The organism is Streptomyces sp. PH9007 (assembly GCF_059813725.1).
Map to the genome: position 1 here is coordinate 2,266,207 of NZ_CM187440.1, position 54,655 is coordinate 2,320,861.

A 54,655-nucleotide genomic window follows, 5' to 3' on the forward strand; every position below is an offset into this window, starting at 1 on the left:
GTGTTGCTGTCCTCGTTGTAGCCGTTGGAGAGCCGGCCGTTGGCGTAGGAGACGTTGTTCTCCAGGGTGATGGGCAGGTTGGCGCCCTCGTTGGTGCGGTTGTACAGGTCCCAGCCGTCGTCGATGTTGTGGTGCGCGATGTTCCCGCGGAAGACGTTGCCCTCGCCCACGCCGAGCTTGGCCGCGAACCCGTCGGCGTTGATGTCGCTCGCGTCGCGGTTGTCGTGCGACTCGCAGCCGGTGATCAGGTTGTGCCGGGGCCAGTACGCGGGGTCCTCACCGCTGCCGGTGATCTGGAAGCCGGTGTCCCCGTTGTAGTTGAACGTCATCGCGCTGACGACGTTGTGACTGCCGCTCATCCGCAGCGCGTTGCTGGCCGCCTGCGTGATGCGGAAGCCCTCGACCCGCCAGTTGTCGGCGTCCAGCCGCAGCACGACGGGCAGCGCGCCGCGTCCGTCGATGATCACCTGCTGGTTGCGGTACGGCTTGAGCGTCTTCGGCTTGTTCGGCAGCCCGCTGTAGGAGGCGGACAGGTTCAGCGTGCCGGCCGGCTCGTACGTCCCGCCGTGCAGCAGCACCTGCCCGCCGGGGGCCACATGGCGCAGGGCGGTCTCCAGGTCCACCGGGCGGGCGGCGGTGCCGGCCGCGGTGGCCGTACCGGTGGGCGAGGCGTGGATGACGGCGCCGTCGCCGCGCTCCCCGTACGCGGTGCGCTTGACGGTGAGGGCGCGGGTGACGGTCTCGCCCTCACCGGTCACCAGGGTGAAGGTGTAGCCGGTGCTCTCGGCCTTCAGCCGCACCGGGTGGGAGAAGAACTCCCCGGCCGCCAGCCGCTTGTGCGCCACCCGCTTGCCGCGCTCGTCGGTGACGGTGACCGTGCCGGCCGTGTTCGTACGGGCCCGCAGCGTGTACCGGTCGGTGCTGGTCTCGGGCGCGGAGTGCAGGGTGAGGGAGGGCTGGACGGGCACCGGCTCGGTGGGCGGGCGCGGCTGGGTCTGGGCCCCGCTCAGTTCCAGGTGGGCGTTCTCGAAGGTCACCTTGGCGTTGCGGGCGGCGTAGAAGCCGACGTACATGCGGTCGGGGTCGATGTCCTGGACCCAGTCGGCGCCGGTGACCCGCTGCTCGAAGGTGGCGGGCTCCCCGGCGTGGGTGAAGGTCGCCGACATCACGAACTCGGTGTCGGTGCGCTCCAGACGCAGGCTGACCGGGGTGCCGACCGGCAGCGTGTACCGGGAGTCGGTGGTGAAGGGAGTGGCCTTCAGGGCGCTGCCGCGGTTCCCCCAGGGCTCGGTGACCCCGGTGCGGACCAGGCCGCTGATGCCCTGGCGGAGCATTCCGGCGCCGAAGATGTTGGAGGCGGCGGGCACCTCCTCGAAGCCGGCGACCATCGGGTCCTGGCGGGGCGCGCCGTTCACGTCGCGGACCATGATGCCCGCGCTGTCCTGCGAGTTGGGTGCCGCGCCGGTCTCGGGCCCGAACTGCTCCACCGTCATGTCGGCGGTGAGCACGAAGTTGTCGGTCCGGGGGTCGAGGCCGGTCTGGTAGAAGGTCAGCCCGTCGTGGCCGGGGGCGAGTTTGCCGCCGCGGCTCTCCATGACGATCTTCCCGTCGATGGTGCCGGGATGCTCGGGCTCCGCGTAGTTGGTGCCGATCTTCTCCGGCAGCACATTGGTCGCGAAGTTGAGGTCGGTGGACTGGCCGAAGGTGACGGCCTCCCACACCTGTGCGTTGCTCGCCTCCGGGGCGGGTGCGGCCACCGCCGTGCCCGCGCCGGCGGCCAGCAACGCGATCGCCAGACCTCCGGCTCCCGCTCTGATCCACCCTGACAGGGATCTCATCTCCACCACTCCCTCACACGCTTTGGCCGGGCACAGTCAAAGCGAGCGCACTCCACGGGGTCAACAGGTAGGAAGCGCTTTCTTCACCGGACTTACGGTCAGAAAGTGTCCTGAAGTACCCCTAGCGTTCCGTTCATGACCTCGATCGACCCCTTCCGTATCGACATTCCGCAGGCACAGCTGGACGATCTGGCCGCCCGGATCGCGCACACCCGCTGGCCGGACGAACTGCCCGGCGTCGGCAGCGAACGCGGCGTCCCCCTGGAGCGCCTGAAGGAGCTGGCCGACCACTGGCGCACCGGCTTCGACTGGCGCGCCCGGGAGGCGGAGCTGAACGCGCACCCGCAGTTCCGCACCACCGTCGACGGACAGCGGTTGCACTTCCTGCACCTCCGCTCGGCCGACCCCGGCGCCACCCCGCTGCTGCTGCTGCACGGCTGGCCGGGCAACGTCACCGACTTCCTGGACGTCATCGGCCCGCTCTCCGGCTTCCACCTGGTCATCCCCTCCCTGCCCGGCTTCGGCTTCTCCACCCCGCTGGCCGGCCCCGGCATGAACGCGGCCCGGATGGCGGCCGTCCTGCTGGAGCTCATGTCCCGCCTGGGGTACGAGCGGTTCGGCGTCCACGGGTACGACACCGGCGCCTGGGTGGCCCCCGCCATCGGCCGGCAGGCTCCCGCCCGCGTCATCGGCATCCACCTCAACGCGCTGCTGACCTTCCCGGCCGGCGAGGAGGGCGAGTTCGAGGGCCTCACCGAGGCCGAACAGCGCCGCTGGGAGCACATGCAGAACTTCAACGACGGCTACCTCCAGTGCAACTCCAAGCGCCCGCAGACCGTGGCGTACGCGCTGCACGACTCGCCGGTGGGCCAGCTCGCCTGGATCACCGAGAAGTTCGACGAGCTGTCCCACCTGTCCGTGGACCGCGACCGGATCCTCACCGACGTCTCCCTGTACTGGCTGACCGGCACGGCGGGTTCGGCCGCCCAGATCTACTACGAGGAGATCTCCGCCGCCGACTGGTCCGCCGAGGCCCCGGCACGCGGCACCGTTCCCACCGGCGTCCTGGTCTCGGCCCACGATGTGACGATCCGCCGCTGGGCCGAGCGCGACCACCACGTGGTCCACTGGCGCGAACTCGACCGCGGCGGCCACTTCCTCTCCCAGGAGACCCCCGATGTCCTGGCCGAGGACATCCGGGCCTTCTTCGCCGCCCGGTAGGCCCTACCGGGGCACATCACCCGATTGCCGCACAAGAGCAGCCATCCCCTCCTTCCGGGCGAGACCATAACCGGTGTCGGCTCTCGGAGATCCAGGGGAGTGAGCGCATGGCAGCAGCGGACGGCCGGGACGCCTCCCTCACCGTCGTGATGCCCACCTACAACGAGGCGGAGGGGCTCCCCGGCATCGCCGCGGAGCTCCTCGGCCTGGCCCTGCCCGGGCTGCGGCTGCTCATCGTCGACGACGCCAGCCCCGACGGCACCGGCCGGATCGCCGACGAACTGACTCGGCGCCACCCCGGCCGGATCCAGGTGCTGCACCGCGCGGGCAAGGACGGCCTGGGGCGGGCGTACGCCGCCGGAATGGCCGCCGCCGTCGCCCGCGGCACCCACTACGTGCTCCAGATGGACGCCGACGGCAGCCACCCGCCGCATCACATCCCCCAGCTGCTCGGCAGCGCCCAGGCCACCGGCGCCGACCTCGTCATCGGCAGCCGCTACGTACCCGGCGGGCAGCTCACCGGTGCCTGGCCCGTCCACCGCAGGCTGCTCTCCCGCTGGGCCAACCGCTACGCAGGGGCCGTCCTGCGCACGGGGCTGCGCGACCTCACCGCCGGCTTCGTGCTGTGGCGCGCCACCGCGCTGACCTCGCTGCGCCTGGACCACGCCCGCAGCGCCGGCTACAGCTTCCAGATCGAGCTGAAGCACGCCGCCCTGCGGGCCGGCTGCCGCGCCCTGGAGATCCCCATCCGCTTCGAGGAGCGCCGCCACGGAGCCTCCAAGATGTCGGCGGCAGTCCAGCTGGAGGCGGCGCTGCTGCCCTGGCGGCTGCTGCTGCGCCGCACCGGCCCCGCCGGCTGATGACCACCGAACGCACCGCCGCGCCGGCCGTGCGCCCCGCGCCCACCGGGGCGCGCGGCGCGCTGCGTACGGCCGGACCGGCCCTGCTCGCCTACGCCGCCGTGCGCGCGGTCGGGCTGCTGATCCTGGCGATCTGGACGGCCACCGAGGGCGAGAGCCTGCGCACCGTCCTCGCCCAGCGCTGGGACTCCCTGTGGTACGCCCGGATTGCCGAGGACGGCTACGGGCACACCGAGTACATCGGCGGCCGGGCCGAACACGACCTGGCGTTCTTCCCGCTCTTCCCCGCCCTTGAACGGGCCCTCGCCACGGTGCTGCCCATCCCCGCGCACGACGCCGGGCTGATCATCGGCTGGACGGCGGGGCTCGCCGCCGCCTGGGGCATCCACGCCGTCGCCGTCCTGGTGACCCGGCGGCGCGCCGTGGGCATCGTGCTGGTCGTCCTGTGGGCCGCCCTGCCGCCCGCGTTCGTGCAGTCGATGGCCTACACCGAGACGCTGTTCACCGCGCTGGCCGCCTGGACGCTGTACGCGGTCCTCACCGGACGCTGGTACACGGCGGGCGCCCTCGCCGTGGCCGCCGGGCTCACCCGCCCCTCGGGCCTGGCGGTGGTCGCCGCCGTCCTGACCGGCGGGGCACTGGAACTGTGGCGCGCCCGCCGGCCACGCCCACGCGTCCTGGCCGCCATGGCCCTGGCCCCGCTCGGCTGGCTGGGCTACGTGACCTTCGTGGGCGCCCGCATGGGCAGCCCGACCGGCTACTTCGACGTCCAGAAGGAGTGGGGCAACGGCTTCGACGGCGGCACCGGCTTCCTGGGCTTCCTCACCGAACGGCTGCGCGCCGACCCCGCCCACGGGCTGCTGGTGCTCGCCGTCCTGCTCTGCGGGCTCGTGCTGCTGATCCAGTGCGTGCGCCAGGGCCAACCGCTGCCGCTGCTGGTGTTCACGCTGGCGATCGCGGCGAGCGCCCTGGTCAGCGAGGGCTATTTCTCCTCCCGCCCCCGCCTGCTGATGCCGGCCTTCCCGCTGCTCCTGCCGCTGGCGACCGGGCTGGCCCGGCTCCCCCGCCCCGCCACCGCGGCCACCCTGTCGGCCGCCGCGCTGGGCTCCGGGCTGTACGGCGCCTGGTTCGTGCTCACCCAGTCACCGCCGTGAGGGCGGGTGCGGGGTGAGCAGCTGGTCCACGGGCGCGAAGTCGTCGGTCAGCACCCGGGCATCGCCGACCCACGCGCGCAGCTCATCGCCCTCCACGACCCGCCAGCCACTGCCGCGCTCGGCGATCCGCTCGCCCCACGCCGCCGTGTCCAGGGCGCTGCCGGAGGCCGCCGCCACGAAGTTGCCGCCACCGGCCCCGTCGAACGCGCCCGGCCCCGCCGCCACCGCCACGTGCTCGAACTCCGCCAGCAACGTACGCACCGCCGCACGGACGAAGGCCGTCTCACCGTAATCGATCATGTTGACGGTATAGACACCGCCGGACCGCAGCACCCGCTCGATGTCCGCGACCGCCTCCCTCGTGGTCAGATGCCACGGCACGCTGACGCCCCCGAACGCGTCGCCGACCACCAGATCCCGCGACCCGTCCTCGATCCGCCGCAGCCCCAGCCGCCCGTCCTCCACCCGCACGTCCAGCCGCTCACCCGTCTCGACGCCCAGCCAGCGGCGGTCCACCTCGACCACACCCGGGTCGATCTCGGAGACCACACTGTCCGAACCGGGCCGCGTCTCCTCCAGATAGACCGGCACGGAGAGCCCGCCGGCCCCCAGGTGGTAGGCGTCCAGCGGCTCACCCTGCGGGTACGCGGTGTCGATGAGCGAGGCGATCGCCTGCGTGTAGGGGAACTCCAGATGCGTGGGGTCATCGAGATCGACATAGGAGTGCCGCAGCCCGTCGAGCACGAGGGTCCGTCCGCTCTCCCGTCCGGGATCCGGTACGACCACGGCGCAGTGGTACCGGGTCTCCGCGTCACAGCCGCTCGGAACGGCCACGCTCCCGGTGACGCCCGCCGCCATGGTGCCGCCGACCGCCGCACCGGTCACCAGCACCCGCCGCCCCCGCCGCCAGTTCCGCACCGACACATCGACGAGCACCCCGGCCACCACCAGCACGACACCCAGAACCAGCAGAATGACACTCACCGGCACGACGGAGATCAGCACGAAGCCGGTCAGCACGGTCCCGGCGATGCCCCCGGCCGTACCGACCCCCGACAGCCGGCCCACCACGGTGCCGGTGACCTCCAGATCGGTCAGCAGCAGCTTGGTCACCATGGGCGTCACCGCCGTCAGCAGCGCGGCCGGCAGGAACAGACAGGCCCCACCCACCAGCAGCGCCAGCGCGCCATCGGCGTTCCCGGCCAGCCGCACCAGCGCCGGCGTGACCGCGACGGCCACCCCGGACGCCCCGAGCAAAGGCCCCAACACCCGCCGCGGCGCCACCACATCGGCGGCCCGCCCACCGGCCCACGACCCCAGGGCGATCGCCGCCAGGGCGATACCGATCACCATGGTGTTCATCTCCATGGTCAGTCCCACATGCGGCGCCAACAACCGCAACGCGACCAACTCGACCACCAACACAGCGGCCGACGAACCGAAAACGAGCCCGGCCCCCACCCTGGGCCCGATCCCCGGCCCCCCACTCCGCCGTTCCGTCCCCTGATCCACCACGCCCGTCACCTTGCCACCTGCCCGAACCGCCGACCCGATCCCCGTCCCCCGCATCCTGCCAGCCCCCGGCAACCCCACCCCCGACCGCCGGGTTGCCGCCCATTCGGCGCCGAGTCGCCTCACAGCATGAGCGAGGGAAACACGACACGACCCCCGGGGATGGTCAGCACGGGGTCACCGTGCTGCGGGGCGGCCATCGCGGAGAGCCGCTACCCGAACCTGATCGGACAACCGCCATGCGGCAAGCCACAACGATCAGTTGTGGCTGCCTAGGGTGATCCGGTGGACGCCGCGCGGGGCCATCGTTCGTCCGGGCCGTTCCGGCGGCGGCCTGGGCCATGACGCCCTCTCCGGGGGCGCCCCTGCCTCCCCTCACCGCTGCTCCACCGGAAAGGATCGCGGCGTGCCCAACGACCGTCTCCTGCGTATCCACAGCCCCGAGTTCACGGCTATGGCCGACAGAGTCCTGCGGACCACCGAACTGACCTCCCGGCTGAACGTCCTGCCCTTCGAGGACGACGCGGGCAAGGCACAGATCTTCGAGCAGATCCTGGGCAGGCCGCTGCCCGCCAAGGCAACGATCTATCCACCCTTCTACACGGACCACGGCCTCCATCTGGAGCTCGCCGGGCGCGTGTTCATCAACCAGAACTGCACCTTCATGGACTACGCCGGTATCCGGCTCGGCGAACGGGTGATGGTCGGGCCGAGGGCCACGTTCATCACCGTCGGCCACCCGGTTGATCCCGGTGAGCGCCGGGAGTGGCTGAGCGGCGGGCCCATCGATGTGGCGGAGAACGTCTGGATAGGCGCCGGGGCCACGATCCTGCCCGGCGTCAGCATCGGGAGGGACGCCGTGATCGCCGCCGGCGCGATCGTCGCCGACGACATCCCGCCCGCAACCCTGGTGACCGGCGGCAAGGCCACGGTGCGCCGGCACTGGTGATGACGGCCCTCGGCCGGCGCGATCGCGGCCGACGATGTCCCGCCGGGCGACGGCACGCCGCCCGGCGGGACCATCAAGGGCCGAACACCCGTGACGTCCGGCTCATGGCTCAGCCGATGCCGGTCCAGCCCTCCCACTGACCGTCCGTGCCGACAGGCCGGCCTGTGCTCAGAGTGGAGCCGCTGTGCGACAACGGGTCGGCGTGCTCAAACCAGCGCGCGTCGCCGGCCTCGCTGTCCACAGCGACCACCGAGAGGGACTCCCCACCGCAGAAACCCGCCTTGAGGTGGGTGAACGCCTCGAACCCGGTTTCGGCCAGTGTGTAACTCTCCGCCGAAGCAGGCTCTTCCGGGTCGACGATGATCTGATGCAGCGCGCCGGTCTCACCGTTGGTCGCGTAGATGACGTCGCGTTGCGTGCCGTCTGCCAGACGGATCCAGAAGACCCCGGCGGCCTTCGTGTCCACCGCCGTCACCGGCAGGGTCTCGTAGTCGCCGAGTTCCGTCATTCCGTCGGAGCCGGGCCCGACCTCGCGCATCAGGATGTCGCCGTCCTGCTCGATCGTGTACATCTTGAATCCGCTGCCCGCCGGCATCACATGCGGATTCCACCCGGTCGCCACGGTGTGGTGAGACCCCGCGGTCATCGTCGGGTCGCCCTCGGTACCACGGAGGTTGACCACCCGCAGGTCACCGTCCGTCGCCGGGGCCAGGAACGAGGTGCCCCACGAACCGCCGCCCCCGGAACCACCGATCGAGTAGAGCGCCCGCAGCGACCACGGGACCGGCTCAGCGGTCCGATAGCTCTCGTCGATGGCGCCGTTGTAGCCGGACGCCTTGTGAACATGGCCGTCCACGTCCTGACCGATGATCGTCGTGTCGCACTGCGCCGCCTCGACCTCGGCCGCCTGGGCCCCCGCGGTGCCGCCCAGCACGACAGTCGTCCCCGCGACCAGCAGACTCGCCGCGAGCAGACTCCTCATCCTTCGCGTTCGTATCACTCGTGTCCCCCGTTTCTGGGTTGGCCTGCCGCATCGATCCCGCGCAAGGCCAACGAACAAGTTGGTTCTCCCCAGTAGAACGAGATCGACACGGCCGCCACAACGCGTGGGATGTAGCAGTCTCGTCACTGCCCAGCCTGCGCTGCGCCCGGAAAACACGAAAATCCCGCCCGATCAGGAAGATCGGACGGGATCTCGTCACCCGTTCACACCTAGATCCGTGAACGGCCCTTGTTGTGGACCTGAGGGGATTTGAACCCCTGACCCCCTCGTTGCGAACTACGGGCGGGGAGGTCGTTGAGGTCTGCCGGGCCGGTCAGTCGGCCGTTGAGGACTTGCAGTCGTCGACTGCGGACACCACGGTTGCTGTACTGCGTTGCTGTACAGCAACCGCCCCGAAGCCTCTCTCCGGCCCGCGCTCAAGGCAGTCCGGTCACTCACTGTCCTTGCAGCACGGCAAACCGACTACGCGATGCAACCGGCGTCCAGCGGCCATCGGTCAAGGCGGCTGCGGTTCTTAGCTGCTGCGCGGCAGACAGACCAACCGGGCCCGACGGTCGAAGTTGTGGCACGACGCAACCAAACCTGGCCCATCTCCTTTTATGCGACAAGCGTTCGATATACATGAATTTCGAACACAAGGTACCCAGGGCGCTTCCCCTGATCTAGCCTGATGTCCCATTACTTGGGGGAGGGACGCCGCCTGTGGTGAAGGCGATGGAACCTGCGGGTAGCAGTACGCTGCGGGCCAGCAGGATCGAGGCAGTTGACAAGCGCTACGTCACTCAGATGATGGAACAGCTTCAACAGGGCTACATCAAGTCCGTCGCAGCTACGGCTGGCCTCGCGGTCGAAGTCCCGCCAGTTGATCTGTACGGCTACGACGTACGCCTCATCCGGCCACCCAGTGACCCCATGGATGAAGAGGCCGCGGTGTATGCGCAGCTCAAGTGCACAACACAAATCATTCCTGATGCCTCTCGTGATCACTTCAGCTATCAGTTCACCAAGCGCCAGTACTTTGATCACCTTGCGAAGCCACGCAAGTACCCCAAAGCGATCTTGATCGTTATGACTACACCCACTCGACAGGCGGAGTGGACCGAGGTGACGCATGATGGCCTCTGGACTAGACGATCTTGTTACTGGGCATATCTAGAGGGGGCGAATGTAGATCCGTCGATCAAAAAGCCGACAGTTCATATTCCACTCAAGAATAAGGTAGACGCGGCTTCTCTTGCAGAGATTCTGGACAAGACCGACAGGGGTGAATCGCTAAGTGACTGATATGTCGGGCGCCACGCTTCCTGCACACGTTGATCCAGGGAGATTGGTCGCTCTGCTTGAAGAAGCGGGTTGGCAACGCACTGGAGGAAGGCAAGGGATCTATTCTCGCTATCTTCCTCCTCATCTAACGGATCCATGGCAGGAGTCCAGCCTACTCCTCCCTCTGGACGAGGACGCACCAGAGTTTTCTGAGACCATGAAGGCAGCGCTTTACCAGCTTTCACGGGATCGAGATTTCTGGCATAGATCGGTCTATCCACGCCTGATTGTCGATGCATCTGACGAGTTCAGATTTCGCAAGGAATCATCGGCCCCTAGCGGCTTCATCGAATGGCGCAGCGGGGAAAGGCTTGTCGAGTCCGCACGCAGGACATTGCTGGCCGGAGCTAAGTCCTACATGGGCCCCGGACGACATTTTGTAAATAGGCATGGACCGTTTGCCCGTCGCTATCTCGATCAAGTGCTAATGGGGCAAACGGAGCCCGGAAGCTATATCATCACGGCGTATGCTCCCCCAAATGCAGGCGTTCCTTTGTCTGCATCATCTGAATTGAAAACCTTGACTCTTCCGGAAGTTGGGCTCGCCAGCGTCCGAGATGTCAGCCAGGCCGTGATCCAGGCCGTTCAGGCAACGATTGAGGCACTTGAGCACTATCGAACTAGCGGATCCCTCTCGGGATTTGAGGATGGAGTCACCCAAGGCATCTCATATGAGATGACCAATGCACTTCTTGGGATCGCAGAAAATTCGGATGGTGCAGATATAAGCGTGGAATGGGATCCGGCTATCCCCGGACCCAACTCTCTCGATTCACACTTTGAATTGCGGGGGTCAGATGTCGAACCACTCAATAAGGCCGCTTCGAAGCTAGCGTCAGACCCGTCATCGCAATTCACGAGCCTAATCGGCAGAGTGCATCTTCTTGCCAAGAAACAGGCAGGGAGCCCCGGAGTATTCGGCATCGAGGTGCTGGCCTCCGGACGCCCAAAGAAAGTTCGCGTGAGACTTTCAGACGAAGAAGAGTATCACGAGGCAGTTCGGGCCCATGAAGAGGATCTTGCATTGCAGGTGAGCGGCCGACTGGAGAAGGAGGGCAGTTTGAGCTGGCTCTATGATGCGACGGTAATTCGGACACTGGGGCCGATCTCAGATTATTCGCGACCCCCACGGCCAGATCCCTCGGAGGATCAATTGCTACTTTTCCCAGAGCAACCATAGCCTCACCCACGCGAGCTCGACTGGCGACTCAAAAGATTCCAGCACACCCAGGCCCAACAGGTCGAACTCTCTAGATGCCGAAAAGAAGACCTGAAGGGAACTGGTGTTCTCACTGGACTTATCCACCTACGCTCTCAGCCCATCCTCACTGCGGCCCATCGAAAATGATCTTCTACAGTCAAAACGGTTGCCGCGTCGACCACGGCTCTGATTTCATTGCACCATGGCGAACTTTTCGTACTCTATCGGCACTTGGAGCCAGCAGCCTGGCCTCCAGCCGGAGATGGAGATTCGGACCGAACATGAACTATCAGAGGATGAATTCAACGCCCTCTCTGAAGCAATCGCCTCCTACGAAGTAATCAGCGAACGAGGCGCTTTCAAGCTGATAGTCAGAAGCTTCTCGAACGTAAAACTGATACTTTCTGCCATTTCGAATATAGAAAAACTTGGCGGCAACTTTCGTCTAATGAATAGGGATATCATCAGGGAATCCCTCATGTCCGAAGTGACGAACTGGCTTGCTGCCACTAGGCTCTACCTGGAGAACGAGAGAAATTTCATCCTCTCTCGATATGGAAAAGACAGCAGTGAAATGAGGGAGCTTCAAAAAGCAACCTCGGCTTCATTCGACTCACGGCAAGGCTATCGATTCCTTTACAAGCTTCGCGACTACACGCAGCATGCCGGCATTCCACCGGGAAATTTGCAGGTTTCAGATATCCCTGAGAACAGGGAAGTCGTACTCACTCTCGATCGATCACGCCTTCTGGGGACTCGGTTTAATTGGGGCAGGCATGCCAAGAGCCTACTCTTGACCTGGCCGGACCATATTCCACTCTCCCCACTTATGGATGATGCCATGGAAGGATACGGGGAGATTGAACAATGCATGATGCGAATGAATATTCGCCACTGCATTAAATTAGCCCCATTGATGATAGATTCCCTCAATTCCATCGACTGCACCAATGGGAGCCCTGCGCTATTTAAACTGCCCAAGGAAGGGCTGGCCGCAGCTGAAGTAAAAACTCTTGCGCTGCGGAAAATTCCAACGATTTCAGATCTGGAAATCCTGATATCGGCACCCGAATCTAGGGATCCTCTCGAAAATCTTCGGTCAGTAGAATTTGAATCACCCCTTCAAGGGCCGATGTATAGCATTCGATCTTCCGCTGTTCTATCGGCATTGTTCGATGCGCGGGACCCATCTCGGGTCAGTGAAACGATTAATACAATCCTCGAACAAGACGGTGACTCTGATCCCCTAATCGCAGACCTTATAAGCACTTCTGCATTTCTGACTCATATGCTGAGTCAGATTCTTGGAGCAACCCCACACGGCATTCTAGGCCACTTGAATTCTGATCCCGCAAGATAGTGAGCTGTCGGCGGAGTGGCTTTGGGCGGGAGCTGGCTTGGGGCGAGAGATCGGGGCCCATACGCTGACTGGCGGATCGGGCAGGTTGTGGACCTGCCCGTTGGTGCCCGATGTGGGCCCCGATCTTAGAGGCTCGCCCCAAGCTGGCTGCCTAAAGCCGTGCAGCCGACCCGGAGCCACGAGCGACCCTTCTTTCACCGAAACCAGGTTCGCGCCCGAGTTAGTGCGCGGCCGGCGGGCTCGGGTCGAAGCGGGGCGGAGACAGGAGCGGCGGCCCGGGAATCGCCGCTGCCGCGCGCCGCGCTTGCGCGGCGCCTTGAACTCGTAGAGAAGGTTGTAACTCACTGGCCTCGTTGGCGGTCCTGCTCGATGTCGTAGGCAACAGTCTCGGCTGCGGTGACTACCACTTGGAGCTTGGTCAGGATGTCGCGGCGGGCGGCTTCGATGAGGTCGATGTGCAAGTCAGCTCCGGGATCGGTGTGGGGAGTCCAGAAGCCGCGGTGGCTGTGCTCTCGGGCGATCTCGTGGCAGGCGCGGACCACATGGTTCATGGCGGCAGTGATCTCGTACTGGTAGAGCTGCTCATGCTGGTACTCGTGCTCGCTCACCATGCTCGCCTCGGCAAGGGCGTGCGCTTCGCCGGCCGGGCGGACAGCAGATAGCGCACCGCACCGTCCGGGATCGTGAACGTGTACAGATCCCCACTCACCAGAACTTCCAGGGCCCGCTCGTGCTCAGCCTGGTCCGCGAGCCAGCACCGCACCGGATACGCGGCCGGCGGGTCCAGTTGGTCGCTGATGTGGCCGGCCCTCCAGCGAAGCCACCGAACCGCGATCCGGGCCGTCGAGGACAGGGCCGAGCCCAACCAGTGCGTGGACAAGCCGTTGGAGGTGTAGGCGATGGCTTCGCACCAGAATCCTGTGCTGAGTTGGAGCGGCAGCGCCTTGGTGGTGATCAGCATGTACGGGTGCCGGTCGGCTTGCCGGTGAGTTCAGCGGTCACGGTGTGGCCGTGATGGTCACCTCTGATGTCGACGGTCGACGCGCAGGCGAAGACGAGGAACAGACCTCGGCCGTGAGGGGAGCTGTTGTCCTGGTGCTCGATGTGCGGGCGGTGGTGGGCGCCACCGGCATCGGTGACGGCGATCTTCACCGTGTCTCCGGCACAGGTCACTGCGATGCGGAAGGCAGCACCTGCACTGTCTGTGTGAGTGATGGCGTTGGCGCTGAGCTCCGTGACGATCAGCTCGGCGTCCTGTGTGCAGGGGTGGCCACCGAGAATCTCCCGGATCCAGTGACGGGCACGGCTGACTTCTTCAGGTAGCCCTGGGAAGGTGCGTCGATGGGTCGGCATGAGAGCTCCTTCATCCTTGGTGACCTGCGGTTTCTTGCACCGATTCGTGCGTTCTGATGACGCCAACCGCAATGACACGTAGAATTAGTACTAGCACCGTACCCATAATGTGCGTTGTGAAAGTGCGAGATCGCACTTTTCGTGCGGGTGCTGCCCGCATAGCGTGCGCAGTGGCGCGATGCCCGGCGCGTACGTCGACGAGAGAGGAACCCCGATGTTCGGATTGATGGTGCGGTTCACCTGCAAGGACGAGGCCGCAGCCGCTGCGTTCGATGAACTGGTCGCGCGGACCGGGGAGCAGATTCGTGCGAACGAGCCGGGAACGGTGATCTACACCGTGCACCGTGTTGACGGCCGGCCGCTGGAGCGGATCTTCTACGAGCTGTACCGCGACGTGGCCGCCTTCGACACGCACGAGTCGCAGGACTACGTGCGCTCGTTCCTCGCCGAGCGGGAGCAGTACCTCGCCTCGACCGAGGTCGACCGCCTGGACTTCGTGTCCGGCAAGGGCGTGGACGTTGAGCACTGACTACGAGAAGACCCTCGGCCGCAAGATCGCGTTCAACCGCAAGCGGCGCGGGCTGTCGCAGAAGGAGTTCGCCGGCCTGCTGGACCGGTCGGAAGCCTGGGTGTCACAGGTGGAACGGGGCGTGCGCCGCATCGACCGGATGACGGTCCTGGAGAAGGTCGCCGAGGTCTTGGACCTGCCGGTCGCCGAACTGGCCGCCGAGGCTCCGATCGTCGCCTCGGTGACGGAGCACGAGGCACCCGGTGCGAGCCGTCTCCGGCTCGTGCTCAGCTCCGCGCACTCCCTGAAGGCCATTCTCGGCCGACCGGAATCTCCGGACATCCCCGCCCTGCGCACCGAAGTCGATCGAGCCTGGTCGCTGACACACGAGGGCAACTACGCCGACCTGGCGGAACTGCTCGAAGGTCTGGTTCCGCGACTGGAGTCAGCCACTCGTGCCGGCAGTGACGAAGAACGCCCCGGACTCTTCCGGCTGTTGGCCTCGATGTACCACACGTGCAGCGCGGCCCTCGCGAACATGGGAGAGCCCGAAGCGGCGTGGATCGCTGTCGACCGCGCCGTCGTCGCAGCTGAGCGGGCAGGAGATCCGCTGCTGATGGCAGCCGGCGAGTTCCGGCTGTCAATCGTCTTCCTCGGGGCACGTCACTACGACCAAGCAGCCCAGGTCTCCGGCAGCGCGGCAGACGCCCTGGCTCCGCTGGCCGACGGCGGTGAACCAGAAGCCATCGCGCTGCGCGGTGCTCTCACCCTTCAGCGTGCGCTCGCCGCCGGCCGCCTCAACCACGCCGACGAGGCATATACGCACCTTCGGGCGGCCAAAGAGCTAGCCGATCGAATCGGCGACGGACGCAACGACTACAACACCGAGTTCGGCCCGACCAATGTCGCGCTCCACCAAGTCGCCGTGGCCGTCGACCTGGGCGACGCCGGAGTAGCCCTGCGCGCCGCCGAGAGTGTAGATCCGTCGGGCCTGTCCTCGGAACGACAGGCACGCTTCGCCATCGACCTCGCCAAAGCCCATGCCCAACGCCGCCAGATCGACAAGGCGGTCCACTCCCTCAGCAACGTGCGCGAGTTGCTGCCAGAGATGTTCCGCGCGAAGCCCGCCGTCAAGCAGCTCGTCGCCGATCTCGTGGCCATGAGCCCGCTGCCGTCCGATCAGCTTCGATCCATGGCAAGGGAGTTGGGCGTACAAGAAATGCGAACTGGTACATGAAGTACTAGACAGTACTTCCAGTGCGGGTTACTGTGGACACTGTCAGCACTCACCTCCTCGCATCCGGCGGGGAGGACCTGCGGACATGCGAACGCGCCGGTCAGGAAGGCAGACCTGTCCGGCGCGGGAGTACGGCCACAGAGATGAATGTGGCCTGAGCGGGAGGCAGCCCACTCAGGCCGGGCGCGTCTTTGGCATCAACGCTCCCTGAGCGTATCGCGTCCGACCCGTATGCGGTCAACCTCCCCATGTGCACCACTTAGTGATCTATTGCGCCCTTATTTGGGTGCTGCACAAGGGAGAAATCAATCATGCGTTCCATTCGTGTCGAGACATCCGCCGCGACGATCTTGCTGACCGAAGCTCCTGCGCCGAAGGTGCGGGACCGGCAGACCGGGGAGATCGCCAAGGACGCTGTCAGCGGTGAGACGCTGATGCGGATCGGTGTTGTCTACATCGAGGACGGTGAGTCCTCGCTGATTCTGGTCACCGTCCCGGAGAGCGGGGTCTCCGAAGGGCTGGCGCTCGGGGCGCCGGTGTCCCTGCCGGGGCTGGTCGCGCGGCCCTGGGAGTCGGTCTTCAACGGTCAGGAGCGGCACGGCATCGCCTACCGGGCTGCTGCGGTCACTCCGGCGGCGTTCCCGGTTCCGGCGGGGGTCTGAGGTGTCTGAGCTGCTGACCGTGCTCGGGGTTGGCGGGCCGCTCGCTGTGATGGGTGGGACGGTGGCCGTGGCCCGGGAGAAGTGTCCTTCTGTGTACTGGTCGGCGGTGGGTCTGCCGCTGTCCACAGTGCGGCTGTTGGGTTCGTACGGCTCGGTGATGGATGCCTGTGGGCTGACGGTTGCGCCGTCCCGGCTGCGGGCCCTGGCGGTCCGGGCCGCGACCCGGCGTGAGGTGCGGCCGGTTCCGCCCCGGCGCGGGCTTCTGCGGCCCACGTCGACCGGGTTGCGGCTTCGTCTGCGGCTGGCCGCCGGCCAGGAGGTGGCTGATGTTGCGGCCTCGGCGGAACGGCTGCGGCACGCGTGGGGCGTTCATGCCGTCCACGTGTCGGAGATAAGGCCTGGAACGGTCGAACTGCGACTGGTCGGCTTCGACGTGCTGAAGGACGTCCGTATGCCCCGCCACATTCAGGGCGGGTATCTGCGGGTGCCGGTCGCTCTGCGGGAGGACGCGACGGCGTTCGTCCGTGACTATCGGGCGATTCCGCATCAGCTCACGCTCGGCGCGACGCTGTCGGGGAAGTCCATGTACCTGCGGCGCCTGGTGGCCGGCCTGGCCGGCCAGGATGTCGCCCTGGTCGGTATCGACTGCAAGCGGGGCGTGGAACTCGCGCCGTTCGCTTCCCGGCTCTCCGCGCTGGCGACCGATCCGGTGGAGGCTGCCGAACTGCTCTCTGTCATGGTGCGGCTCATGGACCGGCGCTACGACCTGATCCGTGCCCGGCAGAACATCCCTGTCGGCACGCCGGACCAAGCGATCACTTCCGATCTCTGGGGCCTGCCGGAGGAAGAACGGCCGGTGCCGGTGGTGGTGTTCGTCGATGAGGTGGCCGAGCTGTTCCTGACTGCGACCCGCAAGGACGAGGAACGCCGGGACGAGATGGTCACTCAGCTCATCCGGCTCGCTCAGCTCGGCCGTGCCGCCGGGATCTATCTGGAGGTCTGCGGTCAGCGCTTCGGCGCCGAGCTGGGCAAGGGCGCCACCATGCTGCGGGCTCAGTTGAGCGGCCGGGTCTGCCACCGCGTGAACGATGAGGCGTCGGCGAAGATGGCGCTGGGCGACATCGCCCCCGAAGCGGTCATCGCCGCGTGTTCCGTCCCCGCCGACCGTCCCGGTACCGCTGTCGCGGGGGACACCTCCGGCGGCTGGTCCCGCATCCGCACCCCGTATCTGTCTCTGGCCGATGCCGCCGACCGCTGCGTCAAGACCGCGCACGTGGTGCCGGAGCTGCCCGAACTGGCGCCGTTCAAGCCGGTGAACGTCTCCACTGCGGTTGAGGCCGGCGGCCTTCCGGCCTGACCACACCGCGATTCCGCTGTGCCACTCCCCCTACCCCCGCCATGCCGAAAACAGGAAGGGAGATGCCCCGTGCGTGCCCGTCTGGCCCGCGTGGATGCCGTCCTGGTCCAAGCCGTCATCGCCGCCGCACTGTCCTTCGCCCACATTCACGACCTGGCGGCGGCGGCCGGACAGGACGGCTGGAAAGCCTGGGCCTACCCGATCTCCGTAGACCTGCTCCTGGTAGCCGCTTGGCGACGCCTGCGCACCAGCGACACGGGGAAGACCGCCGGCTGGTGCTGGTTCCTGATCGCCCTGACCGCGTCCCTGGGCGCCAACATCGCCACCGCCGGCCTCCTTGACCTCGACGACGTACCCGTGTGGCTGCGCATCCTCGTCGCCGGCTGGCCCGCCGTCGCTTTCCTCGGCGGCACCCTCCTCGCCCACACCCCACACCCGCTCCCATCCGCCTCGCCGGTAGAAGAACGGCCTGCCGTATCCGCCCCGGCCACCGGACCACCTCTTGACCCGCCAGCCGTGTCGGAGCCGACGGAGAGGCCGCAGGAGGTCGCTGTTCCCTCCGCGCTGCTGGAGCACGCCCGCAAAGTCGCCGCCGAACACCTCGCCCGGACCGGCACATCGATCGACACGCCGACGCTGCGCGCCCGTCTCGGCGTCCCCGAGCACTTCGCCGAATCCATCGCACGCCGCCTCTGAAGGGAGCCCTCGTGGCCCGCTTACACCGCTTCCGTGACCTCGTCCGTATCGGTCCCGTCCAGGTCGGCACCGCCAACGACCGCCGGGGCCGTGAGAAACACACCGCCGCCTGCACCGCACCCCGCTGTGGCTTCTCCGCCGAGTACGACACCCGATCCGCCGCCGAACTCGCCGCCCGCACCCACCGCTGCCCCGTCCGCTGAAAGGAACACCTCCCGTGACCGTCAGCCTGCCGCTCGTCCTGGTCCTCGGCCTGGTCGTCTGGGGCTCCATCCGGTTCCTCGGTGTCCGCCCGTGGCTCGTCGTCGTCATCGCGCTCTTCGGCTTCTACCTCGCCGACACCTCGCTCGCCCCCGTCGTCGACTCCGGTACGCGTTCCGGCGTCGACATCGTCAACGGCGACAGCGACTGACCCCCGGATCACCCACTCAGCAGAAAACCCCGGGGCGGCGCCGATACCGCCAAGCATCCGCCGCCCCGGGGCCCAACTCCTCACAACCAATCGCCGCAAAGGAGAAGTCCCATCATCACCCCCGCCATCCCGCCGCCGCTGCCCGAACTCGGCAACCTGGCCGCGACAGGCATCCTGCCCGCCCTCGGCCGTCAGCTCTCCGGGCTCGGTGGCTGCACCCGGCCCATCCGCCTCACGGGCCACCGCACCGAACACCATCTCGACACCACCACCGGCGAAATCGGCCCCGTCCTGCACCACCTGGACTCCGCCGACCTGCCCGCCGGCCAGCTCCTCACCCGCTGCAACAACCGCCGCGCGACCCGCTGCACGGCCTGCGCCGAGACCTACCGCCGCGACACCTACCACCTAATCACCTCCGGACTACGGGGCGGCAAGGGCACACCAGAAGTCGTCGGCACCCACCCGCGCGTGTTCGCCACCTTCACCGCACCCGGCTTCGGGCCCGTCCACAACCGCCGCAGCGACCGGCCGGCCTGCCGCTGCGGCACCCCACACGACCCGGCCGACGAAGCACTCGGCACCCCCATCGACCCCGACCGCTACGACTACGAAGCCGCCGTCCTGTGGAACGCGCACGCCGGGGCCCTGTGGCGGCGCTTCACCATCTACCTCCGCCGGGAGATCGCCAAGCGAGCCGGGCTGACACAGCGGGCCTTCGCCGACCATGCCCGCGTCTCCTTCGCCAAGGTCGCCGAGTACCAAAAGCGCGGGGCCATCCACTTCCACGCCGTCATCCGTCTCGACGGTCCCGGCGGCGGACACACGCCCCCACCGGGCTGGGCCACCGCCACGCTCCTGACCGACGCGATCCGGGCCGCCGCCTCGGCTGCCACCGTTAACGGCCCTGTCCTCGACGGACGGGCCCACCGCTTCGTCTTCGGCCGCCAGCTCGACATCCGCACCATCCGCAGCGCGGACTTCGACCACGGCACCGCCCTCACCGAACGGGCTGTCGCCGGCTACATCGCCAAGTACGCGACCAAAGGGGCCGAGACGGCCACCGGTGCCCTCGATCGGCCGCTGAAGTTCCTCGCCGAACTCGCCCCGCTCAACATCACCGACCACGCACGCCGCCTCATCCGCACCGCTTGGACCCTCGGCGCCCGCACCGACCTGGAACACCTCCGCCTGCGGGCCTGGGCCCACATGCTCGGGTTCCGCGGTCACTTCTCCACCAAATCCCGGCGCTATTCCACCACCCTCGGCGCCCTCCGCGACGCCCGCACCGAATGGCGCCGCCAGCAAGCGTGCCTCGCTCACGGCCCCGGCGACACCACTCTCGTCCTCGCCCACTGGACCTACGCCGGCACCGGACTCTCCGCAGCCGAGAAGTGGCTGTCCGCCTCGCTCACCCCCGCCCTTGGAACCGAAGGAGAACCCGCGCGATGACCACTATCACCCGGAAGTGGCACACCACGGCCGAAGTGGCCGCCATGCTCGGCTTCGGGCTCTCCAAGACCAAGATGCTCGTCCTCACCGGAGAGATCCGCTCAGTCAAGATCGGCCGCAACCGCCGCATCCTCCCGGCCTGGGTCGACGAATACGTCGAGCGCTGCACCGCCGACACCTTCGGGGAGCGTGTGGCATGAGCGGCAAGCGAAGCAACGGCGAAGGCTCGATCTACCCCTACCGCAACGGCTTCGCCGCCTACGTCTGGGTCACCACCCCCGAAGGCAAACGCACCCGCAAGTACGCCTACGGACCTACCCGGACGGCCGTCCACGAGAAGTGGATCAAGCTCCACTCGGAAGCCGCCAAGGGGCCGGTCGCCACGGCCGTTCCGACGCTCGGCCAGTACCTGGCGTACTGGCTCCGTGAGGTGGTGCAGCCTGAGCTGAAGCCCAAGACCACAGAGACCTACGCGATGCACGTCCGCCTCTACATCACGCCCGGCCTCGGGGCGAAGCGGCTCGACAAGCTCACGGTCCGGGACGTCCGGAAGTGGATCAACGACTTGATGGTGCAGTGCCAGTGCTGTGCCCAGGGTCGGGACGCCAAGCGTCCGGAGCGCCACCGCGACCCTCGCCAGCGGCAGCACTGCTGCGCGGTGGGCCGGTGCTGCCAGCGGGTGCCCTCCCGGCGGACGGTGCAGGACGCTCGGACGGTGCTGCGGTCGGCGCTCACGCACGCCATGACCGAGGAGATGATCGCCAAGAACGTGGCCGGCCTGGTCAAGGTGCGGTCCGTGCGTCGGAAGAAGCCGCAGCCGTGGTCGGTTGACGAGGCGCGGACCTTCCTGGACGCGGCTCGGGCGGCCGGCGATCCGCTCTACCCGGCGTACGTCCTCACCCTCGTGCTCGGCCTCCGCCGGGGCGAAGTCCTCGGTCTCACGTGGGCCAGTGTGGACCTGGACGCGGGAGAGCTGACCGTCGAGCACTCCTTGCAGCGCATTCAGCGGCGCCTGGTACACGACGAGACCAAGACCGAGGCGTCCACCGCCTTGCTACCGCTGCCCGACATCTGCGTCGCGGCGCTGCGGCTCCGCAGGGAGACCCAGGCGTCGGCCCGGAAGGCGGCGGGAGAGCTGTGGGATGAGTCCGGGTTTGTGTTCACCACCCGCAACGGGACGCCCATCGATCCGAGGAACTTCAACCGCGAGTTCGCCGCCCGGACCGACCGGGCCGGCGTCCGACGTATCCGGCTGCACGACACCCGGCACACCTGCGGGTCGATCCTGGCAGCGCTGGATGTGCACCCGCGCATCGCGATGCAGATCCTGCGGCACAGCAAGATCGCGGTCACCATGGAGGTGTACACGCATGTCCCGTCGGAGGCGACGCGGAAGGCGCTGAGAAAGCTGGGCCGGCAGCTCGACGGTCCCCGATAGCGAACTCAGAACGTCGTTGCTGTACTTCGCTGCTTGCACGCACGCGAAAGCCCCCGTCGATTGACTCGACGGGGGCTTTCGCCTGTCCGTTCCACCTGGTCTTGGGAACGGTCCTTGTTGTGGACCTGAGGGGATTTGAACCCCTGACCCCCTCGTTGCGAACGAGATGCGCTACCAGGCTGCGCTACAGGCCCTTGCAACGAGAGAAACTCTAGCACCCGTCCCCGGGCGGTCCGAAATCCGTGGTCATTCGCCGGCCGCCCGGGGGTGGTCGTCCTCCTCGAACTGGTCGAACAGCGGGGTGCGCTGCGGCCCCGGCTGGCCGCCCGCGGCCCCGGGGACGGAGGGCTGCTGGCCCTGCTGCGGGGGCTGCTGGGCGGGGGTGGAGCGGGCCGCGCTCCAGGTGCCGGGGGCGTCCAGGTCGACGCCGCGCGTGGTGCGCGGGGCGACCGGGGCGCTGACGTACGTGGGCAGCGGCACCGGGGCCGGCTCCCAGCCGGTCGGCTCGTCGTCGGGGGCCGGGCCCCTGCGGCGCTGCTGGTCCACCCATTCGGCGTGGTCGGTCTGCTCCACCACGGCCCGCGACGGCTGCTCGGGGCGCACGGCCGCGCTCGCCTGGGTGCGTTCGCGCAGCCGCCTGGCGGCGTCCTCGGCGCGGCGGCGGTCCATGGCGACCGCGTACCGGCGGCGCTCCTGCGCCCGTACGTTGATGATGTACACGCTCAGCAGCACGCCCGGGATCGCCGGGATCCACAGGGAGCCGCCCCCGGCGCTCAGCGCGAGGATGCCGCTCCCGGCGAAGGCCAGGAACAACACCATCGTGGTACGCCGCCGGCGGGCCAGGACCTTCGCGCGGGCGGCGGTCACGGGTTCCGGTTCGGGTTCGGCCTCCGGTTCGGGTGCCGGTTCCGGGGCCGGGGCGGGCTCCGGAGCGGCGAGCGCGGTCACCGGTTCGGCGTACGCGCGCACGTCGGCGTCGCGGTCCCCTGGCGACGCGTCCCCCTCCGCAGCACGCCGGGCGGCGCGCCGCTCCAGTGCCGCGCGGCCGGACAGCAGCCGGATCGCGGTGCTGAAGCGTTCCGTGGGACGGGCCTCGTTCAGCTCGTCCTGTCTGCGGAGCCACATGGGCACGAGGTACGCGGCCCAGGCCCCGACGATCATTGCGAAGATGAGGCCACTGCTGCTCACGCTCACACGGTAGAGGGGTTTGCATGAGTCCATCTGCCAAATAGCGCGGTGTGTCGCACGATCTGGGGCTCATACCGGGCATTTCTTCGGATTTTATGGATGAGTTAAGGCTTGTCCGAATACACGTTCTAATTGTTCGTCTGTCGGTGACTGCTCCGCCGGTGCCAGCGCTCGACCAGCCCTTCCGGCACCTCGTCCGCCGTCAACGCGAAAATCAGATGGTCCCGCCACGCCCCGTCGATGTGGAGATAGCGCGGCCGCATCCCCTCCTCGCGGAATCCCAGCTTCTCCACCACCCGCCGCGAGGGCGCGTTCTCCGGCCGGATGCAGATCTCCACCCGGTGCAGTCCCACCGACCGGAAACAGTGATCCGTGGCCATCGCCACCGCCGCCGGCATCACGCCGCGCCCGGCCACGTCCTGGTCGATCCAGTACCCGAGGTGCGCCGAGCACATCGACCCCCAGGTGATCCCCGCCACCGTCAACTGCCCGGCCAGCCGCCCCTGGTACAGCACCACGAAGGGCAGCATCCGCCCCGCGTGCGCCTCGGCCCGCAGGTGCCGGACCATCTGCCGGTAGGTGGGCCGGTGCCCGGGCAGGTGGCCCGGCGGCGGGGGCGGGATCGTCGCCTCCCACGGCCGCAGCCACTCCCGGTTGCGCTGGTTGACCTCGCGCCAGGTCCGCTGATCACGCTGGCGGATGGGGCGCAGCCCCACCTCGCCGTCCCGCAGTTCCACGGGCCAGGGAATGCTCACGGCTGGTGATCGCCGCCGCGCAGCTGGTCCACCGCGTGCCGGGCGAGCGGCGCCAGCACCGCAAGACCGTCCCGTACCCCGCCCGTGGAGCCAGGCAGATTGACGATCAGCGTCCGGCCCGCCACCCCGGCGACACCGCGCGACAGCGCGGCCGTGGGCACCTTCGCCAGCCCCGCCGCCCGGATCGCCTCCGCGATGCCCGGCACCTCGAAGTCGATCACCGAACGGGTGGCCTCGGGGGTACGGTCCCCCGGCGTCAGCCCGGTACCGCCCGTGGTCAGCACCACGTCGTACCCGGCCGCCACCGCCGCCCGCAGCGCCGCCGCCACCGGCTCGCCGTCCGGCACCACCTGCGGGCCCTCGGTCGTGAACCCCCACTCGCGCAGCGCCGCCACCAGCAGCGGCCCGCCCCGGTCCGGGTAGACCCCGGCCGAGGCCCGGTTGGACGCGGTCACCGCCAGCGCCCGGTATCCCAGCTCCCCCTGTCCGCCGCTCATTCGGCGCGGCTCCAGCGCCCGGACTTGCCGCCGGTCTTCTCCTCGACCCGCACCCCGTCGATGACGGCGCCCGGGTCCACGGCCTTGACCATGTCCACCACGGTCAGCGCCGCCACCGACACGGCCGTCAGCGCCTCCATCTCCACCCCCGTACGGTCCGTGGTGCGCACCGTCGCCGCGATCTCCACCGCGTCGTCGGCCACCGTCAGCTCCACCTGCACGCCCGACAGGGCCAGCGGGTGGCACAGCGGGATCAGTTCCGGGGTGCGCTTGGCGCCCATGATGCCCGCGATGCGGGCCACCGCCAGCGCGTCGCCCTTGGGCACCCCCGCGCCGCGCAGCAGTTCCACCACCGCGGGCGCCACCCGTACCCGTCCGACGGCCCGCGCCGTCCGTACGGTGATGTCCTTGGCCGAGACGTCCACCATCCGGGCCGCGCCCGAGGCGTCCAGATGGGTCAGATGAGGGCTGCTCATGAGGAGCTACCGTACTCCTGCGCCCCACCGCCCAGCGGCACCACTGTCAGCTCCGCCCCCGAGGCGGCGCCGGTGGCCGCCTCCGGGATCTCGATCAGCGCGTCCGCGCGGGCCAGCGCCGCCAGCAGGTGCGAGGACGCGCCGCCCACCGGCCGGACCGTGCCCAGGCGTTCGCCGGGGGCGGGCGGCGTGTAGCTGCCGCGCAGGTACTGGCGGCGCCCCGCCGGGGAGACCAGCGGCGCGTCGCACTCCAGGCGGGCCCGCACCCGGGCCCGCTCGACCTGCGGGTGCCCGGCCAGGGCGCGCAGCGCGGGGCGCACGAACAGCTCGAAGGACACGTACGAGCTGACCGGGTTGCCCGGCAGCGCCAGCAGCGGGATGCGCTGCTTGCCCACCAGGCCGAAGCCCTGCGGTTTGCCCGGCTGCATCGCCAGCCGCCGGAACTCCACGCTGCCGCGCAGCGCCTCCTTCACCACGTCGTACGCGCCCACGCTCACCCCTCCGCTGGTGATGACGAGGTCGGCGCGCGAGAGCTGGTCCTCCAGGGCGGCGCGCAGCCGCTCGGGGTCGTCGGCGACGGTGGCGGCCCGGTACGCGGCGGCTCCGGCGGCCCGCGCGGCGGCGGTCAGCGTGAAGCTGTTGGAGTCGTGGATCTGCCCGGGGCGCAGTGCGGTGCCGGGCGGGACGAGTTCGCTCCCTGTGGACAGCACCACGACGCGCGGGCGCGGCCGTACCTCCACGGAGGCCCGGCCGACCGCGGCCAGCAGGCCCAGTTGCGGCGGCCCGAGCACGGTGCCGGCGGGCAGCGCCAGCGCCCCGGCTGCGGCGTCCGAGCCGCGCGCCCTGATGTGCGCGCCGCGTTCGGCCGGGCGGTGTACGCGGACGTTCTCCCCACCGCGTACCTGCCCGGCCGGCATCGCGCTGACGGGGCCGCCGCCGAGCCCGCCGTCCGTCCACTCCACCGGCACCACGGCCTCGGCGCCGGGCGGCAGCGGCGCGCCGGTCATGATGCGCACCGCCTGCCCGGGCCGGAGCGTGGGGAGTTCGCCGCTGCCCGCCGCGATGTCGCCGATCACGGTGAGCGCCACCGGCCGTTCCGCCGTCGCGGCGGTCACATCGGCGCAGCGCACCGCGTACCCGTCCATGGAGCTGTTGTCGAACGGCGGCAGCGCGGTGGGTACGGTCACGTCCTCGGTCAGGACGCAGCCGTCGGCCTCCAGCAGCGGGAGGGCGATCGGGTCCAGCGGGCGGATCGCGCGCAGGATGTCGGCAAGGTGGTCATCGACCGACCACAGGTCACTCAAGTGCCCGCATCTCCTCGTTGACATAGGTCTTCAGCCAGGCCCGGAACTCGGGCCCGAGGTCCTCACGTTCGCACGCCAGCCGGACGATGGTGCGCAGATAGTCGGCGCGGTCGCCCGTGTCGTAGCGGCGGCCCTTGAACACCACCCCGTACACCGGTCCGCCGCTCACGTCGGAGGTGGCCATCGTCTGGAGGGCGTCGGTCAGCTGGATCTCGCCGCCGCGGCCCGGCGGGGTCTCGCGCAGCACCTCGAAGACGCCGGGGTCCAGGACGTAGCGGCCGATGACGGCGAGGTTGCTGGGGGCGTCGGCCCGGTCGGGCTTCTCCACCAGGTCGGTGACGCGGTGCACGCCGTCCTGGCCGGTGGATTCGACGGCGGCGCAGCCGTAGAGGTGGATCTGGGAGGGGTCGACCTCCATCAGCGCGATGACGGAGCCGCCGCGCTCCTCCTGGACGGCGGTCATCCGGGTGAGCAGCGGGTCGCGCGGGTCGATGAGGTCGTCGCCCAGCAGGACGGCGAAGGGCTGGTCGCCGACGTGCGGGGCGGCGCACAGCACGGCGTGGCCCAGGCCCTTGGGGTCGCCCTGGCGGACGTAGTGCATGGTGGCCAGGGCGGTGGACTCCTGGACCCGGGAGAGCCGGTCGAGGTCGCCCTTGCGGCGCAGCGCGTCCTCCAGCTCGTAGTTGCGGTCGAAGTGGTCTTCCAGGGGACGTTTGTTGCGCCCGGTGATCATCAGCACGTCGGTGAGGCCCGCGCTGGTGGCCTCCTCCACCACGTACTGGATGGCCGGCTGGTCGACCACCGGCAGCATTTCCTTGGGGGTGGCCTTGGTGGCGGGGAGGAACCGGGTCCCGAGCCCGGCAGCAGCGATGACAGCCTTGCTGATCCGGGGGCGAGGTGATGTCATGCCCGTCACTTTATCCAGCTAGTGTGCTTGGACCCTTTACGCGAGGATGACGAAATGGATCATGTCGCAGGGGCCACGGCCGACGGCAAACGGGCGGTGCGCCGCGATCTGCTGGCGGTACGGGCCGCGCTGAGCGACGAGGAGGTCGCGCAGGCCGCCGTGGCGCTGGCCGACCGCGCCCTGGGCCTGCCGGAGCTGGCCACGGCGCGCACGGTCGCCGCGTACGTGTCGGTGGGCCACGAGCCGGGCACCGGCGCGCTGCTGGACGCGCTGCGCGAGCGCGGCGTGCGGGTGCTGCTGCCGGTGCTGCTGGCGGACGACGACCTGGACTGGGGCGTGTACGAGGGGCCCGGCACGCTGGTGGAGACGGAGCGCGGCGGCCGGATGCGGCTGCGGGAGCCGGGCGGCGGGCGGCTGGGCCGCGAGGCGGTGCTGAGCGCGGACGTGGTGCTGCTGCCCGGTCTCGCGGTGGACGCGCACGGGGTGCGGATGGGACGCGGCGGCGGCAGCTACGACCGGGTGCTGGCCCGGCTGGCGGCGGCCGGGGCCGATCCGGCGCCGGTGGTGCTGCTGTACGGGCACGAGGTGGTCGGGCGGCTGCCGGTGGAGGCGCACGACCGGCCGGTACGGGTGGCGGTCACCCCGGAGGGCGTGCACCGCTTCCCGCGCTGAGCCGCGCGGACCGGGCCGGGCGGCGGGTGCAAACGACAACGGGGCGGGGCCGGTACGTCGTACGTACCGGCCCCGCCCCGCCCGCTTCCGCCGTTACTCGTCCCCGGCGTCCTCGTCCGCGTCCTCCCGGGCGCCGCCCGGCGTCAGCGTGAGGGTGTCCCGGGTGCGCTCCGCGACCGCCTCCGCCGTGGAGGGCCAGGGCAGGAACTCCCCGCGCGCCCACATACCCGTCTGGTCGGTGTAGTGCTCGTGGTACGCGTGCCCCGAGGCGCCCGACAGGTTGATCCACAGCGACTCGTCGAAGTCGGCCAGCGACACGATCATCCGCATGGACGGCACCCACGTCGTCTCGTAGCCGCCCGCCGCGTTCCACGCGGTGGCGTTGACGGCGTCCGCGCCGCCCGACAGGTTCCACGGGCCGCGGTTGAGCATCCAGCGCAGCGGGCCCGGGCCCTCCTCGCCGAGGGTCTGGTTGGTGAGGGTCAGCTGGTGCAGCCGGCCCCAGCTCCAGGTGTCGATGTCCTTGCCCAGCTTCGCGGTCAGCTCCCAGCGGGCGTCGCGCATGGCCCGCGCCAGCAACTCGTCGCGGTCGGTGGCGGCCGGCTCGGTACGGGTGGCCGGGGTCGTCCACCAGTCGCTGTCCGGCTCCTCGATCAGGACGCGCACCACCTCGAACCAGCGGTCCCCACCGTCCGGCCACGCCGAGTCCGGGGAACGCTCGCCGCACTCCGTGTCGAACAGCGCCTGGCCGTTGGCGTCCTCCAGCGGCGCCGAGTCGTCCGCCGGGCGCACCCGCAGGCACTGGCCCTCCACCCGCAGCTCCTTGGGGAGCTTGTGGCCGAAGGCGAGCTGGAGCGTGTTGGCCCACACCGCGTTGTAGTAGGCGGCGGCGGCCGAGTCGGAGTCCTGGCTGTAGTCCCAGCCCTCCAGCAGCTCCTGCGCCTCGCGGATGTAAGGGTCGGAGATCTCGATGTCCAGCAGGTACGGCACCAGGACGCGGGCCATCTCGTTGCTGTTGTCGATCTGGATGGACTGCATGTCGCCCATCGAGATCTTGCCGCCGTCCTCGATCTTCGACACCAGCAGATCCTCGATCCGCTGGCTGCGCGTGCCGTAGCTCCAGTCCTCGGTGAGGAAGTGCTCGTAGGACGCCGGGTCGATGACCGCCTGGTTGGCGGTGACGATGTAGCCACGCTCCGGGTTCAGCTCCCAGGGCAGCTCCTCGAAGGGCACGTAGCCGGTCCAGTCGTACGCCGAGTCCCAGCCGGGCGCCGGGTAGCGGCCGTCGCCCGCGCCGCGCACCGGGATCCGGCCGGGCGCCTGGTAGCCGATGTTGCCGGAGGTGTCGGCGTAGATCATGTTCTGGGCCGGGACGGCGAAGTCGGCGGCGGCGGCCCGGAAGGCGTCGAAGTCGGTGGCGGTGTTGAGGCCGAAGACGGCGTCCATGGTGTTGGCCGGCTCCAGCGCGGTCCAGCTCAGCGAGACGGCGTAGCCGTTGCCACGGTCCGGGGCGCCGGCGTCCACCGGCGCGGTCTGGCCGGTCTCGGCGAAGTCGTCGTGCCGGTCGGAGACGATCGGGCCGTTCTCGGTGGACCGCACGGTGATCTCGCGGTCCTCACCGCCCGCCACCTTGATCAGCTCGGTGCGGGTCTCGTACGGCTTCTGCTCACCGTCGCGCAGATAGTTGCCGTCGTTGAGCTTTTCCAGCCGCAGATCGGTCACGTCCGCACCGAGGTTGGTGAAGCCCCAGGCGATGTCCTCGTTGTGGCCGATGACCACGCCCGGCATCCCGGAGAAGGAGAACCCGGACACCTCGAACGGGCACTCCGCCGTCACCTCGTTGCAGTACAGGCCCATCTGGTACCAGACCGAGGGCAGCGAGGGGCCCAGGTGCGGGTCGTTCGCCAGCAGCGGCAGCCCGGTGGTCGTGTACTCCCCGGAGACCACCCACGAGTTGGAGCCGATGCCGGGGCCCGCCGGGCCCAGCAGCGCCGGGATCTGGTCCAGGGTCGCGGCCAGCGCGCCCAGCTGCGTCCCCACCCCGCCGACGGCGTCATCGGCGGAGGAGCCGTCGGCGGCACCGTCGCCTGCGGTCCCCGAGCCGTCGCCGTGGTCGCCGATCGACTCGACGATCGGGTTGTTGCGGTCGTACGGGTAGCCGGGGTACAGCTCCTCGATCTGCTCGGGGTTCAGCCGCCCCGCGAGCAGCGAGCGGTCGACCTCGTCCTCCATGTTGCCGCGCAGGTCCCACGCCATGGCCTTCAGCCAGGCCACCGAATCGACCGGGTCCCACGGCTCGGGCGCGTAGTCGTTGAGGAAGCCGAGCGCCGCGTACTCCACCGAGAGCTCGGCGCCGCTGCGGGTGCCCAGGTACGAGTTCACGCCCTCCGCGTACGCCTCCAGGTACGCCTTGGTCTCCGGCGCCAGCTCCTCGTCGTACTCCTGCTGCGCGATGTGCCGCCACCCCAGGGTGCGCAGGAAGGCGTCCGTCTCCACCTGGTCCTCGCCGAACATCTCCGAGAGCCGGCCGGAGGTCATGTGCCGGCGGACGTCCATCTCCCAGAACCGGTCCTGGGCATGCACATAGCCCTGGGCGCGGAAGAGGTCCTCGGCGGAGTCGGCGTACAGGCGCGGGATGCCGTTGCCGTCCCGCTGCACGGTGACCGGGCCGTTCAGCCCGTCGATTTCTATCTCCCCCGACACCTGCGGGTAGGACGCCCGCACGGTGCTCACGGTCCAGAAAGCGCCGTACCCCAATCCGGAGAGGACGATCAGTACGACAGCGATCACGAACACGCGGAGGCGTCGCGAGGGCTTGTTGGCGGGCATCTGTGTCCTTCACAGGCCTGGTAAGCGGATGGAAGCAACCATAGACATACGGCCACTGGGGTGAGCCTACGGGGAGTCACCCGCCGCGAGGGCGCGCGTCATAGCAGGGTGAAATCCGCGCGAATCAGCGCAATGGCCAACGCGTCACACGGGTTCCGGCAGGCGCGGAAACCACGCGGACCCCGGAAACCGCCGACGGTGACGGAAACAGCGACGGGCACGAAGCCGGGGGCGACGAGGACGAGAGGACGCGACGCTGACGGTCGACCGCCTCAACGCGTTCCTGCTGCTGTGCGCCCTGGTCCTGCTGGTCGCCGTCGCGGCCGTCCGGCTCACCTCGCGCAGCGGGCTGCCGTCCCTGCTGCTGTATCTGGCCATCGGCGTCGTCCTGGGGCAGGACGGCCTCGGCCTGGACTTCCACGACCCGGAGACCACCCAGGTGCTCGGGTACGCGGCGCTGGTGGTGATCCTGGCGGAGGGCGGCCTGTCCACCCGCTGGCGCGACATCCGCCCCGCGGTTCCAGCCGCCGCCGTACTGGCCACCGCCGGGGTCGCGCTGAGCGTGGGCATCACGGCCGCCGGCGCGCACTACCTGGTGGGCCTGGAGTGGCGGTCCGCGCTGGTGATGGGCGCCGTGGTGTCCTCGACGGACGCCGCCGCGGTCTTCTCCGTCCTGCGCCGGGTGCCGCTGCCGCGCCGGCTGAGCGGGCTGCTGGAGGCGGAGTCGGGGTTCAACGACGCGCCGGTGGTGCTGCTGGTGGTGGCCTTCTCCGACCTGGACGGGGGCGGGGGCGGGGGCGGCCTGTGGAGCGGGGGCTGGGCGGGCGGCGGGCACGCCTGGTACGTCCTGGTGCCCCTGATGGCGCTTCAGCTGGCGATCGGCCTCGGCGCGGGCCTGGCCGTGGGGCGGCTGGGTGAGCTGGCACTGCGGCGAGTGGCGCTGCCGGCCTCCGGCCTCTATCCGATCGCGGTGGTGGCGCTGACGGTGCTGGCGTACGCGGCGGGCGCGCTGGCGGGCGGCAGCGGCTTCCTGGCCACCTATGTGGCGGGTCTGGTGCTGGGCAACGCGCGGCTGCCGCACCGGCCGGTGACGCGCGGGTTCGCGGACGCGCTGGCGTGGCTGGCGCAGATCGGCCTGTTCGTGCTGCTGGGACTGCTGGTGGAGCCGTCCGACCTGCTACGGGACTTCTGGCCGGCGGTGCTGGTCGGGGCGGTACTGACGCTGGTGGCGCGGCCGGTGTCGGTGGCGCTGTGCATGACGCCGTTCGGGCAGCGGTGGCGGTGGCGGGAACAGGTGCTGCTGTCGTGGGCGGGGCTGCGCGGTGCCGTCCCCATCGTGCTGGCGATCATCCCGGTGGTGGCGGGGGTGCCGGACAGCGACCGGATCTTCCACATCGTGTTCGTGCTGGTGGTGGTCTTCACCCTGGCGCAGGGGCCGACGCTGCCCGCGCTGGCGCGCAGGCTGCGGCTGGGCGGCGAGGCGGGGGCAGGGGTGGAGCTGGACATCGAGTCCACGCCGCTGGAGCGGCTCGGCGGCTTCGGGCATCTGCTGACGTGCGCGGTGCCGGCGCGGTCCCAGATGGCCGGGGTGGAGATCGCGGAGCTGCGGCTGCCCGCCGGGGCCGCGGTGATGCTGGTGGTACGGGGCGGCACCGGCTTCGTACCGGCCCCGTCGGCGGTGCTGCGGGAGGGGGACGAACTGCTGGTGGTGGCGACGGAGCCGGTGCGGGACGAGGTGGAACGGCGGCTGCTCGCGGTGAGCCGGGGCGGGCGGCTGGTGGGCTGGCTGGGCGGGCGCGGCAGCACGGGAGTACGGCGCGGCGCGGGGCACTGACGGTGGCCGTTGTGGGGCCGGTGGGGGTCGGCAGTGGACTTCCGTACCCGGAATGTTGCACGATGGACCGTCGTTAGCACTCGGTGGAGAAGAGTGCCAGGAGGATCACGTGCCGACGTATCAGTATCAGTGCACCGCGTGCCAAGAGGGCCTCGAAGTGGTGCAGAAGTTCACCGATGACGCGCTCACCGAGTGCCCCAGCTGCCAGGGGCGGCTGAAGAAGGTGTTCTCGGCGGTCGGCATTGTCTTCAAGGGCTCCGGCTTCTACCGCAACGACAGCCGTAACAGCTCGTCGAGCAGCAGCCCGGCGGCGTCCTCGGCCCAGAAGGCGGACAGCGGCGCCAAGACGGAGAAGACGTCGGGCTCCGACGCCTCCTCCGCCGGGTCCTCCGGGTCCTCGTCGGGCGGCAGCACCCCGGCGCCCGCCGCGTCCTCGTCGTCCCCGGCCTCGTCCTCGGCCGGCTCCACCTCCGCCGCATGAGCGCGGCCGAGGCGGAGATCGGCGTCATCGGCGGGTCGGGTTTCTACTCCTTCCTGGACGATGTGACCGAAGTCACGGTCGAGACGCCGTACGGGGCGCCCAGCGACTCCCTCTTCCTCGGCGAGATCGCCGGCCGCCGGGTGGCGTTCCTCCCGCGGCACGGCCGCAAGCACGGGCTGCCGCCGCACCGGATCAACTACCGGGCGAACCTGTGGGCGCTGCGCTCCCTCGGGGTGCGCCAGGTCCTCGGTCCTTGCGCGGTGGGCGGGCTGCGCCCCGAGTACGGGCCCGGCACGCTGCTGGTGCCCGACCAGCTGGTGGACCGCACCAAGGGCCGGGCGCAGACGTACTACGACGGCGAGCAGCGCGCGGACGGCCAGGTACCGAACGTGGTGCACCTGACGTTCGCCGACCCGTACTGCGCCACCGGGCGCCGGGTGGCGCTGGACGCCGCCCGCGGGCGGGGCTGGGAGCCGGTGGACGGCGGCACGCTGTGCGTGATCGAGGGTCCCCGCTTCTCCACCCGCGCCGAATCGCGCTGGCACGCCGCGCAGGGCTGGTCCGTGGTGGGCATGACCGGCCACCCGGAGGCGGTGCTCGCCCGGGAACTGGAGCTCTGCTACACCTCACTGACCCTGGTCACGGATCTGGACGCGGGTGCGGAGAGCGGGGAGGGCGTCTCGCACGCCGAGGTGCTGGAGGTCTTCGGCCAGAACATCGGGCGGCTGCGCGAGGTGCTCTTCGACGCGGTGGCGGCGCTGCCCGTCACGGGTGAGCGCGACTGCGGGTGCGCGACGGCCCTGCTGGGGCAGGAACCGGGCATAGAGCTGCCCTGACCCACCCGTGTGGGTGACGGAGTTATCCACAACCCCAGGGTTATCCCCAGGTTGCGGCGAGGTCTCGCGCCGCAGGACACAGTGGCCGCATGACAGCGACCGCAACACCCCCACGCAATTCCCCCACCTCCTCCACTTCTGCAGTTCCGCCTTCTCCGACTTCTCCGGTCCCGGCCTCCGGATCTGGCTCCGGCCACGGCTCCGGCTCGGCCCGGCCCGTGGTGCCGGCCTTCGCTCCGCTGCGCCCGCGCGTTCGGCGGTTCGGGCTGCGGCAGTTGGTACGGGGCCGGGCCCGTGGCTGGGCGGCGGGCCTGGCGGTGGCGGCGGCCGTGCTGGCGATGGCTCTGCCCGGCGATGCGCGGGCCCCGGGGCGGGAACCGGTGACGGTGACGGTCGCCGACGCCCGCGAGAGCCCGCCGGCCGCGGCGAAGGCGCTACCGGCCGCCGAGCGGGTCTCGGCGGCGGTCCGGATCGCCGACGCGCAGGTGGTGCGGCTGCTGGCGCCCGGCGATGAGGTGGACGTCCTGGCCGCCGATCCCGGTTCGACGGACCCGGCCCGGGTGGTCGCCCACCGGGCGGAGGTCACCGAGGTTCCGGTCGAGCAGGAGGCCGGCGGGGCGGGGTTCTCCGGTGAGCGCGGCGCGCTGCTGATTTTGTCGGTCTCCCCCGCCACAGCGGCCGAGCTGGCGGGCGCGGCGTCCGGAGCACAGCTGGCGGTATCCCGATGGTAGTTCGAACCGATTGGACACGGAATGCCATTGTGGTGCACCGTGCGGGGTCCGACGCGGATCACATTCCAGAAGGACAGTGCAGTGAGCGAGACCAAGGGAATCCTGAGCGGATTCAAAGAATTCCTGATGCGCGGGAATGTCATCGAACTGGCGGTGGCGGTCGTCGTCGGCGCCGCGTTCACCGGAATTGTCACGTCGGTGGTCGAGGGCGTCATCAACCCGCTGATCGGTGCCTTCGGGACGCAGGATCTCGACAAGTACGAGCTGTGCCTGACGGGGGACTGCGGCGCGGCGGGTGGAGCGGCGATCCGCTGGGGTTCGGTGCTGACCGCCTCGCTGACCTTCCTGATGACGGCCGCCGTCGTCTACTTCCTGATGATCATGCCGATGAACCGCTTCAACGCCCGCCGGGCCGCGAAGGCGGGGCTGCACGAGGAGCCTGCCGCCAAGACCGAGCTGGAGATTCTCATCGAGATCCGCGACGAGCTGATCGCCCAGCGTGCGGCGGCGGGCACGGAAGCCGACACGGAGGGGGCGCCGGCCCTGGTCGGCCAGCGCGGCGCCCCGAACGGTGCGGGCGGGGAGGACACCGGCGCCGGCGCGGGCACCGACCCGGCATCGGGCACCGGCTCCGGCAGCCGCTGACGGCGGGCGGCCTCCCCGGCCGCCCCCTCCTACTCGACGACGAGCTGCACGTCGATGTTGCCCCGGGTGGCCCGGGAGTACGGGCACACCTGGTGCGCCTGGGCCACCAGCTTCTCCCCGGTCTCACCGGCGAGCGCGTCCGGCAGTTCGACGCGCAGCGTCACCGCGAGACCGAAGCCCACCCCGTCCTTGCCGATACCGACCTCGGCGGTGACGGACACCTCGCTGGTGTCGACCTTCTCCTGTCGCCCCACCGCGCCCAGCGCGCTGGCGAAGCAGGCGGCGTAGCCGGCCGCGAACAACTGCTCGGGGTTGGTGCCCTTGCCGCTGCCGCCGAGCGCGGGCGGCGGGGCGAGGGTGAGGTCGAGCTGACCGTCGGAGCTGACGGCCCGCCCCTCACGTCCGTTGGCGGTCGCGATCGCGGTGTACAGCGGTTCCATGACGGTCTCCCTCATCCACTTCGCCGATGGCCGGCTCTCCTGACTCCTCAACCTAAGCACACAACTAAGTTGTGCACAACTAAAACGCGGGCAAGGAACCCCCGGTATCGTGGTGACCATGAGCACCGAGCCCGCCACCACCTCACCCGGCCCACCGCAGCCACCACCGGGGGAGGACTTCCTGCGGCTGCACCACCAGATCTGCTTCTCCCTGCACGCGGCATCCCGCGCTTTCGGAAGCGTCTACCGGGTGGTGCTGAAGGACCTGGGGCTGACCTACCCGCAGTATCTGGTGATGCTCGTGCTGTGGGAGCACGGCGAACTGCCCGTGAAACGGATCGGCGAACTGCTGCGCCTGGAATCGGGCACCCTGTCCCCGCTGCTCAAGCGGCTGGACGCGGCCGGCCTGGTACACCGCGAGCGCAGCGCCGAGGACGAGCGCTCGGTGACCGTACGCCTCACCGAGCAGGGCACCGCCCTGCGGGAGCCCGCGCTGCGGGTCCCGCAGCGGATCGCCACGGCCACCGGCCTGTCGCTGACGGAGGTGGCCGAGCTGCGGGAGCGGCTGAACCACCTCACCGAAGCCCTGGACACCGCCCGCCTCGACGACTGACCGGCGCCCCTTCCGGGGCGCGGGGCCTCACAGGTGGTGCGGGGGCTTCTCGTTCAGGAACCGGATCAGATCGCCCGGCGTGCCGTCCTCGGCGGGACGGTCGCCCCAGCCCTGATCGGTGTCGTCGGCGGAACGGCGCTCCAGCGGATCGTCGAAGATCAGCGACGCCGGCGCGACCGCCGGCACCGGCCGGGACGACGACGGGGCGGCGGGCTGTTCGGGAGTGCTGCTCATGACCCCAGCGTACGGTCCGCCCGGGACCGGTCCGGCGTCGAGCGCCTCGTGCCACCACACATCACGCCCGGGGGTCCAGGGCACGGGCCTGGCCAGCTGCTGCACCACCAGGACGGAGTGGACGTCGGGGCAGGCCCATAAGGCGCGGTCCAGTCCGGACTTGACGTCCCGGACGGTGCCGTCGACGGAACAGCTCCCGGCGGTGATCACCACCCTGGCACCCGAGGTGCGGATGCGATGGCGGATGAAGCCCAGGTGGTCCCCGACCGGGAGGGTCAGACGCAGGGCCTCGAGCCTGATACAGGCGAGGGTCACCACCACCGACTCCAGGGACATGGGGAGCAGAACGGCGACCCGGTCCCCGGGGCGCACGCCGAGCTTCGCCAGCGCCACAGCCGCCCGCTCACCCTGATCGAGGAGCTGGGTGTGGTTGAGCACGTCGACCGGGCCATGTTGATCCACCATCATGACGGCAGCCTGACGGGAGGCGATTGACGTCGGCTAAACGACCGCTGTACGCCTGGCCCGCTCATCGCGGAGCGTGGTAATGCTGCTCATATGAGTAATCCGAAGTGGCCTACGGGGCCCGCTGACGCCCTGACAGACGTACCCGGTATCCGGGTGGGTCATGCCCAGCGGATCGGGGACGGCTGGCTGACGGGGGTGACGGTGGTGCTGGCCCCGGAGGGCGGGGCGGTCGGCGCGGTTGATGTCCGGGGCGGCGGTCCCGGCACCCGGGAGACCGATGTGCTGGACCCGCGGAATCTCGTGGAACGGGTGGACGCCGTGGTGCTGACGGGCGGCAGCGCCTTCGGACTCGACGCCGCGTCGGGGGTGGTCGGCTGGCTGGAGGAGCACGGCCGGGGTTTCCGGATCGGCCCGGAGCCTGGTCAGGTCGTGCCGATCGTCCCGGCGGCGGTGCTGTTCGACCTGGGCCGGGGCGGCGACTGGCGCGCCCGCCCGGACGCGGCACTGGGCCGCGCCGCCGTCGAGCACGCGGCATCCCAGGAGACCGGCCCCGGCGTGCCCGTCGCCATGGGCACGATCGGCGCGGGCACCGGAGCCACCACAGGAGCGGGAACGGGGCGGCGGGAGGGGGAGGGGGAGGGGGGAGGGGCCCCCGGGAGGTGGTTCAAGCTCAAGGGCGGGATCGGCACGGCCAGCGCCGTGCTGCCAAACGGCGTCACGGTCGCCGCGCTGGCCGCCGTCAACGCGGCCGGCTCGCCGGTCGACCCCGACACCGGCGCGTTCTACGGCGACGACCCCGGCCACCCACTGCCGGCACCGGCTCAGCACGGGCAAGCCCGCCGCCTGCTGGCCGAGGCCGGGGCGGCCAGCGACCGCCGCTCCCCCACCGCCAACCGCCCTCCGCTGAACACCACCCTCGCCGTGATCGCCACCGACGCCGTTCTGTCCCCCGCCCAGGCCCAGAAACTCGCCGGCAGCGCGCACGACGGACTGGCCCGGGCCATCCGCCCCGTCCACCTCATGACCGACGGCGACACCGTCTTCACCCTCGCCACGGCCACCCGCCCGCTCACCCACCCCGACGGCACCCCACCCGACCCCGAGTCCCCCATCGAGGGCGCGCTGATCCTCTCCGAACTCCTCAGCGCCGGCACCGACGTCCTCACCCGCGCCATCGTCAAAGGCATCCGCGCGGCCACGGGAACCGACACCCCGGGCGGCCACTACCCCGCATACCGCGAGCTGTACGAGAACTGACGGAGCAGCGGAGGCGGGGACGAACCCCTCCCTCTTCCCGCCCAGTGGCTGCGAGAATGACCAGCAAGAGCGAGTTGGTCGACCGGCCTGAGCCCCCAACGCACCTGCCGCACCCATCGACACCAAGCAGGCCACCCGAAATGCCCCGAAGGACCGATAGACCCAATTCCCCACAAGCGGGCAAAACTGCCAGCGCCCCCACATAAATCCCCAGGTCGCTCCCACTGCTCCCCGCGCTCGCGGGGGTGTTCCCTCTTCCCAGAACGTCACGGCGCGGCCTTCGGTCTGCTCCCCGCGCTCGCGTGGGTGTTCCCAGCGCCGTGCACGGCCACTTCGCGGGGGCGCTGTTCCCCGCGTCTGCGGGGGTATGGCCACCGACAGCTGGCCGCCCTAGTTGGGCATGGCGGACGCGCCCTTGCTTCTGGCTCGTCGGTTCGGGTGTGGGGTGGGGTTCGCCGTAGGGTTCGGGTGGGTTCTTTGGCCGATGTGGTTTCCGCGTTCAACTTCAGGACACAGCGTGCGTGATCAGACGATCTCCGAGTATCTGTCCCAGCTCGCCGACCGGGTGCCCGCGCCCGGCGGGGGTGCCGCCGCCGCCTTGCATGCCGCGCAGGGCGCCGCCCTGCTCGGCATGGTGGCCCGCTACACCACCGGTGAGAAGTACGCCGAACACCGCGACGCCGTCGAGCGGATCATCACGGAGACGGACACGGTGCGCGCCGCCGCCCTCCGCGTCGGGGAGGAGGACGCCGCCGCGTTCACCGCCGTCATCAACGCGTACCGGCTGCCCAAGGGCGAGCGGGCCGAGGCCGTCGCCCATGCTCTCGCCGGTGCCGCCCGGCCGCCGGCCGAGGTGGTCGGGCTGGCCCGGGCCGTCGTCGAACTCGCCACCGAGCTGCTGCCCATCGGCAACCGCAACGTCATCACCGACATCGCCGCCGCCACCGAGGCGGCCCGGGCCGCCGCCACCACCGCCCGGATCAATGTCGAGATCAACCTCGGCGGGATCAAGGACGAGGCCCTGCGCACCGAACTGACCGCCGTCATCGCCGCCGTCGACGGCATCGCCGACCGCGCCGCCCAGCTCACCGACGCCGTACGCCTGGAGATCGCCCCGTGACCGACCTGTTGTCCGGCCGCGAGTACGCCGCCCGCCTGCGGGAACGTACGGCGGCGGAGGCCGCCCGCCTCGCCGCGTCCGGTACGCCGCCCCGGCTCGCCGTCGTCACGGCGACCGCCGACGAGTCCAGCGCCTGGTACGTCCGGTCCATCGCCCGGGCCGCCGAGAAGTGCGGCATCCACTGCGACATCGCCGACCTCGGCCCGCAGGCCACGCCCGCCGACATCGGCGCCCGCCTGGCCGCGCTCAGCGCCGACCACGCCACCCACGGCATCATCCTGCAGACCCCCCTCCCGCCCGGCGCCAACGCCCAGGAGCTGGCCGCCGAGATCGCCGTCGCCAAGGACGTGGACGGCGCCAACCCGCTCTCCCTGGGCCGGCTCGCGGCCGGGCTGCCCGCCTTCGCCCCGGCCACCGCCGAGGCGGTCGTCGCCGTTCTCGACGCCCACGGGATCGAGGTGGCGGGCCGTCATGTCGCCGTCGTCGGCCGTTCCACCGTCGTCGGCAAGCCGGCCGCCCTGCTGCTCCTGGACCGGGACGCGACGGTCACCGTCGCGCACTCCCGTACCAAGGACCTGGCCGCGATCACCGGCGCCGCCGACATCGTCGTGGCGGCGGTCGGCCGTCCCGGGCTGATCACCGCCGACCACATCCGCCCCGGCGCGATCCTGGTCGACGTCGGCACCAACCCCACCCCGGACGGCGGGCTCACCGGCGACATCGACGCCGCTTCCGTCGACGGGCGGGCCGCGGCGCTCACCCCGGTGCCCGGCGGGGTCGGCCCGGTGACGACCGCGCTGCTGCTCCAGCACACGGTGCGGGCGGCGGCGGAGGCCGCCGGCGCCTGACGCACCGCCTCACCGGGAGCGGCGGCGCGCGGCCTCGATCTCCGCGTAGTGGCGGCGGGTCCAGGCGCACAGGCCGAACACGGTCCCGCGCAGTTCGCGCCCCGCCTCGGTGAGCCGGTACTCGACGCTCGGCGGCACGGTCGGGTGGACGGTGCGGTGCACCACCGCGTCGCGTTCCAGCGCGCGCAGCGTCTGGGCGAGCATCTTGTGGCTGATGCCGGGGACCTGCCGCCTGAGTTCGCTGAACCGCAGCGTCCGGTCGGCCAGCGTCTCCAGGATGAGCAGCGCCCACTTGCCGGCCACGCCGGTGAAGATCTCCCGTGCCAGGGCGGGTACGGGGTCCGGGCTTTCAGCCGGGCCGGAGGCGGTTTCCATCGGGTGACCTTCTCACGGAAAAGTGCGTTCTTCCAGGTCAGAGCTTACTTCCCTACGGTTACCGAGGAACGTTCGGAAACCTCACCCGTCAGGGAGCACCCGCATGGCCATTCTGAAGACGTATGCCCGGCTGTGGTCCGACAGCCTCGATCAGGCCCTGCCGCTGCTGGAGCGGCTGACCGGCGCCGCCCCCGATCTGCGGGTCGGCTTCGAGTCGGTCGAGCTGGCCGCCGTCGGCGACCTGCTGGTGATCGCGGGTCCGCCGGGTGAGCGGGCGAAGTACGCGCACGCCTCGGCCACGGTGGTGGTCGATGACCTGGATGAGGTGATGGCCGCCCTGGCCGAGGCCGGTGCGACCATCACCACGCCCGTCGCCACCTCCCCCACGGGGCGTTTCCTGTACGCGCGGCACGCGGACGGGGCGGAGGTCGAGTACGTCGAGTGGGTCCCGGAGCTGGTGCGGCGGATCATCCACCGCTGACCGGCTCCGGGGCGCTCACGCGGAGGCCGGGGCCGCGGCGACGGCCGGGGGCGCCGTCGTACCGGCCGCCTCCGGTGCCGCTGCGGGTTTCGTGCCGCGGCGGCTCTTGAGGAGGATGACGAGGGCGGTGCTGACGGCGGTACCCGCCGCGATCGCGATCAGGTACAGGAACGGGCTGCCGATCAGCGGGACGACGAACACCCCGCCGTGCGGCGCCCGCAGCGTGTTGTCGAACGCCATGGTGAGCGCGCCGGTGACCGCACCGCCCGCCATCGCGGACGGGATGACCCGCAGCGGGTCGGCGGCGGCGAACGGGATGGCGCCCTCGGAGATGAACGAGGCGCCCAGCACCCAGGCCGCCTTGCCGTTCTCCTTCTCCGTCTTGGTGAAGAGCTTGCCGCGCACGGTGGTGGCCAGCGCCATGGCCAGCGGGGGGACCATGCCGGCCGCCATCACGGTGGCCATGATCTTCAGGCTGGTGTCGCTGGGGTCGGCGACGGCGATGCCGCCGGTGGCGAAGGCGTAGGCCACCTTGTTGACCGGGCCGCCGAGGTCGAAGCACATCATCAGGCCGAGCAGCACGCCCAGCAGGACAGCGTTGCTTCCGCTGAGTCCTTCCAGCCAGTCGGTGAGGCCGGACTGGGCGGAGGCGATGGGCTTGCCGATGACGATGAACATCAGGAAGCCGACGATCGCCGACGAGATGAGCGGGATGACGACCACGGGCATGATGCCGCGCAGCGGGGCGGGTACGTTGACCCGCTGGATGGCCCTCACCACGGCGCCCGCGACGAGGCCGGCGGCGAGGCCGCCGAGGAATCCGGCGTCGATGGTGATGGCGATGGCGCCGCCGACGAAGCCGGGGACGAGTCCTGGCCGGTCGGCCATGCCGTAGGCGATGTAGCCGGCGAGTACGGGGATGAGGAAGCCGAAGGCGGCGCCGCCGATCTGGAAGAGCAGGGCCGCCCAGCTGTGGGCCTCGGTCCAGACGAAGTGGTCGGCGACGGAGGGGGCGTCGCTGATCTCGTAGCCGCCGAGTGCGAAGCCGAGGGCGATCATCAGACCGCCGGCGGCGACGAACGGCACCATGTAGCTGACGCCGGTCATCAGCCAGGTACGCAGCCGGGTGCCGAAGCCGTCGCCGTTGTCGGCGGGTTCGCCGGTCCGGTCCATGGGGGCTGTCGCGGGGGTGCCGGCGGGGGTCTCGGCGGCGCGGCGCCTGGCTTCGGCGAGGAGTTCGGCGGGGCGGTTGATGGCGGCCTTGACGCCGACGTCGACGGTGGGTTTGCCGGCGAACCGGTCCCGTTCCCGTACCTCCACGTCGTGGGCGAAGATCACGGCGTCGGCGGCGGCGATGACGGCGGGGTCCAGGCGTTCGAAGCCGGCGGAGCCCTGGGTCTCGACGTGGATGTGGACGCCCTCGGCCTGGGCGGCCCGGTCGAGTGACTCGGCGGCCATGTAGGTGTGGGCGATGCCGGTGGGGCAGGAGGTGACGGCGACGAGCCGGAACGGTTCCGCGCCGTCCCCGTCCGCTGCGCCGTCCGTGCCCCTGTCCGCCGCGCCGGTGTCCTGCGACTCCCCGGCCGGCGCCTCGTCCGCGTTGCCGCCCTCAACGTCGTCCTCGGCGGCGTCGGCGGCGTCGGCGGCCTCGGCCTGCGGGTCCTCTCCCCTGATCAGGGCCGCCGCCCGCGCCGCCGAGGTCTCGGCGCGCAGCGCGTCGGTGAACTCCGCCCGCATCAGGTCGCGGGCCAGCGTGGACAGGATGCTGAGGTGGTCCTGGTCGGCGCCGGCCGGGGCGGCGATGAGGAAAACGAGGGTCGCGGGGCCGTCGGCCGCGCCGAAGTCGATGCCCCGCGCGCTGCGCCCGAAGGCGAGCGTGGGCCGGGTGACGTGGGCGCTGCGGCAGTGGGGTATGCCGATGCCGCCTTCGAGCCCGGTGGGCATCTGGGCCTCGCGGGCGGCGACGTCGGCGAGGAAGCCGTCCAGGTCGGTGACGCGTCCGGCGGCGACCATGCGGCGGGCCAGGGCCCGGGCCGCTTCGTCCTTGGTGCCGGCGGTCAGGTCGAGGTCCACCAAATCAGCGGTGATCAGGGGAGTGTTCATCTCGTGGCTCCATCGAGGGGGCGGTCCAGCGGTACGTCGGTGGTGACGGTCACCGTCTCCGGTCGCAGGTCGTCGGGGGTGGGCATGACAGAGCCCGGGAGTTGTACGGCGGCGGCGCCGTGGGCGAGTGCGGCGGCCAGGGCGGCGGGGCCGGTGCCGCCGGCGGTGAGGAAGCCGGCGAGTGAGGCGTCCCCGGCGCCGACATCGCTGCGGACGGCGGTGACCCGGGCGCTGCCGAAGTGGGTGCCGCTGTCGTCGACGAGCAGCTGTCCGGTGGCACCGAGGCTGGCGAGGACGGCGCGGGCGCCGGCGGCGCGCAGTTCCCCGGCGGCCTTGACGGCGTCGCCGACGGTGGCCAGGGGGCGGCCGACGGCTTCGGCGAGTTCTTCGGCGTTGGGCTTGATCACATCGGGGCGTTCGCGCAGCGCGGCCAGCAGCGCGGGTCCCGAGGTGTCGAGGGCGATGCGGGCGCCGGCCCGGTGGGTGCGGGCGACGAGGTCGGCGTACCAGTGGCTGCCGACCCCGCCGGGGAGGCTGCCGCAGCACACGGTCCAGCGGGCTCGGCCGGCGTGGTGGCGGGCGGTTTCCAGCAGGGTCTCGGTCTCGGCGCCGGTCAGCCGGGGACCGGCGGCGTTGAGTTTGGTGAGGGTTCCGTCGGGTTCGGCGATGGAGACGTTGACGCGCGTGGAGCCGGCCACGGGGACGCCGATGACCTCGACGCCGAGTCCGGTCAGCAGGTCGGCGAGGAGCGCGCCCTCGGCGCCGCCGAGTGGCAGGACGGCGGTGGTGGGCAGGCCCGCGGCGGCGACGGCGCGAGAGACGTTGACGCCTTTGCCGCCGGGGTCGACGCGGTCGGTGCCGGCGCGCAGTACGGCGCCGCGTTCCAGGGCGGGGATCTCGTAGGTGCGGTCCAGGCTGGGGTTGGGGGTGATGGTGAGGATCATGCGCGGACGACCTCCGTTCCCTTGTCCTCGATGGCGCGTGCGGCGTCGTCGCTGAGGCCGGTGTCGGTGATGAGCAGGTCGACCTGTTCCAGGGTGCCGAACCGGGCGAAGTGGTCTTCGCCGTACTTGCGGGAGTCGGCGAGGAGGACGACGCGGCGGGCGGCGGAGATCTGGGCGCGTTTGACGGCGGCTTCGGCGAGATCGACGGTGGTGAGTCCGGAGTCGGTGCCGAAGCCGTTGGTGGCGAGGAAGAGGACGTCGGCGGTGATCTCGCCGTAGGCGCGCAGGGCCCAGGCGTCGACGGCGGCGCGGGTGCGGTGCCGGACGCGGCCGCCGACGATGTGGAGTTCGATGCCGGGGTGGTCGGCGAGGCGGGTGGCGAGCGGCAGGCCGTGGGTGACGACGGTGAGGGCGGCGTCCGGGGGGAGGGCTGCGGCGAGGGCGGCGGTGGTGGTGCCGGCGTCGAGGATGATGCTGCCGTCCTGGGGCAGGTGGTCCAGGGCCGCGGCGGCGATGCGTTCCTTCTCGCCGACGGCGGTGCTCTCGCGTTCGCTGAGGTCGGGTTCGAAGTCGAGGCGGCCGACGGGGATGGCGCCGCCGTGCACGCGGCGCAGGAGGCCGGCGCGGCCGAGGGCGTTGAGGTCGCGGCGGATGGTTTCGGCGGTGACCTGGAACTCGTCGGCGAGCGCGAGGACCTCGACCCGGCCGCGTTCGCGGGCGAGGTGGAGGATGGCCTGCTGCCTCTCCGGTGCGTACATCTGTGTTTGCGTCCGTTCTACGCCCGAACATGTGGTTTCGGCGTCAGATTACGTCCGTACTGCCGGAAAGTAAACAGATCCGGAAACGAACGGACCCCCGTGGCCGCAGTGGCCACGGGGGTCCGTACGAACGGGGAGTGTCCGCCGGTCAGTGCGCCAGCACCGGAACCGGCTCGCCCTCCCGGCCCTCACCGGCGGGAGCCTCCTGGCCCCGCGCCGCCGAGGCGCCCTTGCCGTTGATGAGCACACCGGCGATGGCCGCCGACAGCAGCAGGATGCCGAACGCCCACCAGATGCCCCGGCTGAACCCGTGCACCTGGCCCTCCAGCGCCAGCAGCCCCTGGGCCTGCTCGCTCATGCCCACCTGGGTGCGCGCCGCGAGGTAGGAGGTGGTGGCGGAGGCGGCGATGGTGTTGAGCAGCGCCGTGCCGATGGCGCCGCCGACCTGCTGCGAGGTGTTGACCATGGCGGAGGCGATCCCGGCGTCGGCCGGCTGCACCCCGCCGGTGGCCAGCTGCATGGCCGGCATCATCGCGGTGCCCAGACCCAGGCCGATCAGCACCATCGCGGGCAGGATCAGCAGCGGGTACGAGGTGTCCATCCCGATCTGGGTCAGCAGCAGCATGCCGAGGGCGGCGACGAGGTAGCCGGGCACCATCAGGCGGCGCGGCGGCACCCGCAGCATCAGCCGGGTGGCGATCTGCGTCGAGCCGGTGATCATGCCCGCCACCATCGGCAGGAAGGCGACGCCGGTGACCACCGGCGAGTACCCCTTGATCAGCTGCATGTAGAAGGTGAGGAACAGGAACAGGCCGAACATCCCGATCACCGCGATGCCGGTGGCCGCGTACGCGCCGCCCCGGTTGCGGTCGAGCACCACGCGCAGTGGCAGCAGCGGGTGCGCGACCCGTGCCTCGACCGCAACGAACGAGGCCAGCAGCACGACGGCCGCCACGAACATGCCGACGGTCACGCCGTCGCCCCAGCCCGCTTCCTCGGCACGGCTGAAGCCGTACACCAGGGCGACCAGGCCCCCGGTGGCCAGGAGGACACCGGGCAGGTCGAGCGGGGAGCGGTTGCGCGAGCCCTCGGGCTCCTTGATCAGCGCGATGGCGCCGGCGATGGCGACGACCGCGAAGGGGATGTTGACGTAGAAGGTCCAGCGCCAGTCGAGGTACTCGGTGAGCACTCCGCCCAGCAGCAGGCCGACGGCGCCGCCGGCGCCCGCGATGGCGCCGAAGATGCCGAACGCCTTGGCGCGTTCCTTGGCCTCGGTGAACATCACGGTGAGCAGGGAGAGCGCGGCCGGGGCCAGCAGGGCGGCGAAGACGCCCTGGAGGGCGCGGGAGGCGAACAGTAGGCCGGAGTTCTGTGCCGCGCCGCCGAGGGCGGAGGCCAGGGCGAAGCCGACCAGTCCGGTGATGAAGGCGTTGCGCCGGCCCCACAGGTCGGCGATGCGGCCGCCGAAGAGCAGCAGTCCGCCGAAGGCGAGGGCGTAGGCGGTGATGACCCACTGACGGTTGCCGTCGGACAGGCCGAGGTCCTCCTGGGCGGAGGGCAGGGCGATGTTGACGATGGTGGCGTCCAGGACGACCATCAGCTGCGCTATGGCGATGAAGGTCAGGATGCGCCAGCGGCGCGGATCGAGCGCGCCGGGGGCCGGGCTCACGGATGCTTCCGGTGGCATGGGGCAGTTACCTCACGTTGCGATTTTTGGTAAAACCTGGGCAAAGAGGACTCGGTTGGGCGCACCGGGTCCGGTGGTGTCGTGACGGGGTGGATCAGATGAACTCGTCTTCGAGGTCTGCCACCTGGGCGGCGGTTCCCGGGAGCTCGGAGCGCGCCGGGGCGCGCAGTCCGTCCAGGAAGATCTGGAGATGGCGGCGGGCCAGGACCTCACCGCCGGAGCAGCGGGTGCCGGGCAGCGGGCGGGTGAGCCGGCTGATGGCGATCAGCAGGTCTCCCGCGCCCACGTCGTGCCGCAGCTGGCCCGCCTCCTGGGCCCGTTCCACGAGCCGGCCGCAGACGTCGAGCAGGCGGTCGCGGCTGGCGGTCAGCTGCTGGTCGCCGGGGTCGATGCTGACGCCGATGGCGGGACAGAGCGCGCCGATGCGCTCGTCGGTGGAGCCGAGGACGGTCCGGCGCAGTGCCTCGAAGGGGTCGCTCTCCTCCTCCAGGGCCCGCTGTGCGCGCTCGGTGATCCGGTCGTTGACGTAGAGCACCACGTGATAGAGGAGCGATTCCCGGTCGGGGAAGTGCCGGTAGAGGGTGGCGTTGCCGACGCCGGCCTGCCGGGCGATGTCGTCCAGGGGAGCGTCCTTGCCGTCGGCGACGAACGCGTCGCGCGCGGCGGCCAGGATCCGCTCCCGGTTGCGCACGGCGTCCGCGCGCAGCCGGGGCGGCCGGGTCCGTGCCGCTGTGGCGCACTCGCTCGTCATGGTCGCCGCCTTCTGATGCCGGGGTGATCGGGTAAGTGGGGAGTGGCTCCCCGCTTGGACATACGGAAGTCAAAACGGGGAAGCCCTCCCCGGTTATTTCGGCTGCCGCTGTGCGGTGGGTCACAGCACAGCGACATGGTCACCCGCCCGCGAGGGATAATGGGGCACATCAGGTGATGTGTGCGTAAAACACCCTCTGGAGGTGTGTGATGACCCTCCTTCCCGTTACGGCCGGGGTGGACGGCTCGGCGGAGGGTTCGGCCGCCGCCCACTGGGCCGCCGAAGAGGCGGTACGGCGCGGGCTGCGGCTGCGGCTGGTGCACGGCTGGGGCCTGGCCTCGCCCCTGGAGCCGGTGGTGGACCGGGCCAGTGACGAGCAGCGGCGGGCGCAGCGGCTGCTGCGCGAGGCGCAGGACACGCTGCTGAACCGGCACCCGCGGCTGAACGTGTCCCTGGAGGCGATGGCGGACGGGCCGCGGACAGCGCTGCTGGACGTCTCGCACGACTCGGAGCTGCTGGCGCTGGGCTCGCGCGGGCTCGGCCCGCTGGCCGGGTTCCTGCTGGGCTCGGTGAGCGGCCACATCGTGGGGAACACCGCGTGCCCGGTGGTCGTGGTGCGCTCGTCCGGCGGGACGGCGGACGGCGACCCCGGCGGTGAGACCGGCGGTGAGGCCGAGGTGGTGGTGGGGCTGAAGCATCTGGATCGGCCGGACGAGGCGCTGCTGGAGTTCGCGTTCACCGCGGCGGCCGGTCGCCGAGTCCCGCTGCGGGTCGTGCACGCGGGCGAGGAGCACGACACGGAGGTGGGGGCGGCCGTGGCGCGCTGGCGGACGGCCCATCCGCAGGTGGTGGTGGTCGAGACGGCGGTGGCGGGGAGCGCCTCACCGGTGCTGCTGGCGGCGGCGGCCGACGCGGCGCTGGTGGTCGTGGGGCGGGGCCGCAGCAGGGTGGGCCCGGTGGTGCACGGCCTGCTGCATCACGCGCACAGCCCGGTGGCGGTCGTCCCGCACAGCTGAGCACCGCCGGCACGTACCCGGCGTACAGCGCCCGTACCCGAGGGGTACGGGCCCGTCCGTGCGGTCCTGCGGCCCCGGAACGCGCCGATGCCCGGCGAGGGGGTGCCGGGCATCACTGAAGCCAAGGGCCCCTGCCCGGTGTTTTACTTCCGGGCCCTCGATGCTGTGCACCTTCTCCACTTCATCGAGGTGGTCCTTGGCTCCAGTTCCAGCATGCCACCTCATGCGGCATAACGCTACATAGGGGGCAGATTTCTCAGATCGCCGCCGCGGAGAGCCGCCGCAGCGCCAGATCGGCGTACAGCGCCGCCCCGTCCGGCAGGACGGACTCGTCGAACACCGCCAGCGGCGAGTGGTTGCTGGGCGCCGTCTCCGGGTCGGCGCCCAGCGGGGTCGCGCCCAGGAAGATCATCGCCCCGGGCACCGCGTCGATCACCCGCGAGAAGTCCTCGGCCCCCAGGCTCGGGTTGTCCATCGGCGCGAACCGCTCCTCCCCCAGCAGCTCCCGTACCGCGTGCGCCGCGAAGTCGGTCTCCGCGCGGTCGTTCACCGTCACCGGGTACTGCTCGGAGAAGACCGCGTCCACCTCCACCCCGTACGCCGCCGCGATCCCCCGGCACACCGCCACCGTGCCCTCCCGCAGCCGCTCCAGGTTCTCCGGCGAGAAGCAGCGGATCGTCGCCTGGAACTCGGCGGTGTCCGGGATGATGTTGGTGGCCGTACCGGCGTGGAACGTGCCCACGGTCAGCACGACCGGGTCGAACACGTCGAAGGACCGGGTGATCCAGGTCTGCAGCGCGCCCACCATTTCGGCGGCCGGCGGGATCGGGTCCTTCCCCCGGTGCGGGGAACTGCCGTGCGCGCCCGCGCCCCGCACCGTCACCGACAGGACGTTCGAGGAGGCCATCTGCGGCCCGCCGCGCGCCGTGAACACCCCGGCCGGCCAGCTGTGCGACATCACGTGCAGCGCGTACGCGGCCACCGGGGGCTGCCCGGTCCCGGCCGCGTCCAGGACTCCCTCGGCCAGCATCCGCCCGGCGCCGTCGTAGCCCTCCTCGCCCGGCTGGAACATGAAGATCACATTGCCGGCCAGCCGGTCCCGCCGCGTGCTCAGCAGCTGGGCGGCGCCCGCCAGCATGGTGGTGTGCAGATCGTGGCCGCAGGCGTGCATCCGCTCCACCGGGGCGGCGAAGTCCAGGCCGCTGCGCTCGGCCAGCGGCAGCGCGTCCATGTCACCGCGCAGCAGCACGGTGGGCCCGGGCAGCGCGCCGCGCAGCACGCCGGTCACCGAGCTGAGCCCCTGCCCGGTGGTGATCTCCAGCGGCAGGCCGTCCAGAGCGGCCAGCACCGCCTCCTGGGTACGGGGCAGGTCGAGGCCGACCTCGGGGAGGGCGTGCAGCGTGCGGCGCAGCTGGGTCAGCTCACCGGCCAGCGCGCCGGCGTCGTCGGTCAGGGAGGCACTGCTCGTCGTGGTGGTCATCGTTCGCGGGGCTCCTTCGGTGCTGTGCCGGGTGATGCGGGGCGTGCGGGGGAAGCGGGGTCGTCGTCGACCCGGATCACGGGGGTGAGGATGGTCGCGTTGCCCTCGGGCTCGGTGGACGCCTTCCCGGCGCTGTCGCTGACTCTGATCAGCAGCGCGACCAGCAGGAAGTTCGCCACCGTCGAGGAGCCGCCCTGCGCCAGGAACGGCAGGGCCTTGCCGGTCAGCGGGATCAGCCCGGTGACGCCGCCCGCCACCACGAAGACCTGGAGCGCGATGACCGTGCCCAGACCGGCCGCCAGCAGCTTCCCGAACGGGTCGGTCACCGACAGCGCGGTCCGCAGCGCCCGCTCGATCAGCAGCACGTACAGGAAGATCACCGCGGTGACCCCTGCCAGGCCCAGCTCCTCACCGACCGTGGACAGGATGAAGTCCGAGCGCCCCGCGAAGCCGATCAGATCCGGGTGCCCCTGCCCCAGGCCCGTCCCGGTGAGGCCGCCGGTGCCGAAGCTGAACAGCGCCTGCGCCGACTGGTCCGAGATCAGGCCCGGCGGGCGCTGCTCGGGCGGCAGATAGATCGCCATCGGGTCCAGCCACGCCTGGACGCGGCCCTTGACGTGCGGCTGGGTCGCGGCCACCAGGACCGTGCCGCCCACCGCCATCAGCCCGCCGAGCACCACCCAGCTGGTGCGCTCAGTGGCGATGTACAGCATCACGATGAACACGCCGAAGAAGATCAGCGAGGTGCCCAGGTCACGCTCGTAGAACAGCACCACCAGCGAGACGCCCCACACCAGCAGCACCGGGCCGGCGTTGCGGCCACGGGGCAGGGCCAGGCCGAGGAAGCGGCGGCCGACCAGGGCCAGCGCGTCGCGGTTGGCCATCAGATAGCTGGCGAAGAACACCACGATCATGACCTTGACGAACTCGCCCGGCTGGAGGGAGAGCGGGCCGAGGTTGATCCACCGCTTGGCGCCGTACATGTCGGCGCCGAAGAACGCCGGGGCCATCAGCAGCAGCAGCGAGATCGCCATGCCGACGTAGGTGTAGCGGGCCAGCAGGCGGTGGTGGCGCAGCACGACGAGGACGGCCACGAGCAGGCCGATGCCGATGACGGTCCAGGTGGCCTGGTTGGCGGCGACGGGCTCGGAGCCGTACCGCAGGGCGTAGGAGTGGTCCAGGCGGTCCATGAGGATCAGGCCGAGCCCGGAGAGCATGACGGTGACCGGCAGGATCAGCGGGTCGGCGTGCCGGGCGAAGCGGCGTACCGCCAGATGGGCGGCGAGCGCGGCGCCGCCGAGGCCCGCGGCATAGGCGGGCAGGCCGGTCGGTACCGCGTCGTACAGGGCCAGTCCGGCGGTGGCGTGTCCGGCGGCGCAGATGAGGACGGCGAGCAGGATGAGCACCAGCTCGGTGTTGCGGCGGTGCGCGATCCACCGTCTGATGTCGGCGCGCGGGTCCCCGCCGCCGTCCGCGCCCCGCCCCTTGCGCCCCATGTCCCTGCCCCGTCCCGCCCCTGGTCGCCGTGGTGGCTGCTCGCCTTTTCGCCGAACTTACCCCGGGTGATGCCCCCAGGTCACCAGCGGGTGACGCGTACCTGGTGGGAGCCGTCGGGGTGGGCGGCGAGGACCTCGACACGGATCCGGGCATCGTCGTCGGTGAAGGTTTCGCCGGGGACGAAGGGGGCATCGGTCAGCTCCGCGGTCACCTGCGGGTCGGGCAGCGCCTGGCAGCCGGCCGAGCCGGGGGTGGCGTCCTCCACCCGGACGGGGCCCTGGCCGGTGGGGACGGCGGCGTCCACCCGGGATATGAGCACGCCCGGGCGGCACACGACGCGGTCGAGTTCGCCGCGGGCGCGCACCTCGACGGCGATCGCCTCGCTGTCCCCGGTGCGCAGGGCGAGCAGCTTCAGCCCGGTGGCGGGGTCCGAGACCGGGCGCAGCAGATGGTCGCTGACCCCGGCGCCGCCCGGGACGCACACCACCTCGTGGGGCAGCAGCCAGCCCAGCTTCCACTTGTGCCAGGCCAGGAAGTCGTTCGTGGGGCCCCAGTCCTGTTCCATCACGTCCCAGTGGCCGGCCAGCAGCGGGGCGCTGTCCTGGCCGGTCCAGTACAGGTCGGGCAGGCCGAAGGCGTGGCCGTTCTCGTGCACCAGGACCCGGTAGGGGCTCTCGCCCGGCTGGCGGCTCCAGATGAAGCTGACGTTGGAGAGCGTCCCGGAGGAGGTCTGGGCCAGCGGGCGGCCGGGGAAGGACACGGAGAGCACCTTCTCGGTGGCGGGAGGGCCGGCGTTCGCGGTGGCCAGCACGTTGACCAGGTCGTACGCGGACAGGTCCAGGTCCTCGCCGTCGAGTGCGGCGGCGATCTCCGTCAGCAGCCGGTTGTAGCCCTGCGGATCGTCCGGGTGCCAGCCGGCGCCGCGGTCGATGCCGTACGCCTCGAAGGGCTGGGACATGCGCAGCCAGCGGTGGACGGGCTCGGCCCGGTAGTCGAGCCGCCCGTAGGAGCTGGTGGCGAAGTACTCGCTGGTGGCCGGGAAGAACTCGGCGAACCGTTCCTCCGTCGTCCCGCGCGCCTCGGAGCCGGGGAAGTCGATGAACACGGTGAGGGCGGTGACGACGCCGGTGGTGGCGCTGTAGCCGGGCGAGGTGGGCATGCCGACGCTGAGCCCCTCGTGCTCGGCGGGCGCGCAGGAGCCCTCCACGGCGGCGGCGGCGCGCAGCAGGTGGGCGGGGAGTACGGAGGCCGTGCCCGGTGTTGAACCCATGACCAGGGCAAGGGATCCGCCGACGGCGATGAAGGCTCGCCGGGGGCGGCTGGGTATGTGGGGCATCTCGCTTCTCGCCCTTCCCCGCCGGGCGGCCGCCCGGGGTGCGGGCGGCGGCGGTGGCGGTCCGGTCGGAGGTGGAGGCCGGTTGGGAATCCACCTTCGGCCGCGAAAAGGGGGGCCGCGCGCCGAATGACGCATCCGGGTGGCGGGCACCCGCGCAACCATCGGAGGGCGCCGTTCGTCTTCACCGACGTGGGGGTGAGCACGGGTGAGGTGCGGCATGGGGTACCGGACAAGATCACAGACCCGTCGTGGGCGGGCAGGATACTGCATCGGCAGAAAAAGATGCGTCGCTTGGGAATTCTGTCCGGATTCCCGTCGTTGATTCGTTACGGACGCGGGAGGCGAGGGGGCATCCCAGGCGTCCGGGTTGACCAGCGCGTCAATCGAACAGCATTCGATCACTCGCAAGGGAGCACGTATGGCAACCCGTGCCGTCGCCCGACGTAAGGACACCGTGGAGGGTGCCGAGTCGACGGGCAGTGTCCGGTCCAGTGCAGGCGGCGATGCCACCGAGCGCGATCTCGTGGGGATGTATCTCGATGAGATAGCCCGCACCCCGCTGCTGGACGCGGCGAAAGAGGTCGAGCTGTCCCTCGCGATCGAGGCGGGGCTGTTCGCGGAGCGTCTGCTGAACGGCGGCGAACCGCCCGTCACCCAGGGGCCCGCCGCCGACATCACCCACGACGAGCTCGAGGCGATCGTGGCAGCCGGCGAACGTGCCAAGGACGTCTTCATCCGCTCCAACCTGCGCCTGGTGGTCGCCGTCGCACGGCGCTACCCGCGCAGCGGCCTGCCGCTGCTCGACCTGATCCAGGAGGGCAACGCCGGCCTGGTGCGGGCGGTGGAGAAGTTCGACTACAGCAAGGGCTTCAAGTTCTCGACGTACGCGACCTGGTGGATCCGGCAGGCCATCACCCGCTCGATCGCCGACCAGTCGCGCACCATCCGGCTCCCCGTCCACCTGGTGGAGGAGCTGGGCCGGATCCGGCGCGTGCAGCGGGAGTTCAACCGCGAGCAGGGCCGCGAGCCGGAGCCCTCGGAGGTGGCGGCCGAGCTGGGCTCCACACCCGAGCGGGTGCAGGACGTCCTGGACTGGGCGCGCGACCCGGTCTCGCTGAACATGTCGGTGGACGACGAGGGCGAGACCCAGTTCGGGGACCTGCTGGAGGACACCTCGGCGGCATCGCCCGAGCAGTCCGTGCTGGTGATGCTGCGCCGCGAGGGCCTGGAGGACCTGATCGGCCGCCTCGACCAGCGGACCGCGGCGATCATCCGCGCCCGCTACGGCATCGAGGACGGCCGCGAACGGACGCTGACGGAGGTCGGCAAGCAGCACGGCCTCACCCGTGAGCGCATCCGGCAGATAGAGAAGCACGCCCTGCTGGAGCTGAAGAAGATGGCCAGCGACTCCGGCTTCGACGCCGCCGCGTAACAGCACCCGCCGATCGCGGCACGACCCACACGACGCACACACCGACGACGAGAACCGAGGTCCCGGCGGAAGACCGCCGGGACCTCCTCACGCGTCGGGGCGCGGCCCGCTCAGCGCAGCAGCCCCGCACCGTGCAACTCGTCGAAGACCAGCCGCGTGACGGCGGAGACCCGCTCGCGATCCGCGTACCCCAGCCAGATCAGCTCCTCGATCTCGCTGCTGGGCGCGAGCGTTCCCTCGTACCCGGCGGTGTAGCAGGTCATGCGCACCCTGGTGCCGGAGTCCTTGCCGTGCGCCGGTGCCTCGAAGGTCCCGGCGTGCACCGCGCCGGCCGGGTCGATGGAGACGGTCAGCTCCTCGGCGATCTCGCGCACCAGGGTCTCGGTGTCGCTCTCGCCCGGCTCGCGCTTGCCGCCGGGGAGATAGCAGGTGTCCTTGCCCCGGGAGCGCGCGCCCAGAACCTTCCCGTCCTCAAGACGCAGCCATGCGACCTTGTCGATGATGGTCATCGTCGTCCGTTCACTGGTAGAAATTGCGGTCCCAGCGGTGCCGGGCGAGGATCCGGCGTTCCTCGTCCGTCAGCGGCGGGGCGTCGCCCACCGGCACGTTGCGCTCCACGTTGCGGACCGTGCGCATGCCCACGATGACCGTGGAGACGCCGGGGCCCGAGGTGGCGAAGCGCAGCGCGGTGCGGGCGATCTCATCCTCCCCGATGCCCAGGTCGGAGACGATGGCCGCCACCCGCTCCTCGACCTGGGCGGCCCGCTCGCCGCGGAAGTACTGGTTGCGCCAGTCGCCCTCGGGGAACGGCTGCCCGGCCCTGGCCGATGCCCCAGGCTCCGTAGCCGATCTCCGACACCCGGGCGCCTGTGGTGCCCAGTTCGCGGTAGCGCATGTGTGTGCTCGTTCCTGTGCTCGGTTCTCCACGGCGGGGTGCGCACGTCGCGCGGTACCCCGTCCGACGGCGGCACGGTGACCGGTGCGGGCCGCCGTCCGCACCGCCTTTTCACCACTCCCCGAGAGGGGTCAGGCGGTGGCGGCGGCCCAGTACGCGCCGGTCGGGTAGGTGTACGCGGCCACGCTCTCCTCGTGCATCCGCGCGCTGTACCCGGGGGCGGACGGCA

The 54,655-nt window shown here is 70.6% G+C and carries 57 protein-coding genes and 1 tRNA gene (2 of these 58 running past the window's edge); 30 read left to right on the top strand and 28 right to left on the bottom strand.

The annotated features are described in order from the left end of the window. Positions 1-1,838, bottom strand: partial view of a right-handed parallel beta-helix repeat-containing protein gene (locus tag ACTFAP_RS10175; RefSeq protein WP_500468862.1) — the 5' portion only. The gene continues 517 nt to the left of window position 1, outside the view; 1,838 of the gene's 2,355 nt are visible here — the first part of the coding sequence; it begins with the start codon at positions 1,836-1,838; its stop codon lies off the left edge, out of view. A gap of 135 nt (positions 1,839-1,973) precedes the next feature. Here ACTFAP_RS10175 and ACTFAP_RS10180 point away from each other — a divergent pair, with 135 nt between their 5' ends. The 3 genes from ACTFAP_RS10180 (at position 1,974) to ACTFAP_RS10190 (ending at position 5,073) form a co-directional block, all read left to right on the top strand. Then, on the top strand, positions 1,974-3,059 hold the full coding sequence (locus ACTFAP_RS10180) for an epoxide hydrolase family protein (protein ID WP_500468863.1): 1,086 nt from the start codon (positions 1,974-1,976) through the stop codon (positions 3,057-3,059). Between the two features lie 107 nt (positions 3,060-3,166). Beyond that, positions 3,167-3,919: a polyprenol monophosphomannose synthase gene (locus ACTFAP_RS10185; protein ID WP_390122032.1), complete on the top strand. Its 753-nt coding sequence runs from the start codon at positions 3,167-3,169 to the stop codon at positions 3,917-3,919. Next, positions 3,919-5,073 (top strand): putative hexosyltransferase, encoded by a 1,155-nt coding sequence (locus tag ACTFAP_RS10190; RefSeq protein ID WP_500468864.1) that lies wholly within the window; start codon positions 3,919-3,921, stop codon positions 5,071-5,073. The genes ACTFAP_RS10185 and ACTFAP_RS10190 overlap by 1 nt, the downstream gene beginning before the upstream one ends. On the opposite strand, the gene ACTFAP_RS10195 is transcribed toward ACTFAP_RS10190, so the two are convergent. Continuing rightward, positions 5,062-6,642, bottom strand: coding sequence for a fused MFS/spermidine synthase (locus ACTFAP_RS10195; protein WP_500468865.1), 1,581 nt, complete (start codon positions 6,640-6,642; stop codon positions 5,062-5,064). The genes ACTFAP_RS10190 and ACTFAP_RS10195 overlap by 12 nt on opposite strands. Positions 6,643-6,991: 349 nt before the next feature. Between ACTFAP_RS10195 and ACTFAP_RS10200 the strand changes: the two genes are divergently transcribed. Beyond that, positions 6,992-7,534, top strand: coding sequence for a DapH/DapD/GlmU-related protein (locus ACTFAP_RS10200; protein ID WP_500468866.1), 543 nt, complete (start codon positions 6,992-6,994; stop codon positions 7,532-7,534). Positions 7,535-7,643: 109 nt separating this feature from the next. Here the strand turns inward: ACTFAP_RS10200 and ACTFAP_RS10205 are convergent, their stop codons facing one another. Then, positions 7,644-8,516 (bottom strand): hypothetical protein, encoded by an 873-nt coding sequence (locus ACTFAP_RS10205; RefSeq protein WP_500468867.1) that lies wholly within the window; start codon positions 8,514-8,516, stop codon positions 7,644-7,646. Between the two features lie 723 nt (positions 8,517-9,239). On the opposite strand from ACTFAP_RS10205, the gene ACTFAP_RS10210 reads away from it, so the two are divergent. The 3 genes from ACTFAP_RS10210 (at position 9,240) to ACTFAP_RS10220 (ending at position 12,421) form a co-directional block, all read left to right on the top strand. After that, a complete protein-coding gene (locus tag ACTFAP_RS10210) occupies positions 9,240-9,821 on the top strand; it encodes a DUF4365 domain-containing protein (protein ID WP_500468868.1) in 582 nt (193 codons plus the stop codon). A gap of 196 nt (positions 9,822-10,017) precedes the next feature. Then, a complete protein-coding gene (locus ACTFAP_RS10215; RefSeq protein ID WP_500468869.1) occupies positions 10,018-11,040 on the top strand; it encodes a hypothetical protein in 1,023 nt (340 codons plus the stop codon). Between the two features lie 223 nt (positions 11,041-11,263). Continuing rightward, positions 11,264-12,421 (top strand): hypothetical protein, encoded by a 1,158-nt coding sequence (locus ACTFAP_RS10220; RefSeq protein ID WP_500468870.1) that lies wholly within the window; start codon positions 11,264-11,266, stop codon positions 12,419-12,421. A gap of 341 nt (positions 12,422-12,762) precedes the next feature. Here the strand turns inward: ACTFAP_RS10220 and ACTFAP_RS10225 are convergent, their stop codons facing one another. From ACTFAP_RS10225 to ACTFAP_RS10235, 3 genes are read right to left on the bottom strand one after another with little or no spacing between them, the layout of a single operon-like run. Then, positions 12,763-13,032, bottom strand: a complete 270-nt coding sequence (locus ACTFAP_RS10225) for a hypothetical protein (RefSeq protein ID WP_500468871.1) — start codon at positions 13,030-13,032, stop codon at positions 12,763-12,765. Beyond that, positions 13,026-13,382 carry a hypothetical protein gene (locus tag ACTFAP_RS10230; RefSeq protein WP_500468872.1) on the bottom strand — a complete coding sequence of 119 codons (357 nt, stop codon included), beginning with the start codon at positions 13,380-13,382 and terminating at the stop codon, positions 13,026-13,028. Before ACTFAP_RS10230 ends, ACTFAP_RS10225 begins: the two co-directional genes overlap by 7 nt. Beyond that, the gene (locus ACTFAP_RS10235; RefSeq protein WP_500468873.1) at positions 13,376-13,774 is read right to left on the bottom strand and encodes an ATP-binding protein; all 399 of its coding nucleotides are present in this window, start codon (positions 13,772-13,774) and stop codon (positions 13,376-13,378) included. The genes ACTFAP_RS10230 and ACTFAP_RS10235 overlap by 7 nt, the downstream gene beginning before the upstream one ends. A gap of 214 nt (positions 13,775-13,988) precedes the next feature. Between ACTFAP_RS10235 and ACTFAP_RS10240 the strand changes: the two genes are divergently transcribed. The 10 genes from ACTFAP_RS10240 to ACTFAP_RS10285 all read left to right on the top strand — a co-directional run bounded on the left by ACTFAP_RS10240 (position 13,989) and on the right by ACTFAP_RS10285 (position 21,536). Next, entirely contained in the window at positions 13,989-14,303 is a 315-nt protein-coding gene (locus ACTFAP_RS10240; RefSeq protein ID WP_093843881.1) for a putative quinol monooxygenase, read from the top strand. Next, a complete protein-coding gene (locus ACTFAP_RS10245; protein ID WP_500468874.1) occupies positions 14,293-15,519 on the top strand; it encodes a helix-turn-helix domain-containing protein in 1,227 nt (408 codons plus the stop codon). Before ACTFAP_RS10240 ends, ACTFAP_RS10245 begins: the two co-directional genes overlap by 11 nt. A 311-nt stretch (positions 15,520-15,830) precedes the next feature. Continuing rightward, the gene (locus ACTFAP_RS10250) at positions 15,831-16,181 is read left to right on the top strand and encodes an SCO3933 family regulatory protein (protein ID WP_500468875.1); all 351 of its coding nucleotides are present in this window, start codon (positions 15,831-15,833) and stop codon (positions 16,179-16,181) included. A 49-nt stretch (positions 16,182-16,230) separates the two neighbouring features. Further along, positions 16,231-17,538, top strand: coding sequence for an FtsK/SpoIIIE domain-containing protein (locus ACTFAP_RS10255; protein ID WP_500469450.1), 1,308 nt, complete (start codon positions 16,231-16,233; stop codon positions 17,536-17,538). 69 nt (positions 17,539-17,607) lie between these two features. Next, the gene (locus ACTFAP_RS10260; RefSeq protein WP_500468876.1) at positions 17,608-18,234 is read left to right on the top strand and encodes a DUF2637 domain-containing protein; all 627 of its coding nucleotides are present in this window, start codon (positions 17,608-17,610) and stop codon (positions 18,232-18,234) included. Between the two features lie 11 nt (positions 18,235-18,245). Next, on the top strand, positions 18,246-18,437 hold the full coding sequence (locus ACTFAP_RS10265; protein ID WP_262833763.1) for a mobile element transfer protein: 192 nt from the start codon (positions 18,246-18,248) through the stop codon (positions 18,435-18,437). A 14-nt stretch (positions 18,438-18,451) separates the two neighbouring features. Beyond that, positions 18,452-18,646, top strand: coding sequence for a hypothetical protein (locus tag ACTFAP_RS10270; RefSeq protein ID WP_500468877.1), 195 nt, complete (start codon positions 18,452-18,454; stop codon positions 18,644-18,646). Positions 18,647-18,784: 138 nt separating this feature from the next. Then, positions 18,785-20,098 (top strand): replication initiator, encoded by a 1,314-nt coding sequence (locus ACTFAP_RS10275; protein WP_500469451.1) that lies wholly within the window; start codon positions 18,785-18,787, stop codon positions 20,096-20,098. Further along, on the top strand, positions 20,095-20,298 hold the full coding sequence (locus tag ACTFAP_RS10280) for an excisionase family DNA-binding protein (protein WP_093843878.1): 204 nt from the start codon (positions 20,095-20,097) through the stop codon (positions 20,296-20,298). Before ACTFAP_RS10275 ends, ACTFAP_RS10280 begins: the two co-directional genes overlap by 4 nt. Beyond that, entirely contained in the window at positions 20,295-21,536 is a 1,242-nt protein-coding gene (locus ACTFAP_RS10285; protein ID WP_093843877.1) for a site-specific integrase, read from the top strand. The genes ACTFAP_RS10280 and ACTFAP_RS10285 overlap by 4 nt, the downstream gene beginning before the upstream one ends. 120 nt (positions 21,537-21,656) lie before the next feature. On the opposite strand, the gene ACTFAP_RS10290 is transcribed toward ACTFAP_RS10285, so the two are convergent. From ACTFAP_RS10290 to galU, 7 genes are all read right to left on the bottom strand, one after another. Beyond that, a tRNA-Ala gene (locus ACTFAP_RS10290) sits at positions 21,657-21,730 on the bottom strand. A gap of 52 nt (positions 21,731-21,782) precedes the next feature. Continuing rightward, on the bottom strand, positions 21,783-22,724 hold the full coding sequence (sepX, locus tag ACTFAP_RS10295; protein ID WP_500468878.1) for a divisome protein SepX/GlpR: 942 nt from the start codon (positions 22,722-22,724) through the stop codon (positions 21,783-21,785). 128 nt (positions 22,725-22,852) lie between these two features. Then, positions 22,853-23,479 carry a GNAT family N-acetyltransferase gene (locus tag ACTFAP_RS10300; RefSeq protein ID WP_500468879.1) on the bottom strand — a complete coding sequence of 209 codons (627 nt, stop codon included), beginning with the start codon at positions 23,477-23,479 and terminating at the stop codon, positions 22,853-22,855. After that, on the bottom strand, positions 23,476-23,976 hold the full coding sequence (locus ACTFAP_RS10305) for a MogA/MoaB family molybdenum cofactor biosynthesis protein (RefSeq protein WP_390122038.1): 501 nt from the start codon (positions 23,974-23,976) through the stop codon (positions 23,476-23,478). The genes ACTFAP_RS10300 and ACTFAP_RS10305 overlap by 4 nt, the downstream gene beginning before the upstream one ends. Beyond that, positions 23,973-24,452, bottom strand: a complete 480-nt coding sequence (gene moaC / locus ACTFAP_RS10310; protein ID WP_451750439.1) for a cyclic pyranopterin monophosphate synthase MoaC — start codon at positions 24,450-24,452, stop codon at positions 23,973-23,975. Before moaC ends, ACTFAP_RS10305 begins: the two co-directional genes overlap by 4 nt. Next, positions 24,449-25,756, bottom strand: coding sequence for a molybdotransferase-like divisome protein Glp (glp, locus tag ACTFAP_RS10315; protein WP_500468880.1), 1,308 nt, complete (start codon positions 25,754-25,756; stop codon positions 24,449-24,451). The genes moaC and glp overlap by 4 nt, the downstream gene beginning before the upstream one ends. Next, the gene (gene galU / locus ACTFAP_RS10320; protein ID WP_030736084.1) at positions 25,749-26,663 is read right to left on the bottom strand and encodes a UTP--glucose-1-phosphate uridylyltransferase GalU; all 915 of its coding nucleotides are present in this window, start codon (positions 26,661-26,663) and stop codon (positions 25,749-25,751) included. Before galU ends, glp begins: the two co-directional genes overlap by 8 nt. A 54-nt stretch (positions 26,664-26,717) precedes the next feature. On the opposite strand from galU, the gene ACTFAP_RS10325 reads away from it, so the two are divergent. Further along, positions 26,718-27,335 (top strand): 5-formyltetrahydrofolate cyclo-ligase, encoded by a 618-nt coding sequence (locus ACTFAP_RS10325; RefSeq protein WP_495684342.1) that lies wholly within the window; start codon positions 26,718-26,720, stop codon positions 27,333-27,335. Positions 27,336-27,428: 93 nt separating this feature from the next. On the opposite strand, the gene ACTFAP_RS10330 is transcribed toward ACTFAP_RS10325, so the two are convergent. Then, positions 27,429-30,164, bottom strand: coding sequence for a penicillin acylase family protein (locus ACTFAP_RS10330; protein WP_500468881.1), 2,736 nt, complete (start codon positions 30,162-30,164; stop codon positions 27,429-27,431). A gap of 256 nt (positions 30,165-30,420) precedes the next feature. Here ACTFAP_RS10330 and ACTFAP_RS10335 point away from each other — a divergent pair, with 256 nt between their 5' ends. The 5 genes from ACTFAP_RS10335 to mscL all read left to right on the top strand — a co-directional run bounded on the left by ACTFAP_RS10335 (position 30,421) and on the right by mscL (position 34,691). Beyond that, on the top strand, positions 30,421-31,998 hold the full coding sequence (locus ACTFAP_RS10335) for a potassium/proton antiporter (protein WP_500469452.1): 1,578 nt from the start codon (positions 30,421-30,423) through the stop codon (positions 31,996-31,998). 109 nt (positions 31,999-32,107) lie between these two features. Next, positions 32,108-32,479, top strand: a complete 372-nt coding sequence (locus ACTFAP_RS10340) for an FmdB family zinc ribbon protein (protein ID WP_390122045.1) — start codon at positions 32,108-32,110, stop codon at positions 32,477-32,479. After that, positions 32,476-33,315, top strand: a complete 840-nt coding sequence (locus ACTFAP_RS10345; RefSeq protein WP_500468882.1) for an S-methyl-5'-thioadenosine phosphorylase — start codon at positions 32,476-32,478, stop codon at positions 33,313-33,315. The genes ACTFAP_RS10340 and ACTFAP_RS10345 overlap by 4 nt, the downstream gene beginning before the upstream one ends. A 218-nt stretch (positions 33,316-33,533) precedes the next feature. Continuing rightward, on the top strand, positions 33,534-34,046 hold the full coding sequence (locus ACTFAP_RS10350; RefSeq protein WP_500468883.1) for a hypothetical protein: 513 nt from the start codon (positions 33,534-33,536) through the stop codon (positions 34,044-34,046). An 81-nt stretch (positions 34,047-34,127) separates the two neighbouring features. Next, positions 34,128-34,691: a large conductance mechanosensitive channel protein MscL gene (gene mscL, locus ACTFAP_RS10355; RefSeq protein ID WP_500468884.1), complete on the top strand. Its 564-nt coding sequence runs from the start codon at positions 34,128-34,130 to the stop codon at positions 34,689-34,691. A gap of 29 nt (positions 34,692-34,720) precedes the next feature. Here the strand turns inward: mscL and ACTFAP_RS10360 are convergent, their stop codons facing one another. Further along, on the bottom strand, positions 34,721-35,131 hold the full coding sequence (locus ACTFAP_RS10360) for an organic hydroperoxide resistance protein (protein WP_390122049.1): 411 nt from the start codon (positions 35,129-35,131) through the stop codon (positions 34,721-34,723). 118 nt (positions 35,132-35,249) lie between these two features. Between ACTFAP_RS10360 and ACTFAP_RS10365 the strand changes: the two genes are divergently transcribed. Next, positions 35,250-35,744: a MarR family winged helix-turn-helix transcriptional regulator gene (locus ACTFAP_RS10365; protein ID WP_500468885.1), complete on the top strand. Its 495-nt coding sequence runs from the start codon at positions 35,250-35,252 to the stop codon at positions 35,742-35,744. A 27-nt stretch (positions 35,745-35,771) separates the two neighbouring features. Here ACTFAP_RS10365 and ACTFAP_RS10370 read toward each other — a convergent pair whose 3' ends face one another. Continuing rightward, positions 35,772-36,446 carry an AMP-binding protein gene (locus tag ACTFAP_RS10370; protein WP_453855699.1) on the bottom strand — a complete coding sequence of 225 codons (675 nt, stop codon included), beginning with the start codon at positions 36,444-36,446 and terminating at the stop codon, positions 35,772-35,774. Between the two features lie 90 nt (positions 36,447-36,536). Here ACTFAP_RS10370 and ACTFAP_RS10375 point away from each other — a divergent pair, with 90 nt between their 5' ends. The 3 genes from ACTFAP_RS10375 (at position 36,537) to ACTFAP_RS10385 (ending at position 39,671) form a co-directional block, all read left to right on the top strand. Beyond that, a complete protein-coding gene (locus tag ACTFAP_RS10375; protein ID WP_500468886.1) occupies positions 36,537-37,703 on the top strand; it encodes a P1 family peptidase in 1,167 nt (388 codons plus the stop codon). Between the two features lie 517 nt (positions 37,704-38,220). Beyond that, on the top strand, positions 38,221-38,823 hold the full coding sequence (locus ACTFAP_RS10380) for a cyclodeaminase/cyclohydrolase family protein (RefSeq protein ID WP_495684350.1): 603 nt from the start codon (positions 38,221-38,223) through the stop codon (positions 38,821-38,823). Next, on the top strand, positions 38,820-39,671 hold the full coding sequence (locus ACTFAP_RS10385) for a bifunctional 5,10-methylenetetrahydrofolate dehydrogenase/5,10-methenyltetrahydrofolate cyclohydrolase (RefSeq protein WP_500468887.1): 852 nt from the start codon (positions 38,820-38,822) through the stop codon (positions 39,669-39,671). The genes ACTFAP_RS10380 and ACTFAP_RS10385 overlap by 4 nt, the downstream gene beginning before the upstream one ends. Before the next feature lie 9 nt (positions 39,672-39,680). Here the strand turns inward: ACTFAP_RS10385 and ACTFAP_RS10390 are convergent, their stop codons facing one another. After that, positions 39,681-40,046, bottom strand: a complete 366-nt coding sequence (locus ACTFAP_RS10390) for a winged helix-turn-helix transcriptional regulator (protein WP_390122056.1) — start codon at positions 40,044-40,046, stop codon at positions 39,681-39,683. A 103-nt stretch (positions 40,047-40,149) separates the two neighbouring features. Between ACTFAP_RS10390 and ACTFAP_RS10395 the strand changes: the two genes are divergently transcribed. After that, complete coding sequence (locus ACTFAP_RS10395) at positions 40,150-40,527, top strand: VOC family protein (RefSeq protein WP_500468888.1); 378 nt, start codon at positions 40,150-40,152, stop codon at positions 40,525-40,527. 15 nt (positions 40,528-40,542) lie between these two features. Here the strand turns inward: ACTFAP_RS10395 and ACTFAP_RS10400 are convergent, their stop codons facing one another. From ACTFAP_RS10400 to ACTFAP_RS10420, 5 genes are all read right to left on the bottom strand, one after another. Beyond that, the gene (locus ACTFAP_RS10400) at positions 40,543-42,630 is read right to left on the bottom strand and encodes a PTS fructose transporter subunit IIABC (protein WP_500468889.1); all 2,088 of its coding nucleotides are present in this window, start codon (positions 42,628-42,630) and stop codon (positions 40,543-40,545) included. Next, a complete protein-coding gene (gene pfkB / locus ACTFAP_RS10405) occupies positions 42,627-43,574 on the bottom strand; it encodes a 1-phosphofructokinase (protein ID WP_495684354.1) in 948 nt (315 codons plus the stop codon). Before pfkB ends, ACTFAP_RS10400 begins: the two co-directional genes overlap by 4 nt. Next, entirely contained in the window at positions 43,571-44,332 is a 762-nt protein-coding gene (locus tag ACTFAP_RS10410; RefSeq protein ID WP_046723688.1) for a DeoR/GlpR family DNA-binding transcription regulator, read from the bottom strand. Before ACTFAP_RS10410 ends, pfkB begins: the two co-directional genes overlap by 4 nt. A gap of 148 nt (positions 44,333-44,480) precedes the next feature. Continuing rightward, positions 44,481-46,019 carry an MFS transporter gene (locus tag ACTFAP_RS10415; RefSeq protein ID WP_500468890.1) on the bottom strand — a complete coding sequence of 513 codons (1,539 nt, stop codon included), beginning with the start codon at positions 46,017-46,019 and terminating at the stop codon, positions 44,481-44,483. A gap of 94 nt (positions 46,020-46,113) precedes the next feature. Further along, positions 46,114-46,770 carry a TetR/AcrR family transcriptional regulator gene (locus ACTFAP_RS10420; protein ID WP_390122062.1) on the bottom strand — a complete coding sequence of 219 codons (657 nt, stop codon included), beginning with the start codon at positions 46,768-46,770 and terminating at the stop codon, positions 46,114-46,116. Between the two features lie 209 nt (positions 46,771-46,979). On the opposite strand from ACTFAP_RS10420, the gene ACTFAP_RS10425 reads away from it, so the two are divergent. Continuing rightward, on the top strand, positions 46,980-47,786 hold the full coding sequence (locus tag ACTFAP_RS10425; RefSeq protein WP_500468891.1) for a universal stress protein: 807 nt from the start codon (positions 46,980-46,982) through the stop codon (positions 47,784-47,786). A gap of 256 nt (positions 47,787-48,042) precedes the next feature. On the opposite strand, the gene ACTFAP_RS10430 is transcribed toward ACTFAP_RS10425, so the two are convergent. The 3 genes from ACTFAP_RS10430 to ACTFAP_RS10440 form a co-directional block, all read right to left on the bottom strand. Further along, the gene (locus tag ACTFAP_RS10430; RefSeq protein ID WP_495684357.1) at positions 48,043-49,266 is read right to left on the bottom strand and encodes an amidohydrolase; all 1,224 of its coding nucleotides are present in this window, start codon (positions 49,264-49,266) and stop codon (positions 48,043-48,045) included. After that, the gene (locus tag ACTFAP_RS10435) at positions 49,263-50,762 is read right to left on the bottom strand and encodes an FtsW/RodA/SpoVE family cell cycle protein (protein ID WP_495684358.1); all 1,500 of its coding nucleotides are present in this window, start codon (positions 50,760-50,762) and stop codon (positions 49,263-49,265) included. The genes ACTFAP_RS10430 and ACTFAP_RS10435 overlap by 4 nt, the downstream gene beginning before the upstream one ends. An 80-nt stretch (positions 50,763-50,842) precedes the next feature. Beyond that, positions 50,843-52,099 carry a M6 family metalloprotease domain-containing protein gene (locus ACTFAP_RS10440; RefSeq protein WP_390122066.1) on the bottom strand — a complete coding sequence of 419 codons (1,257 nt, stop codon included), beginning with the start codon at positions 52,097-52,099 and terminating at the stop codon, positions 50,843-50,845. Between the two features lie 418 nt (positions 52,100-52,517). On the opposite strand from ACTFAP_RS10440, the gene ACTFAP_RS10445 reads away from it, so the two are divergent. Beyond that, positions 52,518-53,531, top strand: a complete 1,014-nt coding sequence (locus tag ACTFAP_RS10445; RefSeq protein ID WP_390122067.1) for a sigma-70 family RNA polymerase sigma factor — start codon at positions 52,518-52,520, stop codon at positions 53,529-53,531. A gap of 110 nt (positions 53,532-53,641) precedes the next feature. Here ACTFAP_RS10445 and ACTFAP_RS10450 read toward each other — a convergent pair whose 3' ends face one another. The 3 genes from ACTFAP_RS10450 to ACTFAP_RS10460 form a co-directional block, all read right to left on the bottom strand. Next, positions 53,642-54,040, bottom strand: a complete 399-nt coding sequence (locus tag ACTFAP_RS10450) for an NUDIX hydrolase (RefSeq protein WP_500468892.1) — start codon at positions 54,038-54,040, stop codon at positions 53,642-53,644. Between the two features lie 10 nt (positions 54,041-54,050). Continuing rightward, positions 54,051-54,272, bottom strand: a complete 222-nt coding sequence (locus ACTFAP_RS10455; protein WP_495684359.1) for an aldo/keto reductase — start codon at positions 54,270-54,272, stop codon at positions 54,051-54,053. A gap of 285 nt (positions 54,273-54,557) precedes the next feature. After that, on the bottom strand, positions 54,558-54,655 hold the final stretch of the coding sequence (locus tag ACTFAP_RS10460) for an enolase C-terminal domain-like protein (RefSeq protein WP_500468893.1). The gene runs 1,210 nt beyond the window's last position; 98 of the gene's 1,308 nt are visible here — the last part of the coding sequence; the start codon falls outside the window, past its right edge; the stop codon is at positions 54,558-54,560.

What these genes read in the sequence shown, in the direction of transcription:
- ACTFAP_RS10180 (WP_500468863.1), top strand. Translation starts at nt 1,974, where the DNA reads ATGACCTCGATCGACCCCTTCCGTATCGACATTCCGCAGGCACAGCTG.
- ACTFAP_RS10185 (WP_390122032.1), top strand. Translation starts at nt 3,167, where the DNA reads ATGGCAGCAGCGGACGGCCGGGACGCCTCCCTCACCGTCGTGATGCCC.
- ACTFAP_RS10190 (WP_500468864.1), top strand. Translation starts at nt 3,919, where the DNA reads ATGACCACCGAACGCACCGCCGCGCCGGCCGTGCGCCCCGCGCCCACC.
- ACTFAP_RS10195 (WP_500468865.1), bottom strand. Translation starts at nt 6,642, where the DNA reads ATGCGGGGGACGGGGATCGGGTCGGCGGTTCGGGCAGGTGGCAAGGTG.
- ACTFAP_RS10205 (WP_500468867.1), bottom strand. Translation starts at nt 8,516, where the DNA reads ATGAGGAGTCTGCTCGCGGCGAGTCTGCTGGTCGCGGGGACGACTGTC.
- ACTFAP_RS10215 (WP_500468869.1), top strand. Translation starts at nt 10,018, where the DNA reads ATGAAGGCAGCGCTTTACCAGCTTTCACGGGATCGAGATTTCTGGCAT.
- ACTFAP_RS10220 (WP_500468870.1), top strand. Translation starts at nt 11,264, where the DNA reads ATGGCGAACTTTTCGTACTCTATCGGCACTTGGAGCCAGCAGCCTGGC.
- ACTFAP_RS10225 (WP_500468871.1), bottom strand. Translation starts at nt 13,032, where the DNA reads ATGGTGAGCGAGCACGAGTACCAGCATGAGCAGCTCTACCAGTACGAG.
- ACTFAP_RS10230 (WP_500468872.1), bottom strand. Translation starts at nt 13,382, where the DNA reads ATGCTGATCACCACCAAGGCGCTGCCGCTCCAACTCAGCACAGGATTC.
- ACTFAP_RS10235 (WP_500468873.1), bottom strand. Translation starts at nt 13,774, where the DNA reads ATGCCGACCCATCGACGCACCTTCCCAGGGCTACCTGAAGAAGTCAGC.
- ACTFAP_RS10240 (WP_093843881.1), top strand. Translation starts at nt 13,989, where the DNA reads ATGTTCGGATTGATGGTGCGGTTCACCTGCAAGGACGAGGCCGCAGCC.
- ACTFAP_RS10250 (WP_500468875.1), top strand. Translation starts at nt 15,831, where the DNA reads ATGCGTTCCATTCGTGTCGAGACATCCGCCGCGACGATCTTGCTGACC.
- ACTFAP_RS10255 (WP_500469450.1), top strand. Translation starts at nt 16,231, where the DNA reads ATGGGTGGGACGGTGGCCGTGGCCCGGGAGAAGTGTCCTTCTGTGTAC.
- ACTFAP_RS10280 (WP_093843878.1), top strand. Translation starts at nt 20,095, where the DNA reads ATGACCACTATCACCCGGAAGTGGCACACCACGGCCGAAGTGGCCGCC.
- ACTFAP_RS10285 (WP_093843877.1), top strand. Translation starts at nt 20,295, where the DNA reads ATGAGCGGCAAGCGAAGCAACGGCGAAGGCTCGATCTACCCCTACCGC.
- ACTFAP_RS10305 (WP_390122038.1), bottom strand. Translation starts at nt 23,976, where the DNA reads ATGAGCGGCGGACAGGGGGAGCTGGGATACCGGGCGCTGGCGGTGACC.
- moaC (WP_451750439.1), bottom strand. Translation starts at nt 24,452, where the DNA reads ATGAGCAGCCCTCATCTGACCCATCTGGACGCCTCGGGCGCGGCCCGG.
- galU (WP_030736084.1), bottom strand. Translation starts at nt 26,663, where the DNA reads ATGACATCACCTCGCCCCCGGATCAGCAAGGCTGTCATCGCTGCTGCC.
- ACTFAP_RS10325 (WP_495684342.1), top strand. Translation starts at nt 26,718, where the DNA reads ATGGATCATGTCGCAGGGGCCACGGCCGACGGCAAACGGGCGGTGCGC.
- ACTFAP_RS10330 (WP_500468881.1), bottom strand. Translation starts at nt 30,164, where the DNA reads ATGCCCGCCAACAAGCCCTCGCGACGCCTCCGCGTGTTCGTGATCGCT.
- ACTFAP_RS10345 (WP_500468882.1), top strand. Translation starts at nt 32,476, where the DNA reads ATGAGCGCGGCCGAGGCGGAGATCGGCGTCATCGGCGGGTCGGGTTTC.
- ACTFAP_RS10360 (WP_390122049.1), bottom strand. Translation starts at nt 35,131, where the DNA reads ATGGAACCGCTGTACACCGCGATCGCGACCGCCAACGGACGTGAGGGG.
- ACTFAP_RS10365 (WP_500468885.1), top strand. Translation starts at nt 35,250, where the DNA reads ATGAGCACCGAGCCCGCCACCACCTCACCCGGCCCACCGCAGCCACCA.
- ACTFAP_RS10370 (WP_453855699.1), bottom strand. Translation starts at nt 36,446, where the DNA reads ATGATGGTGGATCAACATGGCCCGGTCGACGTGCTCAACCACACCCAG.
- ACTFAP_RS10375 (WP_500468886.1), top strand. Translation starts at nt 36,537, where the DNA reads ATGAGTAATCCGAAGTGGCCTACGGGGCCCGCTGACGCCCTGACAGAC.
- ACTFAP_RS10390 (WP_390122056.1), bottom strand. Translation starts at nt 40,046, where the DNA reads ATGGAAACCGCCTCCGGCCCGGCTGAAAGCCCGGACCCCGTACCCGCC.
- ACTFAP_RS10395 (WP_500468888.1), top strand. Translation starts at nt 40,150, where the DNA reads ATGGCCATTCTGAAGACGTATGCCCGGCTGTGGTCCGACAGCCTCGAT.
- ACTFAP_RS10400 (WP_500468889.1), bottom strand. Translation starts at nt 42,630, where the DNA reads ATGAACACTCCCCTGATCACCGCTGATTTGGTGGACCTCGACCTGACC.
- pfkB (WP_495684354.1), bottom strand. Translation starts at nt 43,574, where the DNA reads ATGATCCTCACCATCACCCCCAACCCCAGCCTGGACCGCACCTACGAG.
- ACTFAP_RS10410 (WP_046723688.1), bottom strand. Translation starts at nt 44,332, where the DNA reads ATGTACGCACCGGAGAGGCAGCAGGCCATCCTCCACCTCGCCCGCGAA.
- ACTFAP_RS10415 (WP_500468890.1), bottom strand. Translation starts at nt 46,019, where the DNA reads ATGCCACCGGAAGCATCCGTGAGCCCGGCCCCCGGCGCGCTCGATCCG.
- ACTFAP_RS10420 (WP_390122062.1), bottom strand. Translation starts at nt 46,770, where the DNA reads ATGACGAGCGAGTGCGCCACAGCGGCACGGACCCGGCCGCCCCGGCTG.
- ACTFAP_RS10425 (WP_500468891.1), top strand. Translation starts at nt 46,980, where the DNA reads ATGACCCTCCTTCCCGTTACGGCCGGGGTGGACGGCTCGGCGGAGGGT.
- ACTFAP_RS10430 (WP_495684357.1), bottom strand. Translation starts at nt 49,266, where the DNA reads ATGACCACCACGACGAGCAGTGCCTCCCTGACCGACGACGCCGGCGCG.
- ACTFAP_RS10435 (WP_495684358.1), bottom strand. Translation starts at nt 50,762, where the DNA reads ATGGGGCGCAAGGGGCGGGGCGCGGACGGCGGCGGGGACCCGCGCGCC.
- ACTFAP_RS10440 (WP_390122066.1), bottom strand. Translation starts at nt 52,099, where the DNA reads ATGCCCCACATACCCAGCCGCCCCCGGCGAGCCTTCATCGCCGTCGGC.
- ACTFAP_RS10445 (WP_390122067.1), top strand. Translation starts at nt 52,518, where the DNA reads ATGGCAACCCGTGCCGTCGCCCGACGTAAGGACACCGTGGAGGGTGCC.
- ACTFAP_RS10450 (WP_500468892.1), bottom strand. Translation starts at nt 54,040, where the DNA reads ATGACCATCATCGACAAGGTCGCATGGCTGCGTCTTGAGGACGGGAAG.